This window comes from Sphingomonas turrisvirgatae (genome assembly GCF_001721295.1).
Taxonomy (GTDB): Bacteria; Pseudomonadota; Alphaproteobacteria; order Sphingomonadales; family Sphingomonadaceae; genus Sphingomonas; species Sphingomonas turrisvirgatae.
Genome location: NZ_MDDS01000006.1, coordinates 1 through 52443 on the forward strand (window position 1 = coordinate 1; position 52443 = coordinate 52443).

A 52443-nucleotide genomic window follows, 5' to 3' on the forward strand; every position below is an offset into this window, starting at 1 on the left:
CCCCAACCCCACCCTCCCCCGTTTCAAATCAACGCCGGGTCGGACGGGTTCGGGATTTGTCCTGCTCCTGCCCTCCCAGCGTGGGGCGGGAATGTTGGAATGACGGAGCCGCGTCGTGAGCCGGGTCGAGGTCATTGGCAACGCAACGCTGTATCTGGGTGACTGCCTCGGCGTGATGCCGACCCTTGGCAAGGTCGCGGCTGTCATCACGGACATCCCCTACGGCACCACCCGCTGCAGCTGGGATCAGATCATCCCATTCACGGAAATGTGGGACGCTATCGGCCGCGTGACCGAGCGCGGGACGCCTGTCTTGCTGTTTGGTAGCGAGCCGTTTTCTTCTACGCTGCGAATGTCGAACCTGCGCCAGTTCAAATATGACTGGATCTGGAACAAGCCGAAGGGCACCGGCTTCCTCAACGCGAAGAAGCAGCCGCTGCGCAAGCATGAGACGGTCAGCGTCTTTAGCGATGGCGCGACCCGCTACTATCCGCAGAAGACGACAGGACACGAGCGCAAGAAGACGTTTCGCGGCAGGCATCTGCAGACCGAGGTCTATGGGCAAATGGCGGGCGACTATCATTACGATAGTACCGAGCGTTACCCTGGCACCGTTCTGACGTTCTCGTCGGACACACAAAACAGCAGTTTCCATCCGACGCAGAAGCCGGTGGACCTCATGGAATATCTTGTCCGCACATTCGCGCAGGAAGGCGAGGTCGTGCTCGATTTCACCATGGGATCTGGCACCACCGGCGTCGCCGCGCTTCGAGCTGGACGCCGGTTCATCGGCATCGAGCGCGACCCAAAACACTTCGAAACCGCATGCATGCGTCTCAGGATTGAGACTGGCGAAGATTTCGGCCCGCTGTCGGTGGGAGCCGCAGCATGACGCACCACATCGCTTTATCCCCCTCTCACCCCCTAAGTGCGGGTGGATATTCTCGGAATGAAATGGCGGGTGTGTCGTGAGCGGGCGACCAGAGCGCAAGTTGACGCTGTACCGCGATGACAGCACGTCGCAGGTCGTGCTCGACCGGGTGAAGACGTGGTTCTGGACCGCCGACAACACCGTCCTCGTGATCAGCCGCTACGACGCTGAGACAGGCGGCGAGCATCATTACATCCATTGGCCGCGCGAACGCTTCTGCTGGTTCCGCGACGAGCCGACACGGCAAGGTGCCCCCGAATGACCAATCAAGACTTGATAGTTGCCGCTCAGGATGCGCTGGACGCCAACTGGCGTGAGAACCCGCGTATGATGGCAACCGCCGCCGTCGAAGCGGTCCTACGTCACCTGCGCGTCGAATACGATGCTGGTCGCTTTGCAGACTGGTCAACGGAGAGCCTGGCCGCTCAGTGCCTCATGCAGGCGCGGGACAATCTCGACCCGGAATACTGCCAGTTCATGACGGCAATTGCGGATCGTCTCTCCCCCCGCTGCACCCCCAGAGGTGTCGGGAATGATTTGAGCGGGGTGGCGTTGTGAGCGGGGGCGCGAAGGTGCGGCTCAATGGCGAGCGCCAGCGCTACACCGTGCAGGCCCGCAACGAGCGCTTCGTCATCATGACCAAGCCGTTCAACGCCAAAAGGACATACCTCTACACGATCGCGGACCTTGATCGCGGCGTGCGGGGGCCGTGCAATAAGATTTTCGGCCTGCCCTGCGACGTGAACATGCCAGAGGGCGCAACCAAGGTGCTGCGTGAGCTTGAGGCTGGCGAAATGGAGGTTAGCTTCCGGCGCTGCGTGGATCTAACGCCGGCTGATCGCGAAGCCATCGAGGCATCCTCCCAGAATGATCGTCGGGGGTGCGGGGTATGAGCCGCGAACGCATCATGGCCGTGATCGGCGAAGGCGGGCGCACGTTCCAGATCGCCAAGCGCGTCGGCATCTCGACCACGAAGGCCCGCTACTATCTGCGGACGCTGGAGAATGCTGGCCGCGTCAGGCGCGATGACCGCTATTCGAGCGAGAACGATATCTACTGGCGACCTGTCCAGCCAACGCCGCCGTGGTTCAAGCCATTGATGGAGACGTTTGAGCGCGTCGGACACGCCAAAGCCCCCTCCCCTGTATCTCCTAATGGTGAGGTGCGGTCATGATCGTATCTGATGCCGAGATCGACGCGCTCGTCGCCAAGGGCTGGAATTGGCACGCCGCCTATCGCCACCTGCAAACGATCGCGCACGCCAAAGCCACCTCATCAGGGAATGTAACAGCTGAAGATCGGGAGAGGATGTGATGGCCGTTGAAGCAAGCGAGCTGCTGGCTTTGGCTGAGCGGTGTGAAATCGTCGCTGGAACGGATCGCGTGCTGGATGCGGAGATCGAGTGTGCAACCCGGTTTGAGCATCTGCGCCCTGCCCGCCCCGACGACTTCGACGGCAAGTACGGATACACGCCGGGCAACCTGAAGGTCGATACCGGCTTCCTGATGGCCTACAGCTACACTCGGTCGCTGGACGACGCGATGACGCTGGTCCCTGATGGCTGGCGGCGCATCATGGGCGATGATCCCGAGAACCCGCACCAGAGCATGGCAGGCCTGTTCAATGACCAGGGCGACGAAGTGACCGCCTACGCGCCGCAGTTATGCCGCGCGATTGCCGCCGCCGCCCTCCGCGCCCGAGCCTCCCTATCCCAGACAATCAAGGAAACGAGTGATCATGACCGGTGAGCCTGAGATAGAAGCTGTGGTGCGGGGGCTGACGAAGGCGCAGGAACGCGCCGTTCGAACGCTCACCGTGCCGGATGGTGGCGGCAAATGGCCCGCACGACACGCGCTGGTAGACAAGGGACTGCTGCACCCCTTCCCCCGGCACGCATTCACCGATCTGGCGCACGCTGTCCGCCAGCACCTCCTAAGACACCCCCAAGGGAAGGAATAGACCCATGTCAGTAGAGATCACGCAGGCGGATCGCGATGCGGCGGCGGCAATCACCGTCAGCCCAGAACTAGCCGAAGTTCTGCGCGGCGCGGGTATGGACGAGCACACCTACGTCCAAGCCTTCGCCAAGCACCGCTCCACCTCTACCGAGGAAGTAGAACGGATCAAAGCCGCGCTCACACCTTTCGCGAATGAGGCGGCGGAATACGACTATGGCGACGGCAGCGGCCCTGCGCTGGATGATGCGCCTGACGCGTCGAGCCTCAACGAGTTCAACGATCTGACCGTTGGCGACCTTCGCCGCGCTCGCGAAGCGCTCACCGCCGCCCACCCCAAGCCCGAGCCGGTGGAGACGCAGCCGTGACCGACGACCTTCCTCCTATCGCCCCCGGCGTCAATATCAAGCACGGAGAGCGCTTCCTTCGCGAAGACGATCTTGAGCCGGTATTGCGTGATCCGCTGGCGCTGGCGATGCTGGCCGCATGGATGAATGTTTCGGTTGATAAGCTGCCAGCCACGATGCGCGCTCATACCTGCGTTTCGACAATGACCGCATGGAAGCGCGTCGGGGAAGCCGCTGTGGCCTTTCTCCAAGAGACGCAGCCCGAAGCGTCCCGATCCCCTGACCCGTTTGACGACTGCCTCGGTATTCATGTGCAAGCCAACGCCGTCCGCTTTGCCACCGATACGCAGCCAGACCATTCTTCGGACGTGCGAGATATGGTCGATGCGGGCGGGTTGGTTGCCGAACTCAGGCGCGAGTACGTGGCCGATGGTGAGGCGACACGTCGGAAGACCGAGCCGGAACTGATCGCCGAGCGTCGGGACGCAGCAGAAGCCCTTAGCCAAGCACAAGCGAGGGAGAAGGCGTTGCGCGCCGGCCTAGAGGATGTTGTAAATCCTCTAGGCAAATTGCGGCGGGAGGCTGAGGCGGATGGCGCGCAGCTTTGCGGGTTGGCTTACTCGATCGCCAACGACCTCAACTTCGTCCAGCAGATCGCCCGCACCCCCCTTTCCCGCATGGGAGAGGGGTGATGGCAAAGCCGCCGCGCATCAGGTCGAGCTACGGCATCCTCGACGTCGAGCAGGGACGAAAGGCACTCGCCCGCTATCTCCAGGCCAATGCTGGCTTGCCGGTCGTCATCCACGCCGTGCTGACTGATCCATACGGCGGCGACGATGGCACGTCGATCGAGTTCAATATGCAGGTCGTTAAGATCGAGCCGCAAGGGGAATCGGTATGAGCGAGATTGCGCAGACCCACTCCAATAGAGACGCCCTGCTTGAACTGGCGCGCGAGACGTTGGCGACTGTGATGGACGAAAGCCAAGGCAACAGCAGCGACGGTCGCCTGATCCGCGACGGCAACGAACACGCCGCGCTAATCGACGGAGACGATGTGATTACCGCCATGCTCAAGTTCGCCGCCCTCGCTTCCCGCCCCTCCCCTGTAGGGAGAGATGAGGTCGAGTCTGCGATTAAACTGGCCGAGGAATACGCGGAAATTCGCGATTGGAACGGCGCTTATCATGCAATGCGCTTAGCATGCTCTGCCGCCCTCAAGTCCCAGCCTTCCTCTACCGCGGGTGAGGTGTGCAGCTGCCCTTGCCATAAGGGGACGGCGATTATGCATGTGCGACCATGCTGCGATGGTGTAGCCTAAGCCATGCTCCGCGAATTTAGCGATAGGGTAGAAGCCCGCGCCCGCCGCGTCTCACCGGCTTGACAGTATCTTATTGGCGGGGTGCTGACACTGATCGTGCTTGGCAGCGCGATTGCCACAATAGCGGCGGTCATAGCGGAATAGGGTTGCTGCGGCGGGTGCTCGACCGGGCAGTCCCGATCCTTATCCCGCTTATCCCCGCGAACGGGCGACCGGCGAACCAGTCCTGAAGCCGCAGCGATATTGGCTATCCAACACCGAGCCGTTAGCCCGATCTTTCTACCCCACACCGGCTCGACAGCCAAGGGGTAAATGTGTTAGCCGGTGTGCATGGCTGATCGGGATGGAATTCGGCTGCTCGTATTTGGCGGGCGCTACTATTCCGATCGCGCGCGGGTCTGGCGGATGCTTGACGGCATCCACGCAAAGCATGGCATCGCGGTGGTCATCGAGGGGCGATGCCCATACGGCGGCGCTGACTTGCATGCGCAGGAATGGGCCGAAAACCGCGGCGTTCCAAACAAGGGCTTCCCGATGGTTGGCAGAGCCGGTCCCGCTCGCAACTCTCGAATGCTAGCCGAGGGCAAGCCGACGCACGCCCTAGGCTTTCCCGGGAATCGTGGCACGGCTGATATGGCAGCTAAGGCTATTGCGGCCCTTGGTGCCGAGCGGGTTCATCAGGTGCGGTGAAGCCCCACATTTTGTTGGATACACACCCACGGTTCCGGTTCATGAACAGAACACCGGGACCGAATCGCACCGCCTCGCGCATTCGGTCCCGGCACCTACCCCCGCCTAGCCGCCTCAATCCTGACCCAGCCCCGTCGCTGGCACTTGCTGCACTTCAGCTTGTTCGCGAACTGGCTATAGCTTCGGCACTTCGGTAGCAGCGCATAGAGGTCAGAGGTCAGCACATAGGCACTATGCCCGCATGGCGTGTTGCAGGACGGGGGCGTTAGGGTGTCACAGGAACGAACCCGTCTTAGCAAAGCTCGAAAGCGTTCCGAGGTTGTTTGCAGCCTCCCACGCCGCCCGGTCGCCGGTCTTGTAGAACAGCGGCACCGATCCGGTCGGACCTTGGCCGTTCGCCCCGATCTGGCCGGGATCAAACTTGGCGCGCACAGCCGCGTCGGCCAGGTTCGGCAACGGCGCCCCGTCGGCCAGCGCGTCGAAATAGATGAACGCAACCTCGCCGTTGAAGACTGAGTTTGCACCCATCATGGCGCGCACAACGGTTGCGGCGTCCGTGCCGACGAGCGCCGTGTTCTGCGTCCATGCGGTCGAAGTTAGGGTCGCGAGCGCGCCGTCGATATAGACCTTCACGCCGTCGGCAATTGTTGCCTGTGTCGTGTCCACCGTCATGATGATACGCTTGCGCGTCGTGCCGCTCACCGGGACAGCCGATGCTACGCGCCAACTCGATGCACCATAGGTCATACGCAACTCGCCGCTTGACTGCACGATACTGGCATTAAAGTCCTGTGTGCGATCTACTATGAACAGCGAATGGATTGCATTGGCATTCGGGACCAGCCGCGCCTCAAAAGCGAACACCGCCTTTTTGATAGCTGCGTTGGCGTTGATCGCGCCAGTTCGCGTCAGGTACGCACCCTTGTCGGCGGTCAGCGGCGTGTAAGCCGTCACTACGCCCGAGTCGGCGACGAAGGCGAAAGTGCCGTCGGCAACGCCCGCATAGGTCGTGCCATAAGACTGTCCGACGATTGCGCTCGACTCGATGCGAACATGATAGGTCTTGCCGCCCGCGAGGTTTTCGGATGGGTCGATGGTGAAGCCGTCAATCGTGAAGACGATTGTGCCGCCTGCCGAACCAGCACCAGTCGCGACGTTGAACGTCTCCACTGCGACACCGTCGGTCGCATTCCAAAGCGTGACGTTGCCGGTGCCCGCCTTGATGAAGGTGTCGAACGTGAACTGAAACGACTGATCGAGGCCGACCGTCGCGCCAGCGAGCGGCGACGTTGTCGCCACGGCCGGGCGGGGCAGAATGCCCGTATTCACCTGACCTACGGCGAAATTATAGAAGCCGTTTGTATCGTTCGTGCCGGATGCGCCGATGAAGGTTCCATCGAGCGCCCCGCCAGCCTTTGCGCGAGCGACCGCCACCACCTCGGAACGGGACAACGGGCGATAGAACGTGCGATCTGTGCCGTTTAGGTAGGGCGCGAGCGCCGTCACGATGTCATTGCTGTTCGCCGTGGCAAGCATAAGGTTGTTCTTGATCTTGCCTGGCACCGCTGCGCCACCGCCAAACGGGCCGTAGCCCCCAAGCGAAATGTATCCGGTGCCGAAATTGCGCTCACCATACGCATCAGCGCCGGAAAGCTGTATGACGTTCTGTTGCGAACCACTGTTGTTCTCGTAGCGCCCGATTACGCCATCGCCGTTAGCATCATCCAGAGCGAGGCGCAGCACCGTGTTGTTGAATACGGCCTGCTTGAATGCCACTTCTGCGCGATAAAAATCGCCGAAGACCAACCCGATATTACCGAAGCAGCGGAAGTTGTCATAGTTGCCGCTGTTGCCGAACATGAAGGTGTAGGTCGGTGTCTGCTCGAATACGGTCCAGCCGCCCGCACCGTCGCCGGTGATATCGAAGCCATAGCCCTGCACGAGCGCCACTTCCGTCACGGGTGCGCCGTTATAGGTGATCGTGTTGCCGCCAGACGCGATGACCTTGCACACGTTCGCCGACCCATCCTCACGCCCGATATGATAAACACCGCTGCCGTTGGCGGGCAACGTCGCGGTCAGGTTTCCATTCGTCGCGTTCAGCTTCGTTACCAAGTCGCGTTCGTTGTTGCCCAGCGTGAAGCTGCCATTGCGCTGCACAAACCACGCGCGATATCCGAGCGGTAATGGGGACCACTGGCTGGTGCCGTTAGACACGAACGTGGGGGCCTGTCCCGCTGCCGTGACAATCGGAAGTGCGCCTTCGGAATAGGTGTCCGATCCGGCTAGGGTGAATGTCACCGTGCCGCCGCCAGCTACATTGCAACGGAATAGATATTGACGCATTCCGTCCGAAGCAGCGGGTAAGTCAATTGTAAAGCTGGTAGTGCCGACCGCAAGGCGGATTTCCTGTGCGTGCCAGCGCGCCGCGACCACCTGTCCGAATGTCTGCCCCGTCACTTCCACGGCCCACTGACCGGTACCAGAACTGTACGTGAAGATGACGACGTTGTTCTGTGCAAGCGCCTGTGAAGCACCTGACGAGAGGGTGTTGGTGCCTCCCGGTACGACGACGCATGTGTTAGCGCTCGCGTCCGTTCGCATGTACGCCCAAATCGTGCCGTTTGCTGGCGAGGTAGGCAGCGTAATTGTTTGATTACCTGATGCCGCCGAGACACCTTGAAGCGACGGGAACACTTGTGTGTGCGTCGGGTCTAGCTGCGCGCAAAGAACCGGCACAAGCGCGGAGGCGGTGTTGCCCTGAATATCGACGTTGCGAATTTGATAGGGGCCAGCAATCGGCTGCAATTGGATGATATCGGAATGGTGGTTGGCCGTGTCGCCGCTCGGCAGTGTGAAGTGATTGTTGCGGACGACAATGTTTTCACAGTGCCCGACGCCGTTCTGTAGCGCAATCGGATCGGTGTGCTGCTCAGTGAAATGCACGTCCTCGATCAAAAGGCCGCTGACGCCATTGATCTCGACGCCAGCACGGTTGCGGCGAATAGTGCCACGACGAATTGTGACGTTCTTAGCGCCCGACAGGCTCATGAACGGGTTGTTGTGCGTCATGCGCCCGCCGAGGTGCCACGGCAGCATGTTGCCGGTTGCGTCGAAGTCCTCAATGGTGAGTGCGTCGAGCGATGATCCCGCGCCGAGGATCATCGAGTGCAAGGTGGATGGAAGCGGGGACCAAAAGATTGCCCCCGTCGCGGAGCCCGCCGGGCCAAGGGCTGGTAGCGGCATGTCGAAATTGATGTTGCCGAATTGCAAATGCCCGCCCGTCGAAGCAAAGTTCGTGGGCGCAATCTTCCAGCCGGTGAACACCGGGCGGTTGCCCGGATCGGCGGCTTGCCAGCGCACGTTGGAAGGCTGGCCGGTGAAAGCGAGCGAGCGCGTGTCATAGGTGCCAGGCGCAACCGTGATGGTCGAGCCGGGAGTAACCGGCGTCGCTCCATTCACGATGTTGGCGATCTGCGATAGGGTAGATACGTCGGCAAGCGTAGGCTCAGGCACAGGCGTTCCCCCTCCCCCCTGAGCAGAGCGGAGAGACAGGTCAAGGGAGAAGCCGAGCATTAGCGGGCCTCCGCGTTCGGACAGCCTGCCGGCACGTGCACACCCTGGTCGCGGATAGACCGGCACGCCCTGCCCCAAGCAGCCATGATTTCCATACCCCAGCGCTCGATCAGCGCGTCGTCCCGTGCATGGGCAACGGGATCGGTTAGCGCCGCCACGGAGCCACCCGGCATTTCGCGGTTCAAGGCGGCGTTATCAGCCACAGAGACGGCGATATTCAGCGGAGCCTGTCTGTCCGCTCCGTTGCAGCCTTGCGCAGCCCACAGCACGGGCAGCAGGATCAGTGACCGCATCGCGCGGGACTTGCTTGGCAGCTTCATCGATCTTTTCCTTGAGTTCGTCAGCACGGGCGTTGATCGTGGTGTCGTCGGCTTCCTTCTGAAGGGCTTCCCGCTCCAGCACGGTGTTGCGCTTCTTGAGCTGGGTGATGACGGTTTCGGCGGCTTGGGCCTGCGCCTTGTAGGATGCCGCGCGCGTCTCCGCGCCTTGCCACATGATGTAGAGCAGCAGCCCGCCGATTATCGCCAGCCCGAGGCCGATCAGCTTCCACTGGCGCAGCACTTCGGTCAGGCCGAGGGCGAGCGGGGTCATGGGCGCGGCTCCTCGGGTGCGACCGCGATCGGATCACCCGGCTTGCCAGAAGGCGCATCGGCCTCGCGCTGCTTTCCGCCAGACGACGAACCGAGCCAGAACCCGAAAGCCAGCACCGCGAACGACTTCCATGTGCCGATCACGTCGCCCTTGAGCGCCACATCGTTCGACCACAGGACGACCCACAGGCTGAAGGCGAGGTAACCAGCTACCGCCGCTGCCGAGGCAATGACGACGATGCGCAGGTGCGGGATGACGGGGCCGGTCACGACAGCAGCGCCTTCATCTTCGCCAGCTTGGCGCGGCGATCATCCAGCCCGTTCTTGCCGCCGTTGATGCGCAGCGTGATCGTCGTCAGGTCATCGCCGTCAGCCAGCGTGTTGAGGCCCTTGCGCTCCCAATAGCGCAGCGCGACAATGAGGCCGATGGATGGCGTCGCCACCAGCTCGGGATGGCGCTCGAAGTCGATGCCAAGCGCGCGTCCGTATTCGCGATAGTTCGCGCGGCCGGTAAGCTGAATCGGCCCCCTGCCCTTGTATCGCTTGCCATCGCCGGGTTGCGTGTTGCCGAGATTGGCGCGCCCCTCGTAAGCGGCGCCTGACGCATACTCCTCCATGGCCCGAAAGTTGTCGCTCTCGTGCGCCAGCTGCGCCATGAAGTGCGCCAGTCGGTTCGCTGAGGCCATGATGCCGTAAGCGTTGAAGTGCACGGCAGCGGACAAGGCGAGCTCGTCGGCGCGCTCAGGGGCGCAGCCGAAGTGCCGGAATAGCGCCGCCAGAGTGCCGCGCCCGATTGCGCCGTCCACAGCTACCCCGAGGCGGCTTTGCAGCTTGCGTGCGTCGATCATTCCCCCTGCCCCTTCTTCGGAAGCCGACGCGCCCTCGACGCCTTGTATTCAGGCGGGGCATTGCCGGTCAGATTGTCGTTGATGATCGCGTTGCCGGAGAGTTCGGCCTGGACGGTCTGCCGCGCCTGCCCAAGAAGATCGTCAGCAAGCTGCTGCGCCTCGTTCTCCACGCGGCCCAGAAAGCGGTCTGCCATCACGCTGACGAGACGATCGGCCCCGACCATGCAGAGGCCGGCGATCAGAGCGCGGACCTCGCCATCGCCCCCGATCCGGCTCACGATGGCATAGGCGATCAGCCCGACCATCGGCAGCAGCAGAACGTCGGCGAATACCTGCCAGGGCTTGACCTTGAGGCCGCGCTTGATCCGCAGCGCGTATTTCGCCGCGAACCCGCAGGTCAGCCCGACGACGATCCACCCCCATTTCGCGAACCACGCCTCGAACCCTGCCAGCATGCGCCCGCCTTCCCCTGAGAGTGAATGTGCGAGCGCGCTCACCGGCGCACCTCGTTGCCTGTGCCGCGATCTGGCATCACGCGGCCACGACTTGCGCGCCCGCGCGCACGCGGGGAGCCATGCGCCAGCCATCGGCGGCGATCCGCGCCAGGGCCTGCGCCTCGCTATCGAAGCGCAAGCCTTCTGCGGCCCATTTGCCATCACCGGCATATTCGTATCGCTGACCAGCCGCGTCGTTGATGATCTTGAACATGGCCATCAGTCCTCCACCAAGCCGTGACCGCCGCTCGTCTTCAGCCGCGCCTTGATCGAGTTCACCAGCGTGAGCGCGGATGCGAGGTCGGTTGCATCCGCCGGTAACGCCGCTCCGCGCGCGCCAACCACTCGCTTGCCACCGATCGCGAGCGCAGACCCTGCCATCATCGCCAGCCCCGCCGCATCAAACTTAAACGCTTCCGTCATGGCGACCTCGCCAGGACCAGATGGCCGCTCCAGCAAATAGAGCTGGCGGCTGATGTCCATCACCAGCGCTTGCCCCGGCAGGTCTTCGTCATCGAGCGTGCCTTTCAGCGTGCCGGCATCGTCGCGAATCGTGACGTTGGTGCTGCTGACAACGAAGGCGTTGCCCTCCCAGTAGAAGCCCGACCGCTGCACATTGTCCCAGCCCGGTTGCCGCCACTCGTCGGCAAGCGCGATCTTTAGGTCGCGCGCCTGCTTGGTCGGGTCTGACAGGCACACGCGCGAACCCACGTCCAAGCGATCTTCCTCGATCGTGCCAGCGAAGGCATTGGTTCCGGTGCCGTCGATCCGCACGTTGCGGCAGCTTCCGCTCGACCGGAACATGATGCAGCGGCCGTTGTCCGGCCCGAAGCGATTGGGCGTCTCGAAGTCACCGCCCTTAATGTTGATGGCGTCGACGTTAAGGAAATCGAACAGCGCCTCACGTGCATCCACTGATGGTGCGGCCACGCCAAGCGGCTGCAACACCGGCACGAACACGTCGAAATAGACGCAGGCATGGATGCTGATGTGCAGGCACTCGGGCTGAAGGATCAGCGAGGTCGTGCCAGTGCTGGTATCGTGGCCCACGAAGAACAGCCGCTTGCCGCGCACATACTCGTAGGTGTTGACGTAGGCACCGCCATAGCTTCCGCCGGGACCCGGCTCGCCCAAGGTATAACTCTCCACGGCCAGGAACAGCGCGGTGTCGTGGTCGCTGTTGTACAGGACGTTGCAGTTGCGAACGCAGTCATACCAGCCGCCTCGAATGTGGATGCCGCAGGCGTTTGGGATGTTCTTCATGTCGAAGAACAGGTTTTCGAACCGGGTCCGTCGCGCGCCGTCGTTCAGGAACGCGCCATAGCCGCCGCCGCGCAGCCCCAGCGTTGGGGCGACCAGATAATCTTCGCCGACAGCGCCAATCGCGACCGATTGCATTTGGCCGGTGTCATAGTTCACCTTCGCGACGAAGCCGGCATCCTTGCGCGTAGGACTCCGTGTGCGGGTCACTTCGGGCTGCGAAGCATAGCCGGTCCCCAGCGTCGTGAGAGCGACCGCTGATACGCCCCCTCCGGTCAGCGTGGCGGTCAGCGTCGCATGCACGAGGGGGGTCGATGGCGCGCGCAACTCTATAACGCAGCCCTCGGCCGACATGCCGACCACGCCGCTACCGCTGGCCGTCAGAATGCCCAGCCAATCATCGATCGGGCCAACAAGGCGAGCGCCACTTTCCAGCTCGAACAGTACGGGCTTGCCGTGGTCGCTGAAATGGCGATTGAAGATGTAGGTGCCGCGCGGGATCAGGACGCGCCCGCCTTCGTCAGGGAGCGCGTCCACAGCCGCATCGACAGCATCAGCAGCGTCACCCATGCCGACCCCAGCAAGCGGGTGCTTATCCAGCACACTCACGATGTCGCCGGCCTTGCTGCCGAGGTCACGATCTTCGAAGGCGATCAAAGCGCCCGCGAGGTCGGGATCTGCTAGATCGGTCCGCAGCCCCGCGTCCGCGCCAGTGCCGCTCGACCAGCCCTGCCCGCCACCAGGGAGGACAACGGGGAACTTGCCCGCGACATCCTCAACGAGGGGCACCTTGAAGCTGCGGTCGACCTGATCCTTAAGATACAGATCGCGCGCCGCTGCTCGATCATTCGCTTCGTTGACCGGATCGGCCAGCCACTTGTCGCCGGTCTGAAACTGGATTTGCTGGCGAAAGTCAGGCTCGGACCTGATATAGATCGATAGCCCGCTTGCCGGCGCGGTATCGAACGTGACCGTTCCGCCGGTATTCGATAGCGTGACGCTGTAGCTTGGCAGTGTGACAGGCGTGCCAGCGCCATCGTAAGCGACGACCGCAACATCATCTGCGGCCAAGGCGCGAAACGTAAAGGGGAATGCCGTTGCCACCCCGTTCGCGAGAAGCGGTCCCGTCTGTGTCTCAGTGGTTTCGACCGCCATTTCCCGTCCCTGCGATGGTGCAGGGATCGGGGTAGCCAGCGGAGGCCAAGGCTTGAATCGAGCGGGTTACGAGCCAACGAGTTCTGGCGCGCGCTCCGGTGCGGTTTCCCCCGGTGCCCACCAATAGCCCTGCCCCATCTTTTCGGCCTCTCGCTCCATTCTAAGGCGATGCGTTCGATAGTCGGGGTCTACTTGCTCTGCGAGCTGGTCGAGGATCAGCCGCTCAAATGCCAACCGCGCATACCAGAGCGAGCCACCAGGCACCTCGGACTTCAGCGCACGAACGCCCTTCTTGGCCGTGTTTGGCTCTTTGGCGTCGGGGTCATCGCTAAGCGCGTTGTCGACCCGCTGTACCTGATCGCCGATGACGATGCTCGCGGCGGTGTCGACCGTCTGATAGGCTGGTCCCGCCAAAGTGTCCGTGAAGCTACCGCCGAAACGGTTCGTCGACGACCCGAGGAAGTCACCAAAAATGCCGAGTCCGCCGCCTTGCAGCAGCGCCGCGCCCCAGAAGGCCCAATTATCCATCGGGCGAGGGTCCTTTCCCTTGGACACTTCCTTCATCTGAAGTGACACCGCACCGCTTAAGGTAGTGAATATCACCAGCGCCGCCGCGTATTGGGCGCCTTTCCCCCAGCTTGCGTTTGCCAACATCCGCCGCCCGTGCATCAGCATGATCGTGACTGGGAAGCTCTTGAACTGGAACGCTGTGCGGCCAAGCTCACCGAGCCATGTGCCCCGGCGTAGGGACGAGTTGATCGCGGCCTTGATCTCCAGTCCGCCCGTCGGAACAGCAAAGTCGACCTCGGTCATGATGCCTTCCATGAGCCGATCGCGCACACGTCGATCAGCAATGTTGTCCGGCAGTATCCACTTGGCCCCTCGCTCCTCAACAAGCGGTGCGGCGCGGATCACGTCCCACTCGGCTGCATCAAGGCCGTAGCGCTCGAAGAAGCCCCGAAAGGCCTTATCGAGTTTGCCGAAGGGTTTGCCGCGATTGGCCGTGATCGTGGACATGAACTCCATGCCCATCGCCCAGCGGCCCGCCTGCGTCACAGCAGACAATCCCTGGATGCGCATGACGCCTTCCGCCATCCGGCGCGACACTTCGCCCGTAAGCTCCTCGCCAAGGAAGCGGTTCTGCGACGCGGCGCGCGATGACCACTCTTCCGCGATGAGACCGGCGCGGACAGCCAGTGAGCGATCCGCTTTGTTCGCAGGGTTCAGATATTTCAGCGTGTCCCGGATCGTGTCCATCTGCGGCAGGCCATTGAAGCCTCGCGTGAGGGCGCTGGTGGCTTGGTCACTGGTCGTCGACAGCACGGCACTGCCAAGCTTGGTCGCCGACTGCCAGTTGCGGATTGCCGAGAATGCGAGCGCGAGCTTGCGGTTCTCTGGTCGATTGTGTCGTCCCATCACTTCGTCGAAGATGCGCTGCAACTGCTGACCGCCCTTGAATGCTTGTTGCCGGTCCTTCTGCCCGCCCGTCAGCGCTGCTGTTTGCTCAAGGTTATCGGATAGCCATTTCACCGTAGCTGCCGGGTTCGGGCCAAGGATCTCCATGAGCGCGATGTCACGGCTCATCATGTCGATGTGGCTCATCATCGACGCAAAAGGGTCCGACCCGCCGAAGCGATTGTTGTATTCGATCCAGCCGTCTGCGTTCTTGAAGTGCAGGAAGCGATGTTCGGCGTTGCGGTTGGCGAGCTTACGACCTCCCGATGCCCCCGGCGCGCGCTTCGACCACCCCTCTGTGCGGATCGCATCCCAGACAGCGCGCAGCGAGGCGTCCAGTCCTTCATCGGTGAAGGGCAGCCCGGTGCGTTCGTCGATCATCTTATCGCGGTCGAGCCTCGCGGCGGTGAAGTCGCGCCACTCCTCAAACCCGGCTTCGTCAATCGAGCGGCTGTCATGGGACTGCGGCAAGCCCCACCCCTCCAGCTTGCCGATATTCCCGCCAGCAGCGTTGAACCGACGACGCAGCATCTCGCCTGCTTCGCGCCAGCCATCCGCCATCTGGCGGGCGTAAGCGCTGCCGGTATTCTGATCGAACAGCTCACGCACGATGTCCTCAAGCTCGGCCCGTTGACGGACCTGCCCCAGAACGTTTGTGGAGTGATTAGCGAGTATCTGATCGATGCGAGCGTGAGCCTGCCCACGGATATTACGCCAGCGATATTCAACGTTGGCGTAAGATGCGCGGTCGTCGCGCACGAGGAGAGCAATCGCCCCACGTGGGTTCAGAACGTCACCACCACGGCTGAACTTGCGCACGTTGGCCAGCGCGTCGGCCTGAGCCTTAACTTGCAGCAAGGTCTGATACTTGCGGTGCGCGGCGTCGAACTCCAGTTGTTCGAGCGTCTTTTCCGATGCCCGTGCCGCCGCCGGCCCTTCGCCCATGCTGCGTCGATAGAACTCCAACATCTCGCTATAGAGGTCGAGCATTTCGCCGGCACGCGCGGCGTCGATCTCGCCACTCGCCACCATCTCCGGGATGCATTCAGCCAGCGACATTCGCAGTTCCCTTGTTTGGCACCATGCAGGCGCGGGCAGCGCTGATCGCAGCCGTGTCCTTTTCCAGCCCGTCCAACACGGATCGGACGTTCACCGGGTCGCCGTCCTCCCCGATGCGAACTTGCAGGTCAGCCAGGTCGCCGCGATCGACCGCCATTAGGATGTCGTGTTCGAGGCTGTCTGTTGCTTCGCGCAGAGCGGATGGTACGGGATCGTCATAGGTGCGCAGCTGTTCGGCGACCTCGCCCGCTTCGGCTTGGCGCTGCGCGGACGGCATGTCGGGCGCGACAATTTCACGCTCGGCAACGGAGCGCGTGGCCGTCTCGACCCGAGATGGGGGTAACGCCGCCCCACCCCTCCGCACTTCTGTGATCGTGTTGCCGAAATGCACACGGCGTCCGTTCTGCCAGGACTCAACAGGGATAAGGCCGGTGGCTGGTGATGACTGCGGCTGCACGACGGTGCGACGCTCGAATTTGCCGGCGTCCTTGCCGGAAATGTAACGGAGACCAATCCGGCCGTCAGGCATCTCAGCGAGTTCAACGGGGTCGCCGCCGCGAGCCTGTAGCTCACCAAGCTTGATAGCGTCATCGAGTGACACGAACCATGTGCGCTCGGACGGCGGTTGTAGGCCCTGCTCAGCCTCGCCATGCTCGGGGCGATATGCCTTATCGCGGGTCGTCGTACCATCAGGCTCAACACGGTAGGTCGAACCCTTGGCCGTGACGAAGTAGGTTGTCGCGGGGTCGAGTTCATCCGCCCCGAAGCGTCGTGCACTGATCGGATCATCGAGCGGCAGCAAGTCGAACTGGCCCGGCTCCTCAGCGGGATCAATGGCCCTGACGCGCGGCTCCCCCATGTCCGGCGCGTCCGCCGCCTCAAGAGCGCGCGCAGCAAACTCATCATCCTGCTGCGCCCGCGCCAAGTCGGCTTCCGCCGCGTCGACCTGCCGCTGAGCCGCAAGCCACTCCTCGTCCGTGCCGAAGCCCTCCCGCTGCAAGACTGGCCCGCTCGGCACCTCGCCGCCCATCTTGGCGTGCGCCCACTCGATCACGTCCTCTGCCGTCTTGCCGCGCAGGAAGGGGTTGGCCTTTACAGCACCTTCGCCAAGCACGCGCTCGATCGGCGTGTCCGGCGCGGCGCGCAGAATCGCTTGTGCCCCGCCCTGCCCCGCGAAGTGCATCAGGTAGAGGTTGCCCGCCGTCGGACGTGCGCCGACGCGGGCCAGTGCCGCCGTGTTGTCGGCGATCAGGTCGTCCATGAGCCGCTCTTGCACGGCGGGGTCGCTGCGCTTGGCGAGGATCTGCGCGTCCGCCAGCCCCTGCGAGCCATAGCGCCGGGTGTAATACCGCCTCCACGTGGGCGCGGTGAACTGATAGCGGCCGTAGGCACTGGAGCGCGGATTTGCCGCAGTATCGTTGCCGCCACTCTCCACACGCCGAATCTTGGCCTTGAGCGCGGCTCCGCCTTCCATAGCGGGTGGAGGAGCGGCACGGGTCAGTGCTGGCGATGCAGCAGCCGATGTAGCCGCAGCTGGCGACTCCGGCGCAGCGAGGTTGCGCATCGCTTCGGCCAGCTTCTCGGCGTGTGCTTCGCGTCCCGGTCCCGGCTGAAACGGGTTGGTGGCGTCAATCTGCGCCTCGCGCTCGATCAGGTCGACCGCCGCCTTTTCCGTCGGCGTCATGCGATCGACGCCGATATGCCGCCGATATAGCTCGGGCAGCATGGCCTCAGGCACTTCGCCATCCGCGAGCGCCTTGGCGAGTTGCTTGTCGATCGGGTTCAGCTTGCGTCCCGCCGCGCGCGCGACGCCTTCGACCACTTCCGATGCGCCCTGAAATGCCGCGCCGCCGACAAAAGCTGTGACGACATTTTCGACGACATCGCCTGCGGTCGTTTCCTCACCGAACGCCCGCTTTTGCTCGGCAACAAGCGGCTGCTCCAACCCCTCGATGCCGGCGTTGACGAGACCCTCGGTCAACATGCGGATGGCGGCAGATTTCCCGAAGCCGCCAACGCTCAACGTCATGAGATTGATGGGATCACGGAACCCTTCGACCACACCACCGGCCAGTGAAGCGATCGAGCCGCCCCATTCCCCGTTGCGCTCCAACACGGCCTGAGCTTGCTCGCGCCGCTGCTTGGCATTTTCCAAGATGCTGGAGCGGAACTCCGCGAGCGTCTTGGGCAACGTCGGGAACGCTTTGGGGTTGGCGCGGCGGGCGCGCTCGACCTCGCCCCACGCCCGCTCCTCAAGCTCCTGCCGGTTCGGGCCATGGAAGCTGTCGCGCCATGTGCCATCTGCCTGCCGTTGCTTGCCAAGCGCAGGATTGCCGAGCCTTCGCTCGCCGCGCGGGCGGCTGCGGTTCAGTTCTTCAAGGACCGGCTCCCACGCTTCCCACGTGCGGTCATATTCCGCCGTAGGCATCTCGCCGGCCGTGACTTCCCGCTGCGCGCGGAAGAGGTCGCCCCATCCCGGCTGCGGCATGTCCCGCTGTTGTGCGAGCGGGAAGGACGCCACATCAGGAGCATCGGCGTAGCTGGATGGATCGCGTTGATCGAACATCACTTGTCCGGCAAGCGGCGCGCGTCGACCAGCCAAGGCCCGCCCTTCTTGGACGCCAGAAAGCTGCCGTTCCGGGTGCGGAACCCGTATTGAGCCTCACGAACCCGGACCGGCGTAAGCTTGCGCAGGTCGCCCGACGCGACGGCACTGCCATCGGGCCATACAGGCGAGCCGTTGAGCGCTGCCGCTGAATAGGCCGGGCCTGTCGCGCGAGCGAAGCGCCGCATGAGGCTTTCACTCGACATCGAGGGGGGCACGGAAACAGGCTGCCCTTGGTAGGTCGTGAAGCCGCCATACCAAACACCGTTGCGGCGATGTGCCCCGGTCGCCACCTGGATCGCAGTCTTGTAGCGCTCCTCGTTGAACTCGGTGACGCCATCGCGGGCAGCAGCAGAGGCATAGAGCGCCTTCGCCGCTTCGCTGACCTGGTTGACGTAATCCGGCCCCATGGCGCGCAGCGCTGGGATGCCCGCCTCGGCCCACGTCACGCGAGCAAGGTTCTCGCTCCACACCTTCGGATTTGCCTTGAGCGCGTCAGGACCGTTCAGGACATCACGCATCAGCGACACGCCAACGCCACCGGGCAGGCTGCTTAGCGCGATAGCCTGGCGGAAACCCGCATCCTCGCCCGCGATCTGATAAGCAGCGCCGATCTGGGCGCGCACATCGGGGAACTTGCGAATGAATTGCGCGGCCTTCAGGCGATCAGCCTGCGAGCCGGTAATCAGTTCCTTGAGCGACGCAGCTTCCGGCGCGGTCAGCGGCTCGACGCGGTTACGCCCATATTGCTGCGCAGCTGCGATGGCGAATTGCGAACGCGCGGAGAAGGAGGCCGGATCGCGCGGATTGAGCGCCGGCATGGCCTGACCTGTCGCGAACTCCTGCTGCGCCATTGCGCCGCCAGAGCCGTTCAAGCGCTCGGCGGTTTGGGTGCGGAGCGCCTCAACGCCCTTCAGTTCGGCAGCCTCAGCGGGGGTCAGCCCGCCCTTCGATTGCTTGGCGGTCAACTCGGCGATGCGGGCGTCCAGCTGCGGAAGCCCCTGCCCCTTATAGGTCAGCGCCGCGGCCATCTCGATACCCTTGGTACGCGCCGTCACGGCACCCGAGGTGTCACCGATCGCCTCCCGCCGCTGCGCGATCCGTTCCCAATCCTCGGGCTTCCCTGCCCCATTGGCGAGTTTCGCCTCATCGGTTGCGATTGCCTCGCGGGCCTCCGCTTTTGCCGCCGCCGCCGCCGCACGCTGCTCAGCCTCTACCCTGCGCTGTTCAGCCGCGATGGCATTACGCTTGATCCGGATATCGTCGTTGACGCGATCCAGATCAGCCGCGGTAAAACGCCCCTTGAACTGCTCGACATATGCCTCGGCGGTGTCGGGATTAACGTCGGTCAATCGACCGGCGATGAGCTTTCGCGCTTCAGACTCAGTTTCCAGTCGTTTTGCTGCAAGCGTCGGCGGCTCCCATCCCTCCAGCTTGCCGATCGCATCGACCTCGGACTTGGCGGTGGCGATATAGGACTCGCTGTCCTCTAGGCTCTTGAAGTTGCCCGCCGCGCCGTTGATCGCGAGTTTGCGCCGGGAATCAGCGGTCTCGATCAGCGATGTGCGATGCTCACCAGCGACATAGCGGGAGAGTTGGCTCCGGAGCCGGATAGCCTTCTGGTCGTAGCTTTCTTGAAACAGCCGGCGCGCCAGTTCGCTCGGCAGGGCCTTCTTGATTTCGTCGGCGCGCTCCTCAAGGTTCTTGAGGGTGGGATCGAGTGCGTCGACTGCCCCTTGCCCCTTGTAGGTCATGAAGCCCGTTTCAGGGTTGTCGACCGCATCCTGAACGATCGTTTCCCACTGATTGTCAGCCTCTTTGGCTGCCCGCTCCTGCTGCTCCTCGAAGATGCGCTGCTTCGTGTCAGCGAAGTCTGCGCCCGTTTGACCTAGCTGCTGGAGGCCTGCCGCAATGCCGGCTGCAACGCCGCCGACGGGCGCACTGGCAAAGCGCTCCCGCGTGGTCTGTGCGAGCGGGACAACGTTCTGATCGTAAGTCTGGACGCGCGGCATGACACCGCGATAGGATCGCCGCTTCATCCCTTGAATCGAGCGGACCTAACATGAAGACAGTCGCTATCGTCGGTATCGCCGTGATCATGTCGGCATGCGCAGGAATGGGGCGTCCCGGTATTGTGGGCAACCCGGCGTCCGTGACCATTTCCAACGTATGGAACCAGAGCGCCGCGCAATCTCACGCGGACAAGCATTGCGCTCAATTCGGAAAAGTGGCGCGCTATAACACCGGCACGCCCGATACTTACCACTTTAGCTTTGATTGCGTTGCGCCGTAGGCTCAGCTTGCCTTGTATTTCGCATACCGCTGCGCCCCGCCAAGCACCGTCGACCCTACATCCAACGCGCCCTTTACGAGCGCTCCAGTCGCCTGCATCCGCGCGCCCCGCGCCTTGGCCCGGTAGTTCGAGGCGTTGATATCGAAACCGCGAATTTCCTGCGCCGACGCGTCATAGATCGACTGCACGTCCTGCGCGCCCATCGATGCCGTGTCGCGTTGCACCTGTAGCGCTGAGCCAAACCCTTGATCGATGCCATTCGCGGCCATCGCGGCCTGCTGCTGACCCTGCACCTGCGATAGCTTGCGATACTGCCGCTGCGCTTCAATCTTGCGCCGGTCCTCGGCATTGCGCGCCGACTCGTTCTCAAGCTGAGCGTTGCGCTCCGCGACCTTAGCCTCGTAGCGAGACTGACCAGCGGCCTGTAGCGCCGAAACGCCAGTGCCGATCGCCTGCGTTGCGGTTGCCGCGATCAAGAGGGTTCCGGGATCACACATCTCGCTTCATCCAAAACTCACGAAAGGCCAGCCCGCCAATCATCTGCTCGCCTTCCTCCACCGTGAAGCCCCATCGCTCAAGCAGTCGGATCGCCCGACCGTTCCCCGAAGCAACTAGGTTGCGAAGCTCCCGCCGTGAATCGAGCATCTTGTCGATGATGACCGGACCGATGCGCAGCATATCAGCGCCGCGGCGATAGACGGCATCCGTCCCCAGAAACCACGGCCTGCCCTCGCCTTCGATCGCGCTCACCGTCACGCAGCCGAACATGGCAACAGGAACGTCATCGATCTTGGCCGTCCATGCTTCGCACGATTCGATCAGCCCCCGGCGTAGTGCATCCTTCGCACCATGCCCGAACGCCGCGCATTCCATGCGGTCCACCTGGCGCATACGGCTGGCAATGCGTCCGACATGAGCCGGTGACGCGCGGACGATCTCAACCCGGGTTCGAGACATTCGGCTCAAGGAACGCCGCGGTCAGATGCAGGGGGAGCGGCTCGTCCTGCTTGATGACGAGCGAGGTGCTTTCCGACACGTGGCTCTCGTTGCTGAAGCTGTAGGGACCGTTCAATAGGTCATCCGGCTCACCATAGGCCTCGCTCCCGCGCGCCTTGAGCTGGTAAAGCTTGTTCTCGCTCGGCCCGACCAATGGAGGCCCTGAGTTGATGAGCCGCACGACTGCCTCACCCAACTGCTGCTTGCGACCAACATTGGCGCCACCCGGCAAGATGAGCGGCAGGGTCTCGATCAGCGTGCTATACGGTAGGCCGATGGTGACATTCCGAGAAGGGCCAGTTGTCGATGGCAGCGTGACCGTTCCGTTGGTGACAGTCAGATCGCGCACCACCGCCCCGTCAGCCAGCGCCCACACTGTGCGCCCTTCAAGATGCCACAGGCCCGAAAACACGGTCTGCGGCTCCTCAAGGAAGAACGAGACCGAACAATCGAGGAAACACGTCAGTTCGCGATCGTTCCATCTTGCCGCAGCCATGCGCTCGATGAACACGCGTTCGACCCCGCCCACGACCCGGCGCACGGTGAGATAAAGCCGATCTTCCCCGGCTTCCGAGATGGCGCAGACGCTCTCGACCTTTCCGTCAGTCTCGCACAACGTCCAGCCCCAGACCTGTTGCTCCTGCTCCCAGGTGAAGCACAGCAGCTTGCCGTCAGATCGAGCAGCCCAGATGATGGAATCGGGCTCCTGGCAATATGCCCAGGACACGATGCTGAACCCACGCATCAGGTGCGGGCTGAAGATCGACACATCGCTGGACTGATAGCCGTCCAACTCGAAGGTATAGCCGATCGTGCGGACGCTCTCGCCCACACTGGGACGGTAGAACACCACGTTGTCGACGACCAGCGGGCCAAGCCGCGACGAGCCGCGGCCGATCTGCCGGCGCGCCCTCACCTGTTGAGGTGACAAATACCCGTCGTCATTCGCACCGTCGATCTTGAAGATGCTGTCAGAGGTTAGCGCCAGCAGGTTCGAGACCGAAGCAAGCTGGTTCACCGCGTTCACCCGGCCGGCCACCACGCCGAGCGCCAGCGCGTCGCTGTCCTTGAGCGGGCGTGAGGTGTCGAAGTTCTCGTAATCCGACGACTTCGACCCCCAGATGCCGTTCGGACGGTTGTTCGTGCGCGCGAACATGAGCCGCTGCTCGAAGAACGTGACAGTCGAAGGATAGTCGCCGGCAACCGAAAACGGGTTCTGGCCCCCAGGCGGGCCGTTGGACAGTTCAGGACCGATATTGTCGTCGACGAATGAGAGTTGATCGGTCGAGCCGATATAGCCGAAGTCCTGCGTGTTGTCGGACTTGTAGACGTAGTAGCGATCCGCCCCGGTGACTGCAGCCCATGTGATCGTGTTGCTGTTGCGCTTGAGCGTCAGGTCATTCGTCGCCGTCGACGTGGCGGACAGGCGGCTCTCCTGCCCGGTCTCGGCATTGATCGCGGTAACGCCATAGGTCGCGGGTTGGGGGAAGTAGGCGTCGCCGCCGTTGTCCGCGTCGGTGTTCGGGGTTGATGCAGTCGCGGAGACACCCGATGGCGCATCGATCGCTGGCCCGAACGTGACCGTCGCGAACTCCCAATGGTCGTGCCCATAGCGCAGCAGCTTTGTCGGGGCATGATCGATATGGGCGAGATACATGACATCGGCGGTCTGCTCGAAGTCGATGTCCGCAAGCTCGACGCCGTTGTAGGGCGTGCCCACGCTGTAGATACGCGCGACGCTCATACGTCGTAATCGAAGTAGCGCCGGCCACCACCGCCGCCAGTCGGAGGCGGAGGAGGAGGCGGGACAGGATCAGGAACAGGCGGCGGCGGGGGAGGTGGAGCAGGTTCCTCGGTTCGCGTGATCCCGCCAGTGTCGGCAGTGAATGCACCATAGCCTGTCGCATTGACCGGAACCGAGAAGGTGCTGTCGCTCAGGACGGTGACCGGCAGGATGCGACCGTTCAACTCGGTCATACCTTCGATACCATCGAAGAAAACCTCATCCCCGGTCTCGAAGCCGTGAAACGCCGCTGTAACAACGGCGGGATTGCCATTGGTGATGGCTTCGATCGTCAGCCTCTCTTCAAGGACAAGCCCCCCGTTCGCAGCGACCCGCATATAGCCCTGCCCCATCTCAAGGGCGTAGGTCTGCGTGAGCGAGAATTGGAAGGGAAACAGCCGGACAGGCTGGCTGGCATCCTTGACCTCAGCTACGAACCGCGTGCCAGGCCGCTTCTCCAGCCCGCCATATTTCTTGACCTTGACGTTGCGCGCCCGCTTGACGGCTGAGGCATATGCCTGAACGTCGAAGCGCGAGATGATGTCATCCGAGACCTCGCCCTTGGCGAAGTTGACCAGCGGAAACCTCATCCGAATGCGCCCCGGCGAGCAAGCTCGGCCTCGCTCACATATTGCTGGACGCGGCGCGGATAGCGGTTCTCATCCTCGGCAATGGCGCGCTTGAGCGAAAGCTCGGCCATCTGGATCGCGTCACCCTTGATCGCTCGATCCTTCTTGATCGGCATGGCGACGCGCGCTGCCAGTTCCATCGAGACGGCATAGCGAAGCAGCGGGGGGAAGTCGGAGACCGGAGCCGTTGAGGCGCGATACTCGACGATCGCGTTGGGCACGTTGGCGTAGATCGTGCCACCCTGTTCAACGAACGGGATCGGGCCATAGGCGTCCCACATCGGCAGATCGAACATGCCGAACTCGGGATAGGAGGCTTCCGGCTTGGGAAGAACCCTCAGGACGCGGGTGGCACCGTCCGGCTTGGCATAGCCATAGGTCCATTCGGAGGACCGATCCGTAACAACGGGAGCGCCCGTCACGCGGCGGGTGAGGAAGCCCCATTCATGGCGGCTCAGGATATCGTCGACCACGCCATCATAGGCGCGCTTGCACTCGACGGCCGAGACGCTGCGTTCCTCGATCGAGGCAATCGCATCGGCGCCGATGGACGCCAGGGCATCGTTGCAGATGGAGACGACAGAGGCCATGCCCCTCCACTATCGCGGCGAGGCATGGCCTTGAATCGAGCGCTTCAGTAGAAGCCGATAATCCCGCTGGCTGTCGTGCCAGTCGCGCGAACATGGCTCGCGCGCACCGCCAGAATGGTCCCGTTAGGAACGTTGTTGAACGTGACATCGGCACTGTCATCGATCGCTCGCAGCGCAATGTTGCCACCAGTCCCGACGTAGAGCGCCTTAGGCACATCAGCCAAGGCGTTGCTGTCGTGCGGGGTAACCGCCGCTACCCTGCGGCTTGGATAGGTGACCCGCTCCTCGAACGAGCCGGTGAAGTTGTCGGCCATATCCGGCTCCTATGGACAGGGGCGAGGCCGAAGCCCCGCCCCACCCCCGTTACTGCGTGCGGTCCTTGTCGTAGGCTGCCTTGATCGCGGTGATCAGGTCGTCCTTCGACAGGCCGGCAGGGTTGATGCCATGCTCGGTCGCCTTGGCTTCGAGCGCGGCCTTCGACAGGCGCGTCAGGTCGACATCACCCGGCTGCGGATCGAGCGCCTCCTCGACGGCGCGCTGAAGCGGATCGTCCTTGCCGACCTTCTCCATCCAGGTTTCGCTCACCGGCACGCCGGCGGGCACATACTCGCCTTCCTCGATGAGGAGGCCGTTGGCATAGCCGCGCTGCGAGGCGCGGTGCGAGTTGACTGCGGTTTCCTTCGCCATGTTCACGCTCCTCAGTTGGTCTGCGCGCCGGCCACGACCGCGGCAAAAATCTTGCCCGTCGACGGCGCGGTGCCAGTCACGTCATAGTAGAGCCGGAGATACTGCTCGTCCGTCCCTTCCGGCAGCGACGACGGGAACTTGAGCCGCGCGCCGAGCGTCAGTTCAGCCGCCGCATAGGTCTTGGACGCGACCTCCTTGGGCGAGCTGAACGCCGCGGTGTCGTCGGTCTGGAGAACCAGCGTCAGGCTCGTCAGGTTGTTGAACGCCTCGGTGACGGAGATCCACAGCGGGATGTCCGAACCAATGCCGATATCGCGCTTGACCGGCGCGGAATGCCCGTAGGCCGTCCCGGCAGCGCCGATATCGAGGTTATTGGTCGAACCCGCGTCGGCCGTCACCGCCTGCGAGTTGCTGAAGACCAGGGTGTTGTCCACGATCATGTCTTGTCTCCCGTAGGCGCGCCGTTAGGCGACCGCCGATTCCGTGCTGAGGATTGCGTCCGAGACCTCGATCGGGATGCCCCGGTAGGACTGGACCATGCGGCCTTCGAGCTCCATCGGCTTGAGCATGAGCGCGCCGTTGTTGCTGTTGGTGCCGAGCGCATCGAGCGCCGCGAGCGTCTCGCGGTTCATGTAGATGACCGTGCGGCCTTCCACCGAAGCGTTCGGGTTGAGCTGACCGCCCGACTGCATCGCGGTCGAATAGACGCCCTGCAGCTTGTAGAGCGCCTGCCGCATGAACTTGTAGAGATCGACGTTGCCGGCGTTCATGTCCGACACGTCGATGTTCGCAATGCGCGAGTTGTAGCGCCAGTCACGCACAGCGACGCCGATATGCTGGCGGAACAGCTCTTCCTTGACGTAATAGGCATTGCCGTTCGCATCGGTGACGCGCTGCTCGCCCTTGTCCTGGCGCTCGATGCCAGCCTTCGTGCCCTGCGGGTGGATCAGGTGCGTCGCCTTCTCCGACCAGGTGACGAACCAGATCGAGGTGTTGTCCGATCCGGCACCACCAGCCTTGACGATCTGGTTGCCAGCGCCGCCGCCGCCCGAAGCGTTGTAGCGCGCCGCCATGCCGCGGAACTTCTCCGGCGTCGTCACCACGTCGTGGTAGAAGAAGCCCGTCTCGGTCTCCTGCACCATCGCTTCGAGGAACGCCTCACCTTCCTGCATACGCAGCGCGGCGGGGTTCTTCGAGATATCGAGCAAGCGCGTGTCAACGGTCGACAGGCCTTCAACGAAGCCGGTCGTGTCCGTCACCATCGTGCGGCCCGACTTGCTCTGCGGGATGCCCTGATAGAGGCGACCCCACGTGACAGCGGGCAGGCCGGTGCGGATCGAATGCTTGTGAATGGTGCCGGCGTTCGCTTCGACCGTGAACGCGTTGCGCATCACAGGCGACAGACGGCTCAGCGTCTCGACGACTTCCGCAGTCGCCTCATCCCCCTGCGCCCTGAACATGTCGATCAGGTTGAGGTAGGAACTCCCCAAAGTAGCCATAAGAACAAATTCCTTCTAAGGGACCGTGGCGTCTCACGACGCGGGTTGGTCAGGTTTACGCACTTGCCTTCACATCGTTCGGGTAGAGGATTTCTTCCCGAGACTTCGGAACCGGAGCGCCCATGTCGCCCCGCGGAAAATCACCATCCTCGCTCACCATCCCGCCGATCTTGCGCATCGCGCGGATCATCTCGGGGTGATTGCCAAGGCCACTGTCAGTGAGGAAGCTGCGGAACGGCGAGCCCTTGGGATAGCCCAGAGCGTCGAGCGCCTTTGCCGACAGTTCGATCGTCTCGTCCCACTTCGCCCCGCCCATCTCTGGATCGGACTTCGCGGTCTCAGCCCATTCCTTGCGCTGTGCGATGACCTCGTTGAGAATGACCTGATTGGCCGATTGCGCCGCGTTGGCGGCAATGCGCTCGCCGAACTTGGCCGCGATAGGGACCAGCTTCTGAGCAGCCTCGTTCGACAGGCCGAGCTCGCGAAACACCGGATCGGCTTCAGCGAGGGTTTCCTCGTCGAGCGTCATGCCTTCCGGCGCGGTCAGTTCATAGGCCTCAGGGGGTCCGTCCGCAGCAGCAGCCTGATCGCCGCCCTTGTCCGCTTCCTCTCCCGACGCCTCACCTTCCGCGCCTTCAGCGTCGCCGCCCAGGATCGTGCTTTCATCGCCCGCCCCTTCGCTGCCGCCAGCATCGGGAGCAGCCGCGGTGTCGACAGCCGCATCAGCCGGCGTCACCGCTTCCGTCGTCTCCGTCACTGTATCGGTCGTCTCGTCCACCACGTTTCTTCTCCTCGGGTTGGGATTGGGCTTCCTCGCGCAGCGCAGCGATCAGTGTGATAAGGCTGTAGGGGTGCTGCATCGGCGCAGGCTGTCCCGCGTCGGCTTCGCGAAGGATGTCGAACCCCAGACTCCTGCGCCCCTCGACAAATGCGAGATCGCGACCGTCGGACCCGTTGGTTGCCCGCGTGGTTTGATCGAGAACCCCGGCCATTTGAATCGAGCGAAACAGGAAGCGCAGGAACTCGGGCCGCTTGACCAGGAACTCCATGTCCTGCCTGCGCTGCTTGTCGCTCATGCGCCCACCAGCATGTCGAGCGCACTCGTGCCGCCCACATCGGTCTCAGACAGCAAGCGAGCCGCGTCTGCCCCGTCGCGGACAGCGGGCATCGTCTGCGCCATCTGCTCGGCCTGTTGCTGTTGCGCCCGCGCATCGCGGATGCCCTTCACCATCTCGGCGGTGCGGATCATCTTGGCCGGCGCGCCAGCACGCTCGGCGAACTCGTCGATCATTTCGTCAACGTCGAGCTTGTCGACCGCCTCAGGGAATACAGCGGCGAGGTTGCCGACAAAGCCCGCGGTGCGCTCGATCTGGCCGATGCCAACCATGCGCTGCATCTGTGTGAGGATCGATACGAACTCGACCTTTAGAGACTGGCCCTGAATCGCCTCGGGGGCAGGAGGAAGCAGACCGCCCCGCTCCATCAACCCGAAGGTGCGGTCGATCGCGACTTCCAGCTTCTCGTTATTCACGCGCTCGATGACCGGGCCAAGCTGGGTCAACTTCTCCTCGTTCCGAGAGGCGATTTCCTCCACGTTGCGCGGCTGGATGCCCTGCATGTTGGTGATCGCCATGAACAGGTCGGAATAGGACAGCTGGTCTGTCTGTTGCTTGGTGCGGTCGATTTCCTGCCGGATCGCGTCGACCGCCTGATAGGGCATCTGGTAGGGAACGATAACTTGGCCGGCATCGATCGATGCAGCGGTCACGGTGTTACCCGGCTGACGAGTGAGCTTCACACCCGGTGGAACGATGGTCTCTGGATTGACCAGTTGATCGATCGCCTGATTACGGCGCTTCACCTGAAGCTGCAGCTCCCGCAGCGAGGGCAGGCAGTCCATCCCCGGCGAATAGCCATACACGTCCGCGCCGACGGTTTCCCAGCGCGGTGCCCAGAATGGCTGCTCCTCATAGCCCGTGTAGCGCAGGAGGTGATCCTTGCGCCCGTCGTTCTCGTCCCAATAGAGCGAGCGGAACGGCTTGTTACGGTTGTCGATGCGCCCCGGATCGCGCTCGGTGTTCGGCTCAATCGCCTGAAAGACCGGCACCAGCTCGTGATAGTTGCTGCGGTCATACATGTTCATGACCTGCGGCGAGACGGCATTTCCAAACGCTTCAACCGCCTGCGAGACCGTCATGGGCGTGCGGCGGTAGAGCGTGTCAGCCTTCAGCGCGTTGCCGGCCGCGATCCAGTATTCGCCCGCCGTGAGGGCGTGGCAGACTGCGCCCTCGGTGCGATGCTCAACCATGACGCAGGCTTCGGTCCCGAACAGGCCGAGTTCACCATAGCCCGCCTTGGCAGCGCCGTAGAAGTTGGTCGTGGCGAGGAACGCATACATGCGACGCTCGACCTCGGAGAGCCACGCCTTGGCTTCCCAGTCCTCGTTCAGTTCGTCGTCATAGGTGCGCAGCGTGAACCAGGGGCGCGACGGGGAGGACAGCCCGCTCGTCATGCCGGCAGTGAGCGTGCGGAAGGCGTAGATGCCATGCTCGTCGAGAATCTTGACGTTGCGGCGGCGCTGGTTGGTTTCGCTGTTCAGGAAGCGCGAGCGTGCCGTTGCGGCATATTTCGCGATATCCCGCCATTCCTCCTCGAACGGCTGGCGGACCTGCTTCATTCCATGCAGGCGCTTTTCGCAACGCTCGCGGAGGGTGAGCATCAGCCCAGGGTAGCCCCGGAGATACCCGAGACGTTGGCAGCGCCAAGCGCGCCCTGCGGACTGGTAAGGATCGACGCATAGAGGCCGCGACGACGGCGGGCCATCGCATCGGATCGACCGGCTGTCGCGCCCTGATCCGGCAGCTTGGTCGCCTGCCGCTCAGGGATGGATGGAACGTCGGGGGCCTTGGCCGAAACACACATGCGCTGCTCCTTGCGAGATGCAGCGCTATCGGGTGTCAGTCAGGCGTTGAATCGAGCGGCATGAGCGGCGCTGTCAAACGGGCCAACCCAGAACTCGTGCGTACCGAAAGGCGTTAGCCAGTTCCACCCGAACCTCCACCAGCCGTCCGATCTAAGCCGGATGCGGGGCTTAGACTTCGCTGTATCGGTCAATACCATGACGAGCGTCCCAGCAGGACACGCCAGGCGCCCCGGATGCGGTAGCCGCTCACGCTGCACAAGTCCTCGATGAGATATCGGACGCTCCAATATGGCCGCGTGATGCGAACGCGCAGCCGCTCCCAGCGCGTGAGTGGGCGGCCTAAGCCAAACCTTATCGGCTGATCCCCCCACTGCACAGTCCATAGGGTTGTCGACGCTTCGTCGTCAGACTTCGGAATATCGGTCATACTCTCCCTTCCCATAGCTCACCGGGTCGAGATATCCCGGCACAGTGCGCGGCATCACAGGCTCGGCGAACGTGACCGCCAGCGCGTCAGCATCGTCAGGCGAGGCAAGGCCGCGCTTCTTCATGTGTTCCTTCTTCTCAAGCTGGATCGCCTGATCTGCGTTGAAGGCATATTCCGGCCCCGTCAGATCGTCCTCAAGCTGCTGCTCGTCCGGGATGCAGCCGCCCTTGAGCCATGCCCGCATACTGGTCCATATCTCGGCACGTTTGTTGGCGGTGCGGACGCGCACGCCCGTCTGCATCTCGACCTCGCGCCCCTGCCCGCCGAACCACACTTCGATGACGAGCATGTCGGGCATCAGCTGGCGAAGGCGGTCGACGATGGCAGCGCCGATATTGCCCGCGTCGACGAAGATGGCATCGGGCTTCCACATCTGGGCTTGCAATGCGATGTCACCCGCGATCGTCATGCTGTCCATGTGGTGCCATCGTTTCCATGGGCGGGACCGAGCATCACGACCGCATCGAATAGCAAGGGTCGAGTGATCGTCTCCGAAGCGGGCGCAGTCGACGCCGAAGATGACGGGATCGGAGCCGAGTGTCTGGCCCGTCTCGCGAGTGCGAGCCTCCTGCACCAGATCCATGCCGATGAACTGCATGGAGGAAGCAGACGGGAACATGCCGCGGACGCGCACCTTGGCGATGTCGCTGTCCTCGCCATAGGCGTCGACGAGGCTTTGCAGGTATTCCTTGTTCGTGCCCTCTACCGTGCGGCTGTCAATCTGGCGCGTCTTCCAGAGGGTGCGATCCTTGCCGAAGCAGGCGCGGAACTGCCCGGTGTTCTTCGTCGGGTTGCCGAACGCGATCCAGATAATCTCGGTTTCTTCGTCCGTCAGCGCGCCGAGCGTCACCTCCCAGACCTTGTCGTCGATGCCCGAGGCCTCGTCGTAGATCACGATGATGCGCTTGCCCATGTTGTGCAGGCCAGCGAATGCTTCGGTGTTGTCCTTCGACCAGGTGACTGCATCGAGCCGCCAAGCCGTCTCATGACCGGCTGCAGTAGACGCCAGGGCGGATGCCGTGATCTTGAACCAGTGCGAGGTAATGGCGAGGCGTGACCACTTCGCGATTTCGGGCATCGTCTTTGTGCGAAGCTGCGGTTCGGTATTCGCCGTGATGACGACCTTGCAGTCCTCGCAGGTATCGAGACCCCACTTGGCGATCATTGAGATGAGCGCCGACTTGCCGATGCCGTGCCCTGAGGCAATGGCCACCCGCAGCGGCGTGAACCGGGTTTCCGGGTCGCTCAGATGCTCGCCAATCGTCGTCAGCGTGTCTCGCTGCCATGAACGCGGGCCGGGGGATGGCAGGCGCTCACTACCCCACGGATAGGCATAGAGGGCGTGACCAAGCGGATCATGCGTGAAGCCGGCAATGTCCGCGATCAGCTCGACCTCGGGATCAATCTTGCTTGCCATTCGCCACTCGCTTGCGAGCCTCAGCGATCAGTGTGGCGCGATCGGTCACGGTAACATCGACCTCGCTCTTCTCGCGCCATTTGTCGCCGCGGCGGTTCTTGAGCCACGACATCGCCGCGCCTGTGTCGGGCGGGACATGCTCGGTATACGGCGCATAGACGGGCGCTTCCGCATTGGCGGGCATGAAGATTTTGACGGCCGGGAAGCTGTATCCGACTGCCCTATTGTAGAGGCTACGCTCCACGCGATCGTCGCACGCGTCCTTCCCCGCGATGAGTGCCTCGCAAAATTCTGGATGCGCGATCTTCCAGCGGTAGATCGTCGACACGTCGACCTCGAAGAAGTCGGCCAATTCCATGTCCGTCGCACCAAGCTCACAGAGCTTCTTGGCCTGCTCAACGAACTCGTCCCGGTAAGCAGTGGGGCGCCCTACTTCGCCACTCACGACTGCGCTTCCTCTTGCTTGAATGCGTCAAAGCCGATCCACACCAGATCAGCCAGAAAGTCCGCGATCGGCCGGCGCTCTCGGTTGGCCGCCATCACGATCTGCGAGAATGTATCAGGACGCTTGGCCTTGATTGAATCGGGGGCCGGCGCGGGAATGTTCTTGGGGCGATCGCGCCAGTGCGGGGCTTTCGACGCAGGCTCTGCCGTCGACATACCGGTGCGAATGATCGTCACCTGTCGACTGCGCTGGTAGCGCTGCACGCGGATATAGCCGCGCCGGTCAAGCCGGGTCACGATGGTTGGCGACGTGCTGTCGGACGAACAACCGAGAAGCGCGCTCAGCTCCTCATTGGCGGGACACGGCCTCCCTTCCCTCGCTGCCTGATCCAGCGCGCGATAGATGATCGCCTCGTTGTCGCTCAACAGGCCCAAAGGCGGGCCGCTGTGAAGTTCCGCTCGTGCCATCAGCCCTTCCCCTCGATCATCTTGGCAACCTTGTCTGCGTGGTGTTGGGGATCGGCTAGGCAGGCGTCGAACGGGGCGGCTGTGGGGATTGTGGCGAGGGCGGTCATGCGTCGGTGCTCCAGTCCGGCCCATCAGGCCAATCATCGGGATCGAACGGCGGACGATCGTCGAGCCAAGCGGGCGGCTCCAACGACGCAGCGTCCGGGTTCAGCAGCGGGTTCGATTTCCAGTCGGACGAGGCGGCGGGGCCACTTCCGGACAGAGGCTCGGACAAGGCGGGGGTTTCCCCCGTAGGGGGAACCCCGTTTGTCCGATCTGTCCGAGGCTGAAATTTATTGTTGTCCGTCCGGTTGTCCGAGGTTGTCCGAACGGGTTCACGGTCTTCCCAAGTGCGCCACGCATATGGGCCGTAAACCGTTACAATTCCGTCCTTTTTCAGTCGGTCGAGGCCGCGCCGGAACTCCTTGTAGACGCTGTCCGGCTTCATGTCCGAACCATGTCCGGACGTCTGGGCGTGCCGTTCGCGCCAATCCTCGAATTTCACGACCTTTCCGACCTTCAGCCGGTTGATTTCGCGCTCCGGAATGTCGGTCGGCGGATAGAAGCCGAGCCGTTCGGCCGTCTCGTCGAGGGCGTTCAGAACGACCCTCTGCTTGTCCGAGAGCTTGGCGAGTTTGGACCCCATGCTGTCGCCACGCGGAGCAAGGTCCACGTCGGTTGGTTCGACAATACAGGAGGTGACGGGTTCGCCATCCTCGTCCTGGCCAAGCTCGACGACCTTGAGCTTGAACAGGAGTTCGATCCCGTCTTCACCGTCTTTCTGCTTGGTGACGCGGGCTTTCTTGGTCTCGCCGGCCTCCACCAGCACGACGGTTTCAACGCCACCTCGAAGGCTGCTGTGGCCGCGCGGATCCTCGCTTTCGGCATCCTTCGGCCGGTGGTGCACGATGGTGGTCAGGCACTCGAACTCAGCCGACACGCGCTGGCAGTTCGCGACATAGCCGACCATGTCATCGGTGTTCTCCTTGCCACCGCCAAAGGTCTTCGCCAGCGTGTCTATGACGACCATGACGGCGTTCTGGCCGTAATGCGCCTCAGCGGCCCGCACGGCCTCAATCAGGCGGTTCACGTCCGCATCCTGGGCTTGCATGTCGATGGCGATCGGGATGAGCGCGAACGGGCATTCGGTGATCTTGTGGTGCCGACGGAACGCGGCGACGCGGTTCTTGAGGCCGCGCTGACCTTCGGCGCACAGATAGACGACGAGGCCTTGCTGCACCTTACGTCCCTGCCAGTCCCAGCCCAGCGCAATGTGTAGAGACCAGTCGAGCGCCAGGAAGGTCTTGCCCGAGCCGGGATGGCCATGGATCACGGCCATGCCGACGGCGGGCAGGAGATGCTTCATCAACCACAGGCCGGTCAGTACCTCCTCGATGTCCTCGAAGAACTGCAGGGGCAGCGGCACGCGTGCCACCGCCGTCATGGCTTCCTGATCGCGCCGCCACGCCTCGCTAGCCTCGTCCATCCACGCCGGCGGCTCGCTGTGCAGCGGGAACACGTTGTCGGGTCGGTCCGGAATTTCGTCCCAGCTCAGGTTATCTGGCCCCATGTCGTCATCCACCTTCCGGCTGGGTCCAGTTGACGGCGCGCTCGACGTGCCGAGCAGCGGACATCAGGCTCGAGAGCGCCCCGACGACGAGGTGCAGCTTGCCCTCAGGCAGCGGCGCGTAAACGGTCTCGCCGGCCAGCACTGCTACATGGTGCAGGACAGGCGCGGCCTCGTCGCTGCAACGGCGGGCGCCGGCTGAGGCACGGGCACGAAGTTGCGCAAGGGCAATGCGCGCCTGCATCGCAAGCTCGCTCTGGTTCGGGCAATGCGCCGAGATAGTGGCGCGATATGCGCCCTCGATGCTGCCGGCGTCTGCGGTGATGGTTGTCTGCGCGTTCACAGCCGCCCCACCCGATCAACAAACGGCGCCCCCAGCGCCCGCAACCAAGCAAAGAAGCTGTCTTCGCGCCGGAACACCCCGACATGATGCCCCATGCGGAACAGCATGTTCAGCCGGTCGCGCTGGTTGGCGTCCGGAGTGCCAGTGCCGTCCTTCCACTCGACATAGGCGACACCGCGGTCGCCGAGATGCGGGCGCCAGGTCACGACCCAGTCGAGCGCGCCGGCCTTCATGCCTTCGCGCTTTCTGGCATTCGCTTCCCAGCGACTGCGGCGGCCGGCGTTCGGGATGGCGACGATGTCCACCGCCGGGCAGATCATGTGCGCCATGCGCAGGGCAGCGGCGACGCGCTCGTCCTCGCTGCGCGGGTCGCGGTCGCGCGGGTCGATGTGCCATGGCTCGTCGGTGAGCGGCGTTTCGAGGGCGGCGAACATGTTCACCCGCGCGCCTCCCCCGCTCGCTTCTGCCGGGCAATCGTCAGCAGATACTCGACCTCACGCCGCGGCACCTTGCTATGCGTGCGCAGCAGTTCGTCGACGGTGTAGCGGTCGAGCATGTGCGGCCGGCACTCGTACAGGAGCCGGGTCAGCTGCGCCTTGTGCTGCGCGCCGGTCATTTCGGCCGAGCCGTAGCGGCTGGCTTGTGGTCGCCCCCTGCCCCGCATCACGCCATTCCAAGCGCAGCGCGATATGTTTCGAGAAGGGCGTCCTGCTCATCGAGCTGGTGCTTTTCCATCTTCCGCAGGCGGATGATGGCGCGCATGATTTTCGCGTCGAACCCGGTCGCCTTGGCCTCGCCATAGACGTCCTTGATGTCGTCGCTGATCCCCCGCTTCTCCTCTTCCAGCCGCTCGATCCGCTCGATCAGGAGGCGAAGTTGCTCGGCGCTTATGCTGTCGGACATGATGCCTCCGGGGTCAGAATGGCTTTGATGGCGGCGACATGGCCGTCGATCGCGCGGGCGCGGCGTTCCAAGTCGCTGACGATGCAGCGCAGGTCGGCGGCAGTGACGCCGCGGTCGCCGGCCAGCTTGGCGCGCAGCGACCGCTCCTCAATGCTGAGCAGCTGCGCGGTGCGTGCGTTGCCGAGGAACGTGGCGGCGAGCAGCAGCATGGCGCCGGGCGACATCGGATTTGCGGGTGAGCCGGTTTGCGGCTCATTGGTGGCGACCTGCGTCATGCTGCAATGTCCTGCCGCGCAGCACCGCCTGCGTTTACGGCGGGTCGAGCCAGCTCCTTCCACTGGTCCGGTCGCCAGCCATTGCGCTCGGCCCGCTGCATGATCTCGTTATCGGTCAGGACGAATCGCCCGCCGCGCAGCCAGTGCGTGCCCTTGGGGTTGATCGAGCCATCGGCATCGCAGCGGATGACCTGGCCGAAGCGCTGCAGGAACTGCGCGGCCAAGCCGGCGCGGCTGATATCGCGGTGGTCGATCAGCGGGCGGGGCTGGACCTGGCGGAAGCGGCCGACGCGGGGCTTGCGCGGGACGGTCGCACGCGGTTCCGGTTGCGCCTGCACTGAGGCAGGGGCGCCCTTCCGGGGTCCGACGATGCCTGCCTCCTTGCGCCAGCGGACGACGGTGTCCGGTCCCGCGCTATAGATGCGCTGCAGTTCGTTGATCGTCTTGCCCGGCGCGATCTCCTGAAAGTCGGCCGGCACAGGCCGCAGCATTGCCTTGGCCAGTTCCTTGCTGGCGCAGGATCGGCACCGCACCGCCTTGTGCGTGATGCTGGCGCCGCAGCCGCAGCGACGGTCCTTGGTCTTGGACTGCTTGGGCGGGGTCGGGTTGGCGCGCTCGGCCGCGATATAGGCGCGCACCCGGTCAGCGGTCTGCGGCATCACGTCGCAGCCGTTACGCAGGCGGCGGACCAAGACGGCATTGTTCGCCGCGTGCTTGCCGAAGCGAGCGTCGGGCATGCCGGTTTCGGCGAGGAAGGCCTCGATTTCGGCTAGAAGGGTCACTGCCCCACCGCCCGCAGCGTCGGCCGCCGGATTTCATCGATGCGGGCAAGCCAAGTGCCGAGCGTGCGGTAGCACTTCCGCAGCCGCCCCTCGTCCTTGAGCAGCAGTTCGTGATCAGTGGTGGCGGTCCCGCCCGGGCTGTCCGGCGCCTCAGCCTGCGCGGTCTCGTGCGCCAGCGCAATAAGGTCAATCGTCAGCGGGTCGGACGTGCAGACCGCGTTAGCGCCGACGTTCTTGAGGCCATACTCGCCGTCGAGCTCGTCATGTGCGGAATCGTCGAACGCGAGCAGGTTCCAGATGCGATCGGCCGACGGCAGCGACGTTCCGGCCTTCACGTTGCGCAGGTGGCGTTCGGTGATGCCAAGCCAAAGCGCGACCTGTCCGTCGCCGTGATTGTCGCAGAGGCGCGAGAGTGCGCGCAACCACTTCGCCCGGAACTGCTGTTCCGTCAGAGGTTGCACGCGCGGAACGATATTGCACTGCGTCATGGCTATTGCCTCAGATCAAGATGAGAGAAATCCACCGCCCCGCCCGCATCAGCGCCGAGCCACTGGCTGTGTTCGTCCGGCTGCTGCTGGCGGCGTTGGTCGAGAAGTTCGCGGCCGAGGCGCATGGCCGAGACGGTCATGAGCGCGACGAACAGCGCGGCGGCGAACACGGCGATGCCGGCAAGGATGTGCGCGAGCGTCATGCCGGCACCTGTGAAGATGCGACGTTCCCAGGCTTCGCGACTGTCATGTCGCAACCCGCTGCCGTCGCCGCGTTGACGCTAGAAAGTGCAGCCTGGGCCTCGCAGCCGCCGTCGTGGTCGGCTGTTGAGATGGACGGACGGGTGTTCGAATGATTGCCGGCCCACTCGTCATCACGATGACCGCAGATCGGCTTGTCGCAGACGGCGCAGCGTTCCTGCACGATGGCCGTGGCGCGCTGCGTCGAGACGCCAAAGACCTTGCCGAGCAGGCCGGGGGATGCACCTTCCCAGCCGTGGTGGCGTTCGACCATGGTGCGGAGGGTGTTGGTGTTCATGACCAGATTACCGAGCTGAGCGTGGTCATCGCGATGATGAAGATGGCGACAAGGCAGAGGCCCAACCCGAAGCCGGCACCGATCTGCATGCCCAGCAAAGCGCGCGCCCAACCGTCGACCGGGACGCTCGGCGTGGCAAAGAAATTGGCGTGCCGGCAATGAACCGTCTGGCCGGTCATCATCGCGTCGTGACGGTCGGGGCAGCGGCAGATGGCTTCGCCGCACTCGGTGCAATGACCGCTCATGCCGCGTGGGCCTGCGCTGGCTCAATGCCGAAGAAATCGTTCGGAGTAACCTGCCCGCCGGTGTGCTCGAACACGTCCGACATGAGCTTTCGACTGGGCATGGTGTCGCCCTTTGCCGCTCGCGTGATGGTGGAGACCTCGACGCCGCACTTGGCAGCGAGGGCGGTGGCGCTCTGGCCGTCGAGCTTGAGATAATCGGCGAGGGTCATGACGCTTAATTTGCACAATATGCAATCTGCGGTCAACGGACATTTTGCATATCATGCTATGGAGACATATTGCGCGCCGTGCAAAGTCGAGGCGGTGCATATTCTGCTGCGCCAGCTTCGAGAACGTCTCGGCCTGACCCTTGAGCAGATGGCTGAACGCGCGCCCTATTCGGTCAGTCAGCTATCGCGTTGGGAAAGCGGCGCATCGAACATACCGAGTGGCAACCTTCCGGATCTCGCGAAGGCCTATAAGTGCCGGGTGCAGGACATCTTTAGCGGCGATGGCGAACTGCCGCTCCTCGTCCCTAGTGAAGACACACTGATTGCGGCGCTCCAAGGTGTGCAGCAAGAGCAGCCGGATGGACTGCCAGAGAGCGAGTGGCCACGATTTGCTGCCTCAGCTCTTCGCAAGCGTCTTGAGCTGCTTTCAGGTGAGCACGCCAATGCTGCCAGTCAGGGTCAGCAAAAGCGACGCGCTCGCGAAGCAGCCGCTCGACCTCCATCTCCCACCAAGCCAACCTCTCGGGCTTGACGGCGCATTCCAGATAGCAGGTGCGACAGCCCACCTCGCATCGCGGCTCATTGAGCGTGACCAGTTTTCGGCGAGTCGTCTGAGCCATGTTCCTATATTGTTCCTGTCGACCAATGTAGGAAATAGGAAAAATCTTACGGCCTTCGCTTGCCGGCTATAAGGTCGATGGCCAGCTGCAGGCCAGGGATCTCGGATCGGGCGAAAACGACTCCCGTGGCCAGTCGCCAGTGACGCGGACGTGGCGATGTGATCAAACCCCGCTCCGCCATGCGTCTCAGCATCGATCGGAACGTGCTGCGCGATGTTACCCCGGCCGCTTTTGCGATCGGCCATAAATCTTCAGTCGGGGTGTCAGCCGATCGGTTCGCATCCAATCTCTTCAATACACGCTGTTCTATCAGTATGCGCCGCGTGCTGGTGGCGCGGAGGGCTATCTGATTAGCCGCGCCGTCCCGCTCGATCGCCGCCAAAAGCCGTTCCAACGCAGCCAATTCCCGGGTTGATTTAGCGATACGCGCATTTAGGCTGGATATCTCGCGCCGCTTGGCTGCAATGTCGCGCAGAACCCGCGCGCGAGCCGTAGGCGCCTGACTAGGTTCCGATTTTCGTTGCATAGTGGATAATTATCGCGCTGTGCAACGCTTAGCAAGTGAGCCTAAATCCGGCTCACTCCTTAGTGGCGTTTGACAAAATGGCAAAACAAGAATATGCGCTTAGACGCGCATATTTGATGGGCTTCAGATTGCAATGTTGGAAATAACCGACAACTGATCCTTTACGACTCCTGCGCGATGGTCGCGCGAGTGTAAACGGAGGCTCCGATGAGCATCAAATCGACAGCGTTTGGTCGCGTCGTGCTCACCGACGCCGACGCGAAGAAATTTGTGAACCAGGTTACCTACGGCAAGCCCAAGCAAGCCGCCAGAGAGTCGGTTGCAAGGGGGCTTTCGCTTTCGCGTCAGCTACGTGAGACTGGCTCCTTCACCCTGAAGGTCCGCGAGCAAGCATAACACTCTGTGGCGATCGAAGTCACAGTGAAGCAAATCGAGGCCGGTGATAGACTCACCGGCCTTTCGCTGGGCGACCCTGATTTGGCGCCCCTCAAAACTTTCGTGCAGAAGCACGCGTGGGCGTATGAGCGCCAGTCGCTTGCCCGAACATACGGGGCATTCTGCGGCGAGCGGAAGCTCAAGGCCTATATCACGCTTGTCTGCGGGCAGGTTGAGATTGGTCGAGATGATTTGCCGCCGATACCGGCCGGCGAGGTCGACTACCGATACCACGAATATCCGGCCGTCAAGATCGCCAGGTTGGCTGTTCACCAGCAGATGCGAAACAGCGGCATCGGCAGAGGGTTGGTCGATATGGCGCTTGGCATTGCCAAAGACCAAATCTGCCCCTCAGTAGGATGTCGCTTCATGATGGTCGACAGCAAGCAGCGCTCTATCGACTTCTATCTACGGTGTGGGTTCACCATCCTGGATACGGCAGCGAACCGGGAGCGCGAGGCGCCGGTCATGTATATCGACTTGGGCAAGGCCTAGCAGCTACAACAGCGATAATTTGCATATCCCGCAAAATATCGCTTGACCGCTATTTGCATGATGTGCAAATTGACTCCAACGCCGCACCCCGCGGCTTGGAGCAACCCCGATGCCCACACCCTGGTATCTCGACGACCCGGTCCTCGACCTTCTAGCCGTTATCGCAGCCGCCGGCCTCACCACCTCAACCTTCACCGAGCACGGCGAAACCCGCGAGCGCTTCACCGACGAGCCGCTCTATTCCTCGCTGGTCGCCTGGCACGACGTTGCCGCGCAGACCGACTGGCGCAACGCCAGTGTCCGCGTTCGTCCCGAGAGCGTCGCTGCGGCCGTCACCGGCATCCGCCTGCAGGGCTATCACTGGAACGACGCCGACGAGCAGCTGATCCCGCTGCGGAACGAGATCAGCGCTGCGCTTGAGGCGCGGTGCATGGCGGAGGCGGCTTGATGGCTACCGCAGCACAACTCGAGCTGGTCGACGATCAGCCCTCGACCGACATCGCCGTCGTCGTCAGCCAGACGCCCGCCGTGGTGCTGGTCGATCAGCAGAAGCGCGACGACCTCTACGCCCATATCCGGCGCGAGATCGAAGTCTTCACGCCGGACGTCACCACCCCCAAGGGCCGAGACGCGATCAAGTCGTTCGCCTACAAGATCACCCGCACCAAGACCGCGATCGATGCGGCCGGCAAGCAGCTGAACGAGGAAGCGCGCGCCAAGATCGCGGTCGTCGATGAGGCTCGCCGCGATGCGCGCAACACGCTCGACATCATGGCCGAGCAGGTCCGCAAGCCCCTGACCGAATGGGAAGATGCCGAGAAGACGCGCGTTGCCCGCTGCCGCGAGATTATCGACGCGTTCAAGGCCGATGCGGTCGTTACGCTCGACGATACGGCGGCGACGGTCCGGGCGCGCGGCATGGCCCTGTTCGCGGTCGAGCTGGCCGAGGACGAGTTCCGCGACATGCTGCCGGAAGCGCAGTCGGCGAAGGATGCAGCGGTCGAAACGCTGCGCACCGCCCTCGCCCGCCTGACCAAGGAAGAAGCCGACCGCGCCGAACTGGAGCGGTTGCGTGCCGAGGCCGAGGAGCGTGCCGAGCAGGACCGCATGGCCAACGAAGCCGCCGAGCGTGAAGCGCGCGAGGCAGAGGAAGCACGCATCGCCGAGGAGCGCCGGGTTCAGGCCGAAAAAGACGAGGCCGAACGACTGGCGCGGATCGAGCGGGAAGCTGCCGAGCGCGCCAAGCGTGAAGCCGAAGACGCCGCGCGCGCCGAGCAGGAACGGCGCGACCGCGAACACGCCGAGCAGCTGGCTGCAGAGCGCCGCCGTGCCGAGGACGCCGAACGCGCCGCGCAGGCCGAACGCGACCGCATCGCTGCGGAGGAAGCCGCACGCCAAGCAGAAGCCAAGCGGATCGCGGACGAGCAGGAGCGCCGCAACCGCGATCAGGCTCACCGCACCGCCGTCAAGACCGCAGCCAAGCAGGCGCTGATGACCTGCGGCGCGGACGAGGAAACCGCCCGCAAGATCGTCGTCGCCATCATAGCGGGCGAGGTTCCGAACGTCTCGTTGGAGTTCTGACCGATGGATAACCCATTCGACCCCGCATATGTCGAGCGCGAGCCCGTCATCGACGACACCCCCGCCCCGGCCACGGCAGCCAGCCAGTTCGTCACCGCCGGTGTCCACCGCCTGCCCGCCGGTGACTATCACGCCGACCCGGCCCCGCTGCCCAGCCTGTCGGCAACGCTCGGCAAGCTGATCACCGCCAAGTCGCCACTGCACGCCTGGCACGCAAGCCGCCGCCTCAACCCCGGCTATGTGTCGGTCGAGCGCAAGACGTTCGACATCGGCACGGCGGCGCACCGCGCGGTTCTGGGCTGCGGTGACGACTATTGCGCCATCCCGCCCGAAGTTCTCGCCAGCAACGGCGCGGCCAGCACGAAGGAAGCCAAGGCGTTCATCGCCGATGCCCGAGCGCGCGGACTGACGCCGATCAAGGAGGATGAGGTTGCGCAGGTCGAGGCCATGCGGGACGTCGCGCACGCCCGGCTTGCCAGCTACGGCATCACGCTCGACCCGGACCGGTCCGAACTGTCCGCTTTTGCGCAGCTCGATGGCGCCTGGTGCCGGGCCATGTTCGATAACGTGCCGGCTGATCCGAAGCTGCCGATCTACGACTACAAGACGTGCGAGGACGCGCGGCCGGAAGCCTGTCTCAAGTCGATCCTCAACTACGGCTATGACGTTCAGGCCGAGCATTATCTCGCCGTCTGGAAAGCCGCGACCGGCGAGGACCGCGACTTCGTCTTCATCTTCCAGGAGAAGCCGGAGCCGCACGAGGTCACGCTAATCCGCCTGTCCGGCTCGTTCCGCGACATCGGCCAGACCCGCGCCGCCCGCGCGCGCCGCATCTGGGCCGAGTGCGTCACCACCAACAAATGGCCCGGCTACCCGGCGGGCGTCCACGAAGTCGATGCGCCGGCTTGGCTCATCGAGCGCGAATTTCAGGAGGAAATGTGATGTCGATCCGCTTCGTACCCGTCACCGAAATTACGGAGCCGCGCACCATCGCGCTTGGCCTGTCCGGCGGCTCCGGCACCGGCAAGACCTTCACCGCCCTGCGCGTCGCCCGCGGCATCGCCGAGCGTGTGACCGGCAAGAAGGGCTCGCCGATCGGCTATGTCGATACCGAGAACAAGCGCGCGCTCCACTACAAGGAAGCGTTCCCGGAAATGGCGCACTTCGACTTCACCGCCATCAACGATGACGGCGAGCTGGTCGGCTTCGGCCCCGAGCGGTGGATCGAGGTCATCGACGCCGCCGAGGCTGCCAAGTTGCCGGTCCTCATAATGGACAGCTTCTCCCATGCCTGGGAAGGCGTCGGCGGCGTGCTCGACACGCACGCGCAGGTGCTCGACCGACTGGTGCAGCAGGCGCAGGCCCGCGCGAATGGCCGATATGAGGTCGATCCGGCCAAGTTCAGCCAGTTGGCATGGGCCGAGGTGAAGCCGCGCTACCGCCGGCTGATCGACCGCATCGTCCGCGCCAAGACGAACATCATCATCTGCACCCGCGCCAAGCCGGTCATGCAGAAGGGGTTCGGTAACAACGCCGAGAACGCCCGCCCGACCAAGACCCGCCGCAAGGACGTGCCATGGGATCCGGCGAGCGACGGCGACCTGATGTTCGAGATGACGGCGATGGTCATTCTCGACCCGTCGGCGCCCGGCTGCCCGGTGCACCAGATCAAGGTCGCGGACCAGTTCAAGTCGCTGTTCGACCCGCGCCGCCCCATGGGCGAGTTCACCGGCCAGGCAATGGCCGAGTGGGCGCACGGTCAGGGCGAGGCGCAGAAGCAGAAGGAGACGATGGACCTTGCCCGCGAAAAGGCACGCGGCGGAACCGACGCTTTCACCGCATGGTGGCAGAGCGACGAGGGCAAGGCGGTCCGCCAAATCGTCAAGCCGATCATGGACGAAATTCAGGCGCTGTGCCGCGTCGCCGACGAGGTGGCCGAGATGTCCGACGACGTGCCGTTTAGCCGGTCCGACGAGCAGCACGGTGACCAGTTCGACGGCAACGAGCAGCGCGAAGCTGCCTGAACTCCTGACAAAGAAAGGATTGATCCATGCTTGCACGCATGTTCGGCTTGAAGCCCGCCGACCCCGAAGTCATCCTGCTCGAAACGCATCGCGGCGTTGTCGACGCGCTGAACGAGGAAGCCATCCGCCCCCGCGCCGATGCCAGCAACGCCCGCGCGGCTCGCGATGCAGCCGAGCGCCGGCTGCGGTCCGAAAAGAACCGCGCGATCGAATCCGGCCGCCTCGCCAGCGAACTCCTCACCGAACGCGACGCCGCCCGCGACCGTCTCCGCCAGATCGCCGCCATGGAAACCGTCGGCAGCGCGCCCGCCGCGAAACGCATGGCCGCCACCGCACGCGCCGGGTTGCCGGAGTTTGCGGATGGCGAGCGGGAGGCGGCTTAGTCATGGCGGACACCCCCCTGCCCGCTGGCGAATATGCCATCGTCGAAGTTCTCGGACACCGCACGATTATCGGGCGCGTCGAGGAAGTCGAGCGGTTCGGCGCGAAGCTGATGAGCATCCAGCCGCTGTTTAACGGTGAATTGCTGGCCGCTGTGATGATCGGCGGCTCGTCGATCTACCAGTTCACGCCCTGCACCGCCGAAGTCGCAATGAAGCGACAGGCGACCGACGATTGGCAGCTGCCGACGTCGATCAGGGCAACGCTGCCCGAATCGGCGCTACCGGCACCCGAATTCAACCCGGCATTCCTCAGCGATGAGGAAGATGACGGCGACCAGTATTTCTAATCCCCCCGGTTGCCTCGCACCGCCCCACGGTGTCCACCTCCCCGCCCCCTGACTGTCGAGGCCGGTCAGCGGGTAACAGGATCGAAGCGATGCCCGCCATTCTCGCCGACGCGACGAACCCCTGCATCCAGCGCACCATCACGCGCGGTGCGGCGACGTTCGACTGCCGCGAGTGGCCGCTGCATGTCGCGCGCCACCGCAGCGTGCTTGAGAACCGCCCATCAAACGTAAGCCAGGGCCGTGACCCGCGTGGTCGCTTCGGCGCTATGGTGTTCGCATGATCCTCGCCACCCTCCTCCTCGCCGCCGCCCAGGTCACCACCGGCCAGTCCTTCACCTGCACCGTCATTCGCGTCCACGACGGCGACGGCCCGCTGCACTGCCGCGAGGGCATGAAGATCCGCATCGCCGGGGTGCAGGCGGTCGACTTCGAGAGCGCGTCACCCTGCCGCGAGCGCAAGCCCGGCTATGTCTGCGACGATCGCCGCGCCCAGGCCGCCCAGCGCATCACCGCCGGCCTGACGCTGAACAAGCGCCTGACCTGCACCAGCGTTGGCCGGTCCTATGACCGCGTGGTCGCGCGCTGCTGGCTGTCCGACAACCGTAGCTTGTCCTGCGCCGTCATCGCGCGCGGTGCTGCGACGCGCTGGGAAAGCTTCTGGCGCGAGTATCGGATGGGGGAGTGTCGCTAAGTTATGGGCGCCGAACCGATCCGCGCTATCCAAGCTTATGCGCCTCGCCTGATGAGTGAGCGTGAGGCCGCGCGCTATCTCTCGATCGGCACTACCACGCTGCGCAGCCAGGGGCCCGCGCCAAAACGGCTCGGTCGCCGCGTGCTGTACGACCTACGTGACCTTGACCGCTGGGCCGACTCGCTGAGCGGCCAGCCCTTGACCGAACCGGCGCAAGAGGCGGAAGCTGCCGAGGTCGAACGGCGTTTCCTCGAGGAGCTGGCGCAGCGTGCCTAGGACCGACCTGCCCTACACCTATATCGCCAAGAGGAAATATTGGCGCTTCCGGCACAAGCTGGTCGGCGACATGCCCCTGCCCGGCAAGCCCGGCGACCCGGCGTTCCATGAAAAATACGCCGAGTTCAAGGCGCTCACCGAGCGGCAGAAGATTGATGCGACCCCCGCGCGCACCAGCTGGAAGTGGCTGATCCGTCAGTACCGCGCCAGCGCCGAGTACCGCGCGCTCGCCGATGCGACGCAGCTGGATTATTCGCGCACGCTCGATCTGCTCGACGACCTGCTCGGGAAGCAGCCCTTTGCGCTGACCACGACGACGATGATTCGCGCGGTCCGCGACAAGCATGCCGACCAGGCCCGCAAAGCGCACAAGATCAAGCAGGTCGCCTCGCTGCTCTACAGCTGGGCGGACGATCACCAACTGGTGAAGGCAGGCTTCAACCCGGCGAAGGATCTCCGCCGGCTCAAGAAGAAGGGCGGCACGCGCGAATATGTGTGCTGGTCAGACCATGAATTCGACCTGTTCATCAGCAAGGCCATCGTGCCGATGCAGACTGCGGCGATGCTGGCGCGCTACACCGGGCAGCGGGCGGAGGACATCGCGCGCATGGTCTGGTCCGACTACCAGGGTGACATGATCCGGGTGCGGCAGAACAAGACCGGCACCCCATTGATGATCGCTTGCCCGGCGCCGCTGCAGCAGTACCTCTCCGCGATGAAACGCGGCCGTAGCGGCGTTGTCATCCTCACCAGCGCCGCCGGCGCACCGTATAATGCCAACAGCCTGTCATCGGCGATTGGGCGCGAGGTCCGCAAGATCGATGGCATGCCGGTCGACCGTTCGATCCATGGCCTGCGCTACATGTCCGGCGCCGACCTGGAGGAGGCCGGCTGCACCGTCGGGCAGATCACCGCGGTGCTCGGGCACCATGCATATCAAATGGCGATGAAGTACGCGACGCAACGCTTGCGCGCGCGTGAAGCCGCCGCTAAGCGCGATAGGAACGAAGCATGAAATTGCGAACCACAGGGCCGGAAGTGCGAACTGGCCTGCATCATGCTTCGAAAATCGCGGTTTTCTGCGGTTTGGCCCGATGGCGGAGTGGTTACGCAGAGGACTGCAAATCCTTGCACGCCGGTTCGATTCCGGCTCGGGCCTCCATCCATGGACCGCCGTGCCGGCACTAGCCCGGTGGTTCATGCGAGGATGCGATCAGCGCCATGAAGTTTCGTGCGGCGTCCCGCTCCGCCTCGTCCTTGAAGGCGATGTCGAGGTCGGGCGCATCGCCGAGCATGTGCAGCACGGCCCATAGCGCAAAGCGGCGGCCGCGATCCTGCTCGAGACCCAGATCGACCCGCATCCGCTCGGTGCCTGCGGCGAGCGCTGCGGGCGGAACGGCATCGATGTCCGCCGTGCCGAAATAGCGGCGAAGCTGATCGTCGAAGTCCACTACTCGGCCGCTTCCTCACGGGGCGGTTCGATCAACCCGGCTTCCTCACCGTAACGCGCAAGCGATTCGACCGGCGGGAGTTCGGGGGTATCCTTCGACGTCGTCTCGATATTGAGGTCGCGGAACTTGCGCCCGGTGCTCAGCACGTTTCGTTCAAACGAACCGACGAACTGATTGTAGCGATTGACCGCGCTGCTGAGACCGCCACCAACGACGCGCAGATGCTCGGCAGCGACCGCCAGACGCTCGTGCATTTCCTTGCCAAGTTCACCGATGCGGCGGGCATCGTGCGCCAGCTTCTCCTGACGCCAGACCGCGGCGACGGTGCGCGCGATGGCGATGAGGTTGGTCGGGGTCGCCAGCAGCACGCGCTTTTCAAAGGCGAAATCCCACAGTGTCGAGTCGTGTTCGAGCGCCGCTGAAAGGAAATGCTCGCCGGGGACGAACATGATGACATAGTCGGGCGCTTCGTCGAACTGGTTCCAATAGGCCTTGTCGCCAAGCCCCTTCACATGCGCCTTCATCGCGGCGGCATGCAGTTCAAGGCCGCGCTGCCGTTCGGTTTCATCCACCGCGCCGAATGCGTCCTGATAGGCGTTCAGCGACACCTTGGCGTCGATCACAAGCGCCTTGCCGCCGGGCACGCGAACGATGGCGTCGGGGCGCATGCGGCCGCCCTCCTCAAGCCCCACGCTGACTTCGGTGGCAAAGTCGGTGTGTTCGGACAGGCCGCACGTCTCGAGCACGTTCTTGAGCTGCTGCTCACCCCAGCGCCCGCGCGATTTGGGGGCATTGCGCAGCGAATTGACAAGCTTCGCCGCCTCGGTGCTGACTCGCTCCTGCCCGATGCGCATCTGCTCGATCTGCCCCTTCAACTCGCCGAACGCGTCGCGGCGCTCGGCCTCCACCTTGGCGACGCCTTCCTCATAGCGTTGAAGGCGCTCGTTCACCGGTTGCAGCAGCGCGCGCAGGTTCTGGCCGGCGGTCGCTTCCGACTGTTTGAACCGATCCTCGGCTCGCTTGAGGAATGCTTCCTGGGTCTCGGTCAGCATCTGGTTGGCGGTTCCGCGAACCTGCCCCGCCATGGCATCGCGAGCCGCCTTGAACTCGGCCAGGCGCTCCTCGAACCCCTCGGCCTTGGCGCGCAGCTCGGTCAGCTGGAGGCGGACGACATCGCGTTCCTCGCGCACCACGTCGAGCTGGTCGCGCAGCGCGGGCAGTTCCTTCAGCCGCTCCTCAGCCGCGGCGAGATCGACGATCGCAGCCTTGAAATCGGCCTCGCGCCGGTCACGATCGTTGCGAAGGTCGCTCACGCCGCGGCTGGCCATGAACCAGCCGAGCGCGGCACCGGCGAGCAGCGCGAGAAGAATGGCGATCACAAATTCGATGGTCACGGCCGCTCCGAAACGTCGTAAGGATCACGCCATGCCGGACGCCAGGCGCACGTCGATGACGACCGCGCAGCGCGCGGCGCTGCAGAACATAGCCCGAACGATCGATGTAGGACAGCGTTAATGCAATGGCGTCACGCCGCGATGCGTCGCGCCTTGTCGAGCTTCTTCATGATCATCTGGCGCTTGAGGCGCGAGAGATGATCGAGGAACACGATGCCTTCGAGATGATCCATCTCGTGCTGGATGCAGGTGGCGAGCAATCCGGTAAACACCTCCTCATGCGCAACGCCCTGATCGTCGAGCCACTTCACGCGGCAGGTGGCGGGACGATCGACATCGGCAAACTGGTCCGGCACCGACAGACAGCCTTCGGTATAGGTGTTCTGGTCTGCCGAAGGATCGAGGATTTCGGGGTTGATGAAGACACGCGGCGCCTTGATCGGCTTGCCCTCCTCGTCCTCCTCCTCCTGCAAATCCATCACGATCACGCGCTTCGGCACGCCGACCTGGATCGCCGCAAGACCGATGCCGGGCGCGGCGTACATGGTTTCGAACATGTCGGCGATGAGCGCGCGCAGATCGTCGTCGACCGTCTCGACCGGGGTCGAAACAGTCTTGAGCCGGGGATCGGGAACTTCGAGGATCGGGAGAATGGCCATCGCCGCAATTTAGCCGCGCAGGGCAATTCCTTCAAGGTCAGGCGGCGTGCGGTTCAGGCAGGATGCGGCTCAGGCAACCGGGCGGCGGGCCCGCAACGCCTGGGCCAGCGTCCCTTCGTCCAGATAATCGAGTTCGCCCCCGACGGGCAGGCCGTGGGCAAGTTGCGTGACGCGGACCGGATAGGTCTCGATCCGCTCGGCAATGTAATGCGCGGTGGTCTGCCCCTCCAGGGTCGCGTTCATCGCCAGCACGACTTCATCCACCCCGCCCTGCGCGATGCGGGCGACGAGCGAATCGATCGTCAGATCCTCTGGCCGCACGCCATCGAGCGCGGAAAGCTTGCCGCCCAGCACATGGAAGCGGCCGGGGAAGAGCCGCGAGCGTTCGAGCGCCCAGAGGTCGGCAACTTCCTCGACCACGCAAAGCTGGCGCGTGTCGCGGCGCGGATCGGCGCAGATCGCGCATGGGTCCGACGTATCGACGTTGCCGCAGGTGGAGCAGGTGGCGAGCCGCTGACTGACTGCCGTCAGCGCGGCGAGCAGCGGGTCGAGCGCAGTCTCCCGCTTCTTGAGCAAGTGCAGCACCGCGCGCCGCGCCGAACGCGGGCCGAAACCGGGAAGGCGCGAAAGCGATTGCGTGAGAGTTTCGATCTCGGGTGAGGCCATGGAGCGGATGTAGGCAGGCCAGCGAAAGCTTTCACTAAAATAGTGATTGGCGTTAAGGGCGCCACCATGCGTGTAATCTTCATGGGTACGCCCGAATTCGCGGTGCCGACGCTGGATGCGCTGGTCGAAGCCGGGCACGACGTGGTGGCGGTGTACAGCCAGCCGCCCCGCGCCGGCGGCCGGCGCGGCAAGGCGCTGACTCCATCGCCCGTCCATGCCCGCGCGGCGGCGCTGGGCATCGAGGTGCGCACGCCCATATCGTTCCGGAAGGATGCAGATGCGGTGGCGGCGTTCGCGGCCCTGCAGGCCGATGTCGCGGTGGTCGCGGCATATAGCCTGATCCTGCCGGTCAGCGTGCTGGACGCGCCGCGCATGGGATGCATGAACGTCCACGCTTCGCTTCTGCCACGCTGGCGCGGGGCTGCGCCGATCCAGCGCGCGATCCTGGCCGGAGACGCGGAAACCGGCGTGGGCATCATGCAGATGGAGGCCGGGCTGGATACCGGACCCATGCGGCTTGAGGGCCGCACGCGCGTCGGCGGCAAGACGGCCGGCGAACTGACCAGCGAACTTGCGGCAATGGGCGCGCGGCTGATGGTCGACGTGCTCGCGGATGTGGATGCGCATGTCCCGGTGCCGCAGCCCGACGATGGCGTGACCTATGCCGCCAAGATCGACAAGGCGGAAACGCGGCTCGACTTTGCGCAGCCCGCAGATGCGGTGCTGCGGCAGGTGCTGGCGTTCAACCCGCCGGGCGCCTGGTTCGAGCTTGGCGGCGAGCGCATCCGCGTGCTGTCCGCCGAGCCGGTGGATACCAATAGCGCGGCCGGAACGATCATCGACGACGCGCTGACGATCGCCTGCCAGACGGGCGCGATTCGCCCGCTTTCCGTGCAACGCGCAGGGCGTGGCGTCATGACGTCAGTCCAATTGCTCAACGGCTTTGCGATGCCGGCGGGAACGCAGCTTTGACCCGATTTGCGCTGACCGTGGAATATGACGGGCGGCCCTTCATGGGCTGGCAGCATCAGGATCATGGGCCGAGCGTTCAGCAAGAGATCGAGGAGGCGCTGCACCGGATCACCCGCGAGGATGCGCTGGTCCATGCCGCCGGGCGCACCGACGCCGGTGTCCATGCCCTGGCGATGCGCGCCCACACCGAAATTGCAAAGGACATTGGCGCGTTCCGGTTGATGGAAGCGCTGAATTCGCATCTGCGCGCCGTGCCGGTCGCGATTCTGGCGTGCGAGGCCGTGGCGGACGATTGGCACGCCCGCTTTTCATGCGTGGCGCGGCATTATGTCTATCGCATCGCCAATCGCCGCGCGCCGCTGACGTTCGACAAGGGGCTGAAATGGCGCGTGCCGGCAGAGCTGGATGCCGCGGCGATGCACGAGGCGGCGCAGCTGCTGGTCGGGCTGCATGACTTCACGACCTTCCGATCGGTTCACTGCCAGTCGGCGAGTGCGATCAAGACGCTCGACCGGCTGGATGTCGAGCGCGACGGCGACGAGATCCGCGTCCATGCCTCGGCACGGTCGTTCCTGCACCATCAGGTGCGATCGATGGTCGGGTGCCTGCAGATGGTCGGGCGCGGGCAATGGACGGCGGATGATCTGGCGGATGCGCTGGCGGCGAAGGATCGCGCCGCGCTGGGGCTGAATGCGCCGCCGGATGGGCTGTATTTCGTCCGTGCGGATTATTGAAGAAATCGGATCGCAAAAAGACACGAAGGCACAAAGCGCTGTACGTGGCGGGTAAGGGTCGTATCGTCAGGCTTGAAGGCGCTGCGCGCAGTGCGCGCCGCGCCTTTGTGGCTTCGTGTCTTCGTGCGAGCAAATCTATCGGCTGAACTTCGCCGCGAGTTCGACATGGGTGGACCAGCGGAATTGACCGACGGGAAGCACCCAGTCGAGCCGATAGCCGCCCTTGCACAATGTCTCAGCATCGCGTGCGAAGGTGCTGGGATTACACGAGATATAGGCGATCGCCGGTGTGCTGGCGGCCGCAAGCTGTGCGACCTGCTCCTTGGCGCCGGCGCGGGGCGGGTCAAGGATCACGGCGTCGAACCGGTCGAGCTCGGCCGACATCAACGGGCGGCGGAACAGGTCGCGATGTTCGGTGAAGACCTGGCGTTGCGCGTTGGCCGCGGCAGCCTTGAGCGCCAGGATCGCCTCGCGCGCGCCCTCCCCGGCATAGACCTTCATCGCGGGCGGCATGGCGAGCGCAAAGGTACCAAGCCCTGCGAACAGATCGGCGACGATGCGGGCGTTACCGATCGCCTCCCGCGCCGCGCCGATCAGCGCTGCCTCCCCCTCCGGTGTCGCCTGCAGAAAGCTGGCCGGCGGCAACGGCACGGCGATGCCGCCGAACGTCACCGTTACAGGCTCCGGCTCCCAACGTGGCTCGGGGCCGAGGCCGTCGTCCACTGACAGCCGCGCGAGACCGTGGCGCTGCGCAAAGGCGGTGATCGCTTCGACCGCCTGCAGGCTATCGGTCACCAGTCCCTCGATCAGCACGTCCGGCCCCTGATCGCACAGAGTCAGGTGAACGTTGACGCGCCGGCTGGCCGGCAGGTGCACGGCAAGCAGGCCGCGCAGCGGCTGAAGCAACGCGAACAGCCGCGGGTCCAGGATTTCGCACTGCTGAAGGTCGATCAGCCGATGGCTTGCCTGTTCGGTGAAGCCGAGATGCACCTGCCGTCCACGCCGTTCGGCGTGAAGCGCGGCACGCCGGCGCGTGCGCGGCGGCGAAAGCGCCGGTGGGCGCAGGTCCGTCAACAAGCCATGCTGGGCGAGCGCGCCGGCAACCCGGGCCGTCAGGAAATCGGCATAGGCAGCGTCGTCGAGATGCTGAAGCTGACAGCCGCCGCATTCGGGAAAGTGACGGCATGGCGGTTCCTGATGGTGTGGCCCCGGCACGAGCGTGCCGTCGGCAAGCAACCGGTCGCCCGGCGCGGCGAGCGGGACGTGACGACCATCGGCCGCGATGCCGTCGCCGCGCGC

Annotated in this window: 71 protein-coding genes and 1 tRNA gene (1 of these 72 only partly in view); 29 read left to right on the plus strand and 43 right to left on the minus strand. The window is 63.9% G+C overall.

Annotation, left to right across the window (positions count from 1 at the left end; genetic code table 11):
• Window positions 1-115: 115 nt before the first annotated feature.
• The 12 genes from BFL28_RS02135 (at window position 116) to BFL28_RS02185 (ending at window position 5243) form a co-directional block, all read left to right on the plus strand.
• Complete coding sequence (locus BFL28_RS02135; RefSeq protein ID WP_206599056.1) at window positions 116-892, plus strand: DNA-methyltransferase; 777 nt, start codon at window positions 116-118, stop codon at window positions 890-892.
• A gap of 76 nt (window positions 893-968) precedes the next feature.
• Entirely contained in the window at window positions 969-1193 is a 225-nt protein-coding gene (locus BFL28_RS02140) for a hypothetical protein (protein WP_131818564.1), read from the plus strand.
• The gene (locus BFL28_RS02145; protein WP_069319006.1) at window positions 1190-1489 is read left to right on the plus strand and encodes a hypothetical protein; all 300 of its coding nucleotides are present in this window, start codon (window positions 1190-1192) and stop codon (window positions 1487-1489) included. Before BFL28_RS02140 ends, BFL28_RS02145 begins: the two co-directional genes overlap by 4 nt.
• A gap of 14 nt (window positions 1490-1503) precedes the next feature.
• Window positions 1504-1824 carry a hypothetical protein gene (locus BFL28_RS02150; RefSeq protein WP_131818565.1) on the plus strand — a complete coding sequence of 107 codons (321 nt, stop codon included), beginning with the start codon at window positions 1504-1506 and terminating at the stop codon, window positions 1822-1824.
• Complete coding sequence (locus tag BFL28_RS02155; protein WP_069319008.1) at window positions 1821-2105, plus strand: winged helix-turn-helix domain-containing protein; 285 nt, start codon at window positions 1821-1823, stop codon at window positions 2103-2105. Before BFL28_RS02150 ends, BFL28_RS02155 begins: the two co-directional genes overlap by 4 nt.
• On the plus strand, window positions 2102-2245 hold the full coding sequence (locus BFL28_RS20840) for a hypothetical protein (RefSeq protein WP_158011615.1): 144 nt from the start codon (window positions 2102-2104) through the stop codon (window positions 2243-2245). The genes BFL28_RS02155 and BFL28_RS20840 overlap by 4 nt, the downstream gene beginning before the upstream one ends.
• A complete protein-coding gene (locus BFL28_RS02160; RefSeq protein WP_069319009.1) occupies window positions 2245-2679 on the plus strand; it encodes a hypothetical protein in 435 nt (144 codons plus the stop codon). Before BFL28_RS20840 ends, BFL28_RS02160 begins: the two co-directional genes overlap by 1 nt.
• Window positions 2680-2894: 215 nt before the next feature.
• The gene (locus tag BFL28_RS02165) at window positions 2895-3254 is read left to right on the plus strand and encodes a hypothetical protein (RefSeq protein WP_069319010.1); all 360 of its coding nucleotides are present in this window, start codon (window positions 2895-2897) and stop codon (window positions 3252-3254) included.
• Window positions 3251-3925, plus strand: coding sequence for a hypothetical protein (locus BFL28_RS02170; RefSeq protein WP_069319011.1), 675 nt, complete (start codon window positions 3251-3253; stop codon window positions 3923-3925). The genes BFL28_RS02165 and BFL28_RS02170 overlap by 4 nt, the downstream gene beginning before the upstream one ends.
• Complete coding sequence (locus BFL28_RS02175) at window positions 3925-4134, plus strand: hypothetical protein (protein WP_069319012.1); 210 nt, start codon at window positions 3925-3927, stop codon at window positions 4132-4134. Before BFL28_RS02170 ends, BFL28_RS02175 begins: the two co-directional genes overlap by 1 nt.
• Window positions 4131-4553: a hypothetical protein gene (locus tag BFL28_RS02180; RefSeq protein ID WP_069319013.1), complete on the plus strand. Its 423-nt coding sequence runs from the start codon at window positions 4131-4133 to the stop codon at window positions 4551-4553. Before BFL28_RS02175 ends, BFL28_RS02180 begins: the two co-directional genes overlap by 4 nt.
• A gap of 330 nt (window positions 4554-4883) precedes the next feature.
• Entirely contained in the window at window positions 4884-5243 is a 360-nt protein-coding gene (locus BFL28_RS02185) for a DUF2493 domain-containing protein (RefSeq protein WP_079246879.1), read from the plus strand.
• A 273-nt stretch (window positions 5244-5516) separates the two neighbouring features.
• On the opposite strand, the gene BFL28_RS02190 is transcribed toward BFL28_RS02185, so the two are convergent.
• The 10 genes from BFL28_RS02190 to BFL28_RS02240 form a co-directional block, all read right to left on the minus strand.
• Window positions 5517-8759: an Ig-like domain-containing domain gene (locus BFL28_RS02190; protein ID WP_158011616.1), complete on the minus strand. Its 3243-nt coding sequence runs from the start codon at window positions 8757-8759 to the stop codon at window positions 5517-5519.
• A gap of 255 nt (window positions 8760-9014) precedes the next feature.
• Window positions 9015-9410 carry a hypothetical protein gene (locus BFL28_RS02200; RefSeq protein WP_069319016.1) on the minus strand — a complete coding sequence of 132 codons (396 nt, stop codon included), beginning with the start codon at window positions 9408-9410 and terminating at the stop codon, window positions 9015-9017.
• Window positions 9407-9679 (minus strand): hypothetical protein, encoded by a 273-nt coding sequence (locus BFL28_RS02205; RefSeq protein WP_241527188.1) that lies wholly within the window; start codon window positions 9677-9679, stop codon window positions 9407-9409. Before BFL28_RS02205 ends, BFL28_RS02200 begins: the two co-directional genes overlap by 4 nt.
• Window positions 9676-10257, minus strand: a complete 582-nt coding sequence (locus BFL28_RS02210; RefSeq protein ID WP_069319017.1) for a glycoside hydrolase family 19 protein — start codon at window positions 10255-10257, stop codon at window positions 9676-9678. The genes BFL28_RS02205 and BFL28_RS02210 overlap by 4 nt, the downstream gene beginning before the upstream one ends.
• Window positions 10254-10754: a hypothetical protein gene (locus BFL28_RS02215; protein ID WP_131818566.1), complete on the minus strand. Its 501-nt coding sequence runs from the start codon at window positions 10752-10754 to the stop codon at window positions 10254-10256. The genes BFL28_RS02210 and BFL28_RS02215 overlap by 4 nt, the downstream gene beginning before the upstream one ends.
• A gap of 34 nt (window positions 10755-10788) precedes the next feature.
• On the minus strand, window positions 10789-10971 hold the full coding sequence (locus BFL28_RS02220) for a hypothetical protein (RefSeq protein ID WP_069319019.1): 183 nt from the start codon (window positions 10969-10971) through the stop codon (window positions 10789-10791).
• Window positions 10971-13082 carry a hypothetical protein gene (locus BFL28_RS02225; protein ID WP_173655657.1) on the minus strand — a complete coding sequence of 704 codons (2112 nt, stop codon included), beginning with the start codon at window positions 13080-13082 and terminating at the stop codon, window positions 10971-10973. The genes BFL28_RS02220 and BFL28_RS02225 overlap by 1 nt, the downstream gene beginning before the upstream one ends.
• A gap of 150 nt (window positions 13083-13232) precedes the next feature.
• Window positions 13233-15680, minus strand: coding sequence for a hypothetical protein (locus BFL28_RS02230; RefSeq protein ID WP_069319021.1), 2448 nt, complete (start codon window positions 15678-15680; stop codon window positions 13233-13235).
• The gene (locus BFL28_RS02235) at window positions 15667-18246 is read right to left on the minus strand and encodes a lysozyme family protein (RefSeq protein ID WP_069319022.1); all 2580 of its coding nucleotides are present in this window, start codon (window positions 18244-18246) and stop codon (window positions 15667-15669) included. Before BFL28_RS02235 ends, BFL28_RS02230 begins: the two co-directional genes overlap by 14 nt.
• Window positions 18246-20297, minus strand: a complete 2052-nt coding sequence (locus BFL28_RS02240; RefSeq protein ID WP_173655658.1) for a hypothetical protein — start codon at window positions 20295-20297, stop codon at window positions 18246-18248. The genes BFL28_RS02235 and BFL28_RS02240 overlap by 1 nt, the downstream gene beginning before the upstream one ends.
• A 50-nt stretch (window positions 20298-20347) precedes the next feature.
• Here BFL28_RS02240 and BFL28_RS02245 point away from each other — a divergent pair, with 50 nt between their 5' ends.
• Window positions 20348-20578, plus strand: coding sequence for a hypothetical protein (locus tag BFL28_RS02245; RefSeq protein WP_069319024.1), 231 nt, complete (start codon window positions 20348-20350; stop codon window positions 20576-20578).
• 2 nt (window positions 20579-20580) lie between these two features.
• Here the strand turns inward: BFL28_RS02245 and BFL28_RS02250 are convergent, their stop codons facing one another.
• From BFL28_RS02250 to BFL28_RS02380, 28 genes are all read right to left on the minus strand, one after another.
• Window positions 20581-21075: a hypothetical protein gene (locus tag BFL28_RS02250; protein WP_069319025.1), complete on the minus strand. Its 495-nt coding sequence runs from the start codon at window positions 21073-21075 to the stop codon at window positions 20581-20583.
• Window positions 21068-21469: a hypothetical protein gene (locus BFL28_RS02255; RefSeq protein ID WP_241527189.1), complete on the minus strand. Its 402-nt coding sequence runs from the start codon at window positions 21467-21469 to the stop codon at window positions 21068-21070. The genes BFL28_RS02250 and BFL28_RS02255 overlap by 8 nt, the downstream gene beginning before the upstream one ends.
• Window positions 21470-21515: 46 nt before the next feature.
• Window positions 21516-23318, minus strand: coding sequence for a phage tail protein (locus tag BFL28_RS02260; RefSeq protein WP_069319027.1), 1803 nt, complete (start codon window positions 23316-23318; stop codon window positions 21516-21518).
• The gene (locus BFL28_RS02265) at window positions 23315-23947 is read right to left on the minus strand and encodes a ubiquitin-activating E1 FCCH domain-containing protein (protein ID WP_069319028.1); all 633 of its coding nucleotides are present in this window, start codon (window positions 23945-23947) and stop codon (window positions 23315-23317) included. Before BFL28_RS02265 ends, BFL28_RS02260 begins: the two co-directional genes overlap by 4 nt.
• Entirely contained in the window at window positions 23944-24576 is a 633-nt protein-coding gene (locus tag BFL28_RS02270; RefSeq protein ID WP_069319029.1) for a phage connector family protein, read from the minus strand. Before BFL28_RS02270 ends, BFL28_RS02265 begins: the two co-directional genes overlap by 4 nt.
• Before the next feature lie 44 nt (window positions 24577-24620).
• Window positions 24621-24890 carry a spike base protein, RCAP_Rcc01079 family gene (locus BFL28_RS02275; RefSeq protein WP_069319030.1) on the minus strand — a complete coding sequence of 90 codons (270 nt, stop codon included), beginning with the start codon at window positions 24888-24890 and terminating at the stop codon, window positions 24621-24623.
• 49 nt (window positions 24891-24939) lie between these two features.
• Entirely contained in the window at window positions 24940-25263 is a 324-nt protein-coding gene (locus BFL28_RS02280) for a hypothetical protein (protein WP_069319031.1), read from the minus strand.
• A gap of 11 nt (window positions 25264-25274) precedes the next feature.
• Window positions 25275-25703 (minus strand): Bbp16 family capsid cement protein, encoded by a 429-nt coding sequence (locus tag BFL28_RS02285; protein WP_069319032.1) that lies wholly within the window; start codon window positions 25701-25703, stop codon window positions 25275-25277.
• Window positions 25704-25727: 24 nt separating this feature from the next.
• The gene (locus BFL28_RS02290) at window positions 25728-26762 is read right to left on the minus strand and encodes a major capsid protein (protein WP_069319033.1); all 1035 of its coding nucleotides are present in this window, start codon (window positions 26760-26762) and stop codon (window positions 25728-25730) included.
• Between the two features lie 55 nt (window positions 26763-26817).
• Window positions 26818-27543, minus strand: a complete 726-nt coding sequence (locus BFL28_RS02295) for a hypothetical protein (RefSeq protein WP_131818568.1) — start codon at window positions 27541-27543, stop codon at window positions 26818-26820.
• Window positions 27485-27838, minus strand: a complete 354-nt coding sequence (locus tag BFL28_RS02300; RefSeq protein ID WP_069319035.1) for a hypothetical protein — start codon at window positions 27836-27838, stop codon at window positions 27485-27487. The genes BFL28_RS02295 and BFL28_RS02300 overlap by 59 nt, the downstream gene beginning before the upstream one ends.
• The gene (locus BFL28_RS02305) at window positions 27835-29481 is read right to left on the minus strand and encodes a portal protein (protein WP_069319036.1); all 1647 of its coding nucleotides are present in this window, start codon (window positions 29479-29481) and stop codon (window positions 27835-27837) included. The genes BFL28_RS02300 and BFL28_RS02305 overlap by 4 nt, the downstream gene beginning before the upstream one ends.
• Complete coding sequence (locus tag BFL28_RS20015; protein ID WP_079246882.1) at window positions 29481-29684, minus strand: hypothetical protein; 204 nt, start codon at window positions 29682-29684, stop codon at window positions 29481-29483. Before BFL28_RS20015 ends, BFL28_RS02305 begins: the two co-directional genes overlap by 1 nt.
• Before the next feature lie 405 nt (window positions 29685-30089).
• Entirely contained in the window at window positions 30090-31589 is a 1500-nt protein-coding gene (locus BFL28_RS02310; RefSeq protein ID WP_069319037.1) for a terminase, read from the minus strand.
• The gene (locus BFL28_RS02315; protein WP_079246883.1) at window positions 31573-32034 is read right to left on the minus strand and encodes a helix-turn-helix domain-containing protein; all 462 of its coding nucleotides are present in this window, start codon (window positions 32032-32034) and stop codon (window positions 31573-31575) included. The genes BFL28_RS02310 and BFL28_RS02315 overlap by 17 nt, the downstream gene beginning before the upstream one ends.
• Window positions 32031-32501: a hypothetical protein gene (locus BFL28_RS02320; protein ID WP_069319039.1), complete on the minus strand. Its 471-nt coding sequence runs from the start codon at window positions 32499-32501 to the stop codon at window positions 32031-32033. Before BFL28_RS02320 ends, BFL28_RS02315 begins: the two co-directional genes overlap by 4 nt.
• A 103-nt stretch (window positions 32502-32604) precedes the next feature.
• Window positions 32605-34122 (minus strand): AAA family ATPase, encoded by a 1518-nt coding sequence (locus BFL28_RS02325; protein WP_131818569.1) that lies wholly within the window; start codon window positions 34120-34122, stop codon window positions 32605-32607.
• Complete coding sequence (locus BFL28_RS02330; protein WP_069319041.1) at window positions 34115-34450, minus strand: hypothetical protein; 336 nt, start codon at window positions 34448-34450, stop codon at window positions 34115-34117. Before BFL28_RS02330 ends, BFL28_RS02325 begins: the two co-directional genes overlap by 8 nt.
• Window positions 34447-34890 carry a hypothetical protein gene (locus BFL28_RS02335; protein ID WP_069319042.1) on the minus strand — a complete coding sequence of 148 codons (444 nt, stop codon included), beginning with the start codon at window positions 34888-34890 and terminating at the stop codon, window positions 34447-34449. Before BFL28_RS02335 ends, BFL28_RS02330 begins: the two co-directional genes overlap by 4 nt.
• On the minus strand, window positions 34887-35114 hold the full coding sequence (locus BFL28_RS02340; protein ID WP_069319043.1) for a hypothetical protein: 228 nt from the start codon (window positions 35112-35114) through the stop codon (window positions 34887-34889). The genes BFL28_RS02335 and BFL28_RS02340 overlap by 4 nt, the downstream gene beginning before the upstream one ends.
• Window positions 35114-35353 (minus strand): DUF2312 domain-containing protein, encoded by a 240-nt coding sequence (locus BFL28_RS02345; protein WP_069319044.1) that lies wholly within the window; start codon window positions 35351-35353, stop codon window positions 35114-35116. Before BFL28_RS02345 ends, BFL28_RS02340 begins: the two co-directional genes overlap by 1 nt.
• Entirely contained in the window at window positions 35338-35628 is a 291-nt protein-coding gene (locus tag BFL28_RS02350; RefSeq protein WP_069319045.1) for a hypothetical protein, read from the minus strand. Before BFL28_RS02350 ends, BFL28_RS02345 begins: the two co-directional genes overlap by 16 nt.
• The gene (locus BFL28_RS02355; protein ID WP_069319046.1) at window positions 35625-36410 is read right to left on the minus strand and encodes a hypothetical protein; all 786 of its coding nucleotides are present in this window, start codon (window positions 36408-36410) and stop codon (window positions 35625-35627) included. Before BFL28_RS02355 ends, BFL28_RS02350 begins: the two co-directional genes overlap by 4 nt.
• The gene (locus tag BFL28_RS02360; RefSeq protein ID WP_173655660.1) at window positions 36407-36871 is read right to left on the minus strand and encodes a hypothetical protein; all 465 of its coding nucleotides are present in this window, start codon (window positions 36869-36871) and stop codon (window positions 36407-36409) included. The genes BFL28_RS02355 and BFL28_RS02360 overlap by 4 nt, the downstream gene beginning before the upstream one ends.
• 29 nt (window positions 36872-36900) lie before the next feature.
• Window positions 36901-37101 (minus strand): hypothetical protein, encoded by a 201-nt coding sequence (locus BFL28_RS02365; protein WP_069319048.1) that lies wholly within the window; start codon window positions 37099-37101, stop codon window positions 36901-36903.
• Window positions 37098-37436, minus strand: a complete 339-nt coding sequence (locus BFL28_RS02370) for a hypothetical protein (RefSeq protein WP_069319049.1) — start codon at window positions 37434-37436, stop codon at window positions 37098-37100. Before BFL28_RS02370 ends, BFL28_RS02365 begins: the two co-directional genes overlap by 4 nt.
• Window positions 37433-37681 carry a hypothetical protein gene (locus BFL28_RS02375; protein WP_069319050.1) on the minus strand — a complete coding sequence of 83 codons (249 nt, stop codon included), beginning with the start codon at window positions 37679-37681 and terminating at the stop codon, window positions 37433-37435. Before BFL28_RS02375 ends, BFL28_RS02370 begins: the two co-directional genes overlap by 4 nt.
• Window positions 37678-37890: a helix-turn-helix domain-containing protein gene (locus BFL28_RS02380; protein WP_069319051.1), complete on the minus strand. Its 213-nt coding sequence runs from the start codon at window positions 37888-37890 to the stop codon at window positions 37678-37680. The genes BFL28_RS02375 and BFL28_RS02380 overlap by 4 nt, the downstream gene beginning before the upstream one ends.
• On the opposite strand from BFL28_RS02380, the gene BFL28_RS20020 reads away from it, so the two are divergent.
• From BFL28_RS20020 to BFL28_RS02450, 14 genes are all read left to right on the plus strand, one after another.
• Complete coding sequence (locus tag BFL28_RS20020) at window positions 37889-38422, plus strand: helix-turn-helix domain-containing protein (protein WP_079246884.1); 534 nt, start codon at window positions 37889-37891, stop codon at window positions 38420-38422. The genes BFL28_RS02380 and BFL28_RS20020 overlap by 2 nt on opposite strands.
• An 821-nt stretch (window positions 38423-39243) precedes the next feature.
• Window positions 39244-39432, plus strand: coding sequence for a hypothetical protein (locus BFL28_RS02390; RefSeq protein WP_069319053.1), 189 nt, complete (start codon window positions 39244-39246; stop codon window positions 39430-39432).
• 6 nt (window positions 39433-39438) lie between these two features.
• Window positions 39439-39966: a GNAT family N-acetyltransferase gene (locus tag BFL28_RS02395; RefSeq protein WP_069319054.1), complete on the plus strand. Its 528-nt coding sequence runs from the start codon at window positions 39439-39441 to the stop codon at window positions 39964-39966.
• 109 nt (window positions 39967-40075) lie between these two features.
• Entirely contained in the window at window positions 40076-40414 is a 339-nt protein-coding gene (locus BFL28_RS02400; protein ID WP_069319055.1) for a hypothetical protein, read from the plus strand.
• Window positions 40414-41547 carry a hypothetical protein gene (locus tag BFL28_RS02405; protein ID WP_069319056.1) on the plus strand — a complete coding sequence of 378 codons (1134 nt, stop codon included), beginning with the start codon at window positions 40414-40416 and terminating at the stop codon, window positions 41545-41547. The genes BFL28_RS02400 and BFL28_RS02405 overlap by 1 nt, the downstream gene beginning before the upstream one ends.
• Before the next feature lie 3 nt (window positions 41548-41550).
• Window positions 41551-42489 carry a PD-(D/E)XK nuclease-like domain-containing protein gene (locus BFL28_RS02410; protein WP_069319057.1) on the plus strand — a complete coding sequence of 313 codons (939 nt, stop codon included), beginning with the start codon at window positions 41551-41553 and terminating at the stop codon, window positions 42487-42489.
• Window positions 42489-43571 carry an AAA family ATPase gene (locus tag BFL28_RS02415; RefSeq protein WP_069319058.1) on the plus strand — a complete coding sequence of 361 codons (1083 nt, stop codon included), beginning with the start codon at window positions 42489-42491 and terminating at the stop codon, window positions 43569-43571. The genes BFL28_RS02410 and BFL28_RS02415 overlap by 1 nt, the downstream gene beginning before the upstream one ends.
• Before the next feature lie 38 nt (window positions 43572-43609).
• Window positions 43610-43954, plus strand: a complete 345-nt coding sequence (locus BFL28_RS02420) for a hypothetical protein (protein ID WP_131818570.1) — start codon at window positions 43610-43612, stop codon at window positions 43952-43954.
• 2 nt (window positions 43955-43956) lie between these two features.
• Window positions 43957-44301: a hypothetical protein gene (locus BFL28_RS02425; RefSeq protein WP_069319060.1), complete on the plus strand. Its 345-nt coding sequence runs from the start codon at window positions 43957-43959 to the stop codon at window positions 44299-44301.
• 89 nt (window positions 44302-44390) lie between these two features.
• Window positions 44391-44582 (plus strand): hypothetical protein, encoded by a 192-nt coding sequence (locus BFL28_RS21040; RefSeq protein WP_069319061.1) that lies wholly within the window; start codon window positions 44391-44393, stop codon window positions 44580-44582.
• On the plus strand, window positions 44579-44992 hold the full coding sequence (locus BFL28_RS02435) for a thermonuclease family protein (RefSeq protein ID WP_069319062.1): 414 nt from the start codon (window positions 44579-44581) through the stop codon (window positions 44990-44992). Before BFL28_RS21040 ends, BFL28_RS02435 begins: the two co-directional genes overlap by 4 nt.
• 51 nt (window positions 44993-45043) lie before the next feature.
• A complete protein-coding gene (locus tag BFL28_RS02440) occupies window positions 45044-45268 on the plus strand; it encodes a hypothetical protein (protein ID WP_193790883.1) in 225 nt (74 codons plus the stop codon).
• Complete coding sequence (locus BFL28_RS02445; protein WP_069319064.1) at window positions 45261-46283, plus strand: tyrosine-type recombinase/integrase; 1023 nt, start codon at window positions 45261-45263, stop codon at window positions 46281-46283. Before BFL28_RS02440 ends, BFL28_RS02445 begins: the two co-directional genes overlap by 8 nt.
• A gap of 73 nt (window positions 46284-46356) precedes the next feature.
• Window positions 46357-46430: transfer RNA gene (locus BFL28_RS02450), tRNA-Cys, on the plus strand.
• 22 nt (window positions 46431-46452) lie between these two features.
• On the opposite strand, the gene BFL28_RS02455 is transcribed toward BFL28_RS02450, so the two are convergent.
• From BFL28_RS02455 to recR, 4 genes are all read right to left on the minus strand, one after another.
• Window positions 46453-46719, minus strand: coding sequence for a hypothetical protein (locus BFL28_RS02455; protein WP_069319065.1), 267 nt, complete (start codon window positions 46717-46719; stop codon window positions 46453-46455).
• Entirely contained in the window at window positions 46719-48047 is a 1329-nt protein-coding gene (locus BFL28_RS02460; RefSeq protein WP_079246890.1) for a DNA recombination protein RmuC, read from the minus strand. The genes BFL28_RS02455 and BFL28_RS02460 overlap by 1 nt, the downstream gene beginning before the upstream one ends.
• A 197-nt stretch (window positions 48048-48244) precedes the next feature.
• Window positions 48245-48772, minus strand: coding sequence for a peptide deformylase (gene def, locus BFL28_RS02465; protein ID WP_069319067.1), 528 nt, complete (start codon window positions 48770-48772; stop codon window positions 48245-48247).
• A 69-nt stretch (window positions 48773-48841) separates the two neighbouring features.
• Entirely contained in the window at window positions 48842-49438 is a 597-nt protein-coding gene (gene recR, locus BFL28_RS02470) for a recombination mediator RecR (protein ID WP_069319068.1), read from the minus strand.
• A 66-nt stretch (window positions 49439-49504) separates the two neighbouring features.
• Between recR and fmt the strand changes: the two genes are divergently transcribed.
• Together fmt and truA are read left to right on the plus strand one after the other, a co-directional pair.
• Window positions 49505-50410 (plus strand): methionyl-tRNA formyltransferase, encoded by a 906-nt coding sequence (gene fmt / locus BFL28_RS02475; RefSeq protein ID WP_069319069.1) that lies wholly within the window; start codon window positions 49505-49507, stop codon window positions 50408-50410.
• Window positions 50407-51144 (plus strand): tRNA pseudouridine(38-40) synthase TruA, encoded by a 738-nt coding sequence (gene truA, locus BFL28_RS02480; RefSeq protein ID WP_069319070.1) that lies wholly within the window; start codon window positions 50407-50409, stop codon window positions 51142-51144. The genes fmt and truA overlap by 4 nt, the downstream gene beginning before the upstream one ends.
• 135 nt (window positions 51145-51279) lie before the next feature.
• Here truA and BFL28_RS02485 read toward each other — a convergent pair whose 3' ends face one another.
• Window positions 51280-52443 carry the 3' portion of a class I SAM-dependent RNA methyltransferase gene (locus BFL28_RS02485; protein ID WP_069319071.1) on the minus strand. The gene runs 33 nt beyond the window's last position, so only the last 1164 of its 1197 coding nucleotides appear in the window; its start codon lies off the right edge, out of view; the stop codon is at window positions 51280-51282.

Excerpts from the sequence above, each read along its gene's own strand:
- BFL28_RS02145 (WP_069319006.1), top strand. The coding sequence starts at position 1,190 with ATGACCAATCAAGACTTGATAGTTGCCGCTCAGGATGCGCTGGACGCC.
- BFL28_RS02155 (WP_069319008.1), top strand. The coding sequence starts at position 1,821 with ATGAGCCGCGAACGCATCATGGCCGTGATCGGCGAAGGCGGGCGCACG.
- BFL28_RS20840 (WP_158011615.1), top strand. The coding sequence starts at position 2,102 with ATGATCGTATCTGATGCCGAGATCGACGCGCTCGTCGCCAAGGGCTGG.
- BFL28_RS02160 (WP_069319009.1), top strand. The coding sequence starts at position 2,245 with ATGGCCGTTGAAGCAAGCGAGCTGCTGGCTTTGGCTGAGCGGTGTGAA.
- BFL28_RS02165 (WP_069319010.1), top strand. The coding sequence starts at position 2,895 with ATGTCAGTAGAGATCACGCAGGCGGATCGCGATGCGGCGGCGGCAATC.
- BFL28_RS02175 (WP_069319012.1), top strand. The coding sequence starts at position 3,925 with ATGGCAAAGCCGCCGCGCATCAGGTCGAGCTACGGCATCCTCGACGTC.
- BFL28_RS02180 (WP_069319013.1), top strand. The coding sequence starts at position 4,131 with ATGAGCGAGATTGCGCAGACCCACTCCAATAGAGACGCCCTGCTTGAA.
- BFL28_RS02185 (WP_079246879.1), top strand. The coding sequence starts at position 4,884 with ATGGCTGATCGGGATGGAATTCGGCTGCTCGTATTTGGCGGGCGCTAC.
- BFL28_RS02200 (WP_069319016.1), bottom strand. The coding sequence starts at position 9,410 with ATGACCCCGCTCGCCCTCGGCCTGACCGAAGTGCTGCGCCAGTGGAAG.
- BFL28_RS02210 (WP_069319017.1), bottom strand. The coding sequence starts at position 10,257 with ATGATCGACGCACGCAAGCTGCAAAGCCGCCTCGGGGTAGCTGTGGAC.
- BFL28_RS02220 (WP_069319019.1), bottom strand. The coding sequence starts at position 10,971 with ATGGCCATGTTCAAGATCATCAACGACGCGGCTGGTCAGCGATACGAA.
- BFL28_RS02230 (WP_069319021.1), bottom strand. The coding sequence starts at position 15,680 with ATGTCGCTGGCTGAATGCATCCCGGAGATGGTGGCGAGTGGCGAGATC.
- BFL28_RS02235 (WP_069319022.1), bottom strand. The coding sequence starts at position 18,246 with ATGTTCGATCAACGCGATCCATCCAGCTACGCCGATGCTCCTGATGTG.
- BFL28_RS02240 (WP_173655658.1), bottom strand. The coding sequence starts at position 20,297 with ATGCCGCGCGTCCAGACTTACGATCAGAACGTTGTCCCGCTCGCACAG.
- BFL28_RS02245 (WP_069319024.1), top strand. The coding sequence starts at position 20,348 with ATGAAGACAGTCGCTATCGTCGGTATCGCCGTGATCATGTCGGCATGC.
- BFL28_RS02250 (WP_069319025.1), bottom strand. The coding sequence starts at position 21,075 with ATGTGTGATCCCGGAACCCTCTTGATCGCGGCAACCGCAACGCAGGCG.
- BFL28_RS02255 (WP_241527189.1), bottom strand. The coding sequence starts at position 21,469 with ATGCGCCAGGTGGACCGCATGGAATGCGCGGCGTTCGGGCATGGTGCG.
- BFL28_RS02260 (WP_069319027.1), bottom strand. The coding sequence starts at position 23,318 with ATGAGCGTCGCGCGTATCTACAGCGTGGGCACGCCCTACAACGGCGTC.
- BFL28_RS02265 (WP_069319028.1), bottom strand. The coding sequence starts at position 23,947 with ATGAGGTTTCCGCTGGTCAACTTCGCCAAGGGCGAGGTCTCGGATGAC.
- BFL28_RS02270 (WP_069319029.1), bottom strand. The coding sequence starts at position 24,576 with ATGGCCTCTGTCGTCTCCATCTGCAACGATGCCCTGGCGTCCATCGGC.
- BFL28_RS02275 (WP_069319030.1), bottom strand. The coding sequence starts at position 24,890 with ATGGCCGACAACTTCACCGGCTCGTTCGAGGAGCGGGTCACCTATCCA.
- BFL28_RS02280 (WP_069319031.1), bottom strand. The coding sequence starts at position 25,263 with ATGGCGAAGGAAACCGCAGTCAACTCGCACCGCGCCTCGCAGCGCGGC.
- BFL28_RS02285 (WP_069319032.1), bottom strand. The coding sequence starts at position 25,703 with ATGATCGTGGACAACACCCTGGTCTTCAGCAACTCGCAGGCGGTGACG.
- BFL28_RS02290 (WP_069319033.1), bottom strand. The coding sequence starts at position 26,762 with ATGGCTACTTTGGGGAGTTCCTACCTCAACCTGATCGACATGTTCAGG.
- BFL28_RS02300 (WP_069319035.1), bottom strand. The coding sequence starts at position 27,838 with ATGAGCGACAAGCAGCGCAGGCAGGACATGGAGTTCCTGGTCAAGCGG.
- BFL28_RS02305 (WP_069319036.1), bottom strand. The coding sequence starts at position 29,481 with ATGCTCACCCTCCGCGAGCGTTGCGAAAAGCGCCTGCATGGAATGAAG.
- BFL28_RS20015 (WP_079246882.1), bottom strand. The coding sequence starts at position 29,684 with ATGTGTGTTTCGGCCAAGGCCCCCGACGTTCCATCCATCCCTGAGCGG.
- BFL28_RS02310 (WP_069319037.1), bottom strand. The coding sequence starts at position 31,589 with ATGGCAAGCAAGATTGATCCCGAGGTCGAGCTGATCGCGGACATTGCC.
- BFL28_RS02320 (WP_069319039.1), bottom strand. The coding sequence starts at position 32,501 with ATGGCACGAGCGGAACTTCACAGCGGCCCGCCTTTGGGCCTGTTGAGC.
- BFL28_RS02340 (WP_069319043.1), bottom strand. The coding sequence starts at position 35,114 with ATGCGGGGCAGGGGGCGACCACAAGCCAGCCGCTACGGCTCGGCCGAA.
- BFL28_RS02345 (WP_069319044.1), bottom strand. The coding sequence starts at position 35,353 with ATGTCCGACAGCATAAGCGCCGAGCAACTTCGCCTCCTGATCGAGCGG.
- BFL28_RS02350 (WP_069319045.1), bottom strand. The coding sequence starts at position 35,628 with ATGACGCAGGTCGCCACCAATGAGCCGCAAACCGGCTCACCCGCAAAT.
- BFL28_RS02365 (WP_069319048.1), bottom strand. The coding sequence starts at position 37,101 with ATGACGCTCGCGCACATCCTTGCCGGCATCGCCGTGTTCGCCGCCGCG.
- BFL28_RS02370 (WP_069319049.1), bottom strand. The coding sequence starts at position 37,436 with ATGAACACCAACACCCTCCGCACCATGGTCGAACGCCACCACGGCTGG.
- BFL28_RS02375 (WP_069319050.1), bottom strand. The coding sequence starts at position 37,681 with ATGAGCGGTCATTGCACCGAGTGCGGCGAAGCCATCTGCCGCTGCCCC.
- BFL28_RS20020 (WP_079246884.1), top strand. The coding sequence starts at position 37,889 with ATGACGCTTAATTTGCACAATATGCAATCTGCGGTCAACGGACATTTT.
- BFL28_RS02380 (WP_069319051.1), bottom strand. The coding sequence starts at position 37,890 with ATGACCCTCGCCGATTATCTCAAGCTCGACGGCCAGAGCGCCACCGCC.
- BFL28_RS02390 (WP_069319053.1), top strand. The coding sequence starts at position 39,244 with ATGAGCATCAAATCGACAGCGTTTGGTCGCGTCGTGCTCACCGACGCC.
- BFL28_RS02400 (WP_069319055.1), top strand. The coding sequence starts at position 40,076 with ATGCCCACACCCTGGTATCTCGACGACCCGGTCCTCGACCTTCTAGCC.
- BFL28_RS02405 (WP_069319056.1), top strand. The coding sequence starts at position 40,414 with ATGGCTACCGCAGCACAACTCGAGCTGGTCGACGATCAGCCCTCGACC.
- BFL28_RS02410 (WP_069319057.1), top strand. The coding sequence starts at position 41,551 with ATGGATAACCCATTCGACCCCGCATATGTCGAGCGCGAGCCCGTCATC.
- BFL28_RS02415 (WP_069319058.1), top strand. The coding sequence starts at position 42,489 with ATGTCGATCCGCTTCGTACCCGTCACCGAAATTACGGAGCCGCGCACC.
- BFL28_RS02420 (WP_131818570.1), top strand. The coding sequence starts at position 43,610 with ATGTTCGGCTTGAAGCCCGCCGACCCCGAAGTCATCCTGCTCGAAACG.
- BFL28_RS02425 (WP_069319060.1), top strand. The coding sequence starts at position 43,957 with ATGGCGGACACCCCCCTGCCCGCTGGCGAATATGCCATCGTCGAAGTT.
- BFL28_RS21040 (WP_069319061.1), top strand. The coding sequence starts at position 44,391 with ATGCCCGCCATTCTCGCCGACGCGACGAACCCCTGCATCCAGCGCACC.
- BFL28_RS02435 (WP_069319062.1), top strand. The coding sequence starts at position 44,579 with ATGATCCTCGCCACCCTCCTCCTCGCCGCCGCCCAGGTCACCACCGGC.
- BFL28_RS02440 (WP_193790883.1), top strand. The coding sequence starts at position 45,044 with ATGAGTGAGCGTGAGGCCGCGCGCTATCTCTCGATCGGCACTACCACG.
- BFL28_RS02460 (WP_079246890.1), bottom strand. The coding sequence starts at position 48,047 with ATGGCCAGCCGCGGCGTGAGCGACCTTCGCAACGATCGTGACCGGCGC.
- def (WP_069319067.1), bottom strand. The coding sequence starts at position 48,772 with ATGGCCATTCTCCCGATCCTCGAAGTTCCCGATCCCCGGCTCAAGACT.
- recR (WP_069319068.1), bottom strand. The coding sequence starts at position 49,438 with ATGGCCTCACCCGAGATCGAAACTCTCACGCAATCGCTTTCGCGCCTT.
- fmt (WP_069319069.1), top strand. The coding sequence starts at position 49,505 with ATGCGTGTAATCTTCATGGGTACGCCCGAATTCGCGGTGCCGACGCTG.